The organism is Sphingosinicella soli (assembly GCF_014199685.1).
GTDB classification, from domain to species: Bacteria; Pseudomonadota; Alphaproteobacteria; order Sphingomonadales; family Sphingomonadaceae; genus Sphingosinicella; species Sphingosinicella soli.
On record NZ_JACHNZ010000003.1, the window covers coordinates 57,672 to 115,342 of the forward strand.

Consider the following 57,671-nt stretch of genomic DNA (forward strand, 5'->3'; position numbering starts at 1 on the left):
CAGTTCGTCCAGCGCGGCGTCGTGTTCGCCGGTGAGCAGGCAAAGCCTGACCCGGCAGAGCGACGCGGCCACGGCCACGGGACGGTACTGCGGCGAATCTTCCGCCATCATGTCGGCGTAGCGGTCGAGATCAATCGCCTCGGCTGCGGACGAAAGCCCCTGCGATATCTTCAGGTCAGTCTCGCAGATGTCCGCGAGCTGTTCGAGCTGCAGCAGCCGCCGACGACCCGCCACGCGCCGTGCGCGCGCCACGACATCGCACGCCTCGTCGAATGCCCCCTCGCCCGCCAGCGCCCCGGCCTCGGTGAAATAGGCCACCGCGTACACATCGACCCAGCCGTCCGACTGTTCCATGTGCGGCAGCGCCCACGACAGAAGCTCGCGCGCCTCGGCGACCCGGTCCTGCTCGTACAGCAGTTCCGCCTGAAACGCCGCGCAGTTGGCGGCAAGGTCGGATCGGCTTCCGAAATTCTCCACGATCGCCTGCCAGGCTGCCTGCAGGATCGTTGCGGCTTCTTTCGATCGCCCCTGCGCGCGCTTGATCCGCGCTTCGAGGAAGCGCGTGAAGAGATCGCTGTAGAGCGAACCGCAGGATTGGTAATGTTCGCGCGCGGCGAGTGTCGGCTGCAGCGCGCGTTCCAGCCAGCCGCCCTCGAAATATTTCGCGCCGAGCGATTCGGATATGTTGGCGAGGACGAGATGATCGTTCGCCGGAAACTTGCGGAGCAGCGCCTCGCGCGACAGCAGATCCTCAAACGTCATCGGCTCGTTTTCATAGTCGGTGAGCGTATCGCCCACGACCTGCATTTCGATGCGCATGGCGGCGGAAAGCTCCGCCGTTTCCGCTTCGCCCGCCAGCTGATCGTATTCCGCGCGCGCCGCGCCCAGCTCTCCCAGCTTGATCTGCAGATACACCTGCGCCAGCGCGAGCCCGGGACGCGATCGGATAAACCCGGCGGGCAGCTTCGAAAGGCCGCGCTCGACGACGCCCTGCAAGCCTTGCGGTATCAGCCGCCAGCCTCCGGCTTCCTCGATGATCCCGGCGAGCAGCATGTCGTCCGACGCCAGGATCGCGTGGTTCACCGCGTCCGCCACCATGCCGCGCTCGGCGAACCACTGCGCGATACGCCGCTGCAGGGCGGAGTAGCCGGCACGGTCCGATCGCTCGAAGCGGTCACGCAGATATTCGGCGAACAGCTGATGATAGCGGTATTCGCGCCGCTCCCACGTCACCGGCGCCAGAAACACGCCCTGCTGTTCCAGCCGTTCCAGCACCAGCCAGCCGTCCTGCCGGTCGCACAGCAGATCGACCAGTCCGCCGGTCAGCCGGTCGAGCAGCGCGGTGCGGATCACGATCTCGCGCGTCTCCTGCGGCAGCGTCATCAGCACCTGCTCGGAAAGATAGCGCGCAAGGTCGGTGCTCGATCCGCAATATTCGTCGATCACCCGTCCGGCGTCCGCGCCGCGCTTCAGCGACAGCGATGCCAGTTGCACGGCGATCGGCCAGCCTTCGGTCCGGTCGAGAATGGTTTCGATGTTGGACGTTTCCAAAGGCTGGTCCACGCGCGCCAGCAGGCTTTCCGCCTCGGCAAGCGAGAACTTCAGCTGATGCGCCGTGATTTCGAGCAACTGCTCCTCGGCCGCGAGCACGGACTGGCCGATGCGGGGATAGTCGCGGGATGCAAACACGAAATGACAGTCGGCGGGCGCAAGCCGGATCAGCGATTGCAGGAACGCGACCACGGGTTCGCTGTCCGCGTGGTGAAGATCGTCGAGGATCAGCACGAAGGGCTTTGCACGCCCTGCCAGACCGTTGATGATGGCGGAAAGCGCGGCACGCGGCGGCAGGTCCGGCGAGGAGCTTTTCTGGCTTCCGTCCTGAGCATCGCTGTGGATGGCAATCAGAAGATAGCGCACCAGCCGTTTCAGATCCCGGTCATCGCGTTCCAGCGTCAGCCAGGCCACCTGCGCTGCGGCCGGGTCGAGACTGTCCCGCCACTGCGCGAGAAGGCTGGTCTTTCCGTATCCGGCGGGCGCGTGGACGAGCGTAAGGCGGTGGGACAGCGCATGGTTCAGCTGGCGCAGCAGAAGTCCGCGGTGAATCTGCTCGCCCATCCATATCGGCGGATCGAATTTGGCGGCAATCACATCCAGCATGGGGCCTCGAACCTCGCGCGCGTGATTTAACGTGACCAAGCGCGCGGAAGTTACGGATAAAGGGCGTTTATGGCAACCTGCCGGGGTATCCGCGCGGCGCAGACAAGGCGTTTTACCCACATCGGACAGACGCATTACCCGTTCGCACCCTCTCGCACCCGTAATTCGCGTTGCGCCCGAGGGGGCAGGCCCTTCAAATCCCCCAAGGTTTGCGAGCGACGCTTCGAGGAGGTTCAGGTGCGTATTGGTGTCGATGTCGGCGGAACGAACACCGACGCCGTTCTGATCGATGGCCTCCGGATCGTCGCCACGAACAAGCAGCCGACGACCCCGGACGTCAGCAGCGGCGTTTCGGCGGCCATCCGCGCCGTGCTCGGGGACGCGAACGTCGCGCCCGCCGCGATCACGGCCGTGATGATCGGCACGACGCATTTCACCAATGCGCTCGTCGAGGCGAACCGGCTGGACCGTGTGGCGATCATGCGGCTCGCCAGCCCCTCGGGCGAGGCGTTGCCGCCGTTCACCGGCTGGCCTGAAAACCTCGCGCAACAGATCTCCAGCGAAACCTTCCTGCTGCCCGGCGGCTACGAATTCGATGGCCGCGAAATTTCTGCATTCGATGAAGGCCGCGTGCGCGCAGCGGCGCGCCGTTGCCGGGAAGGCGGCATAAACAACATCGCCGTCAGCAGCGCGTTTGCGCCGATCAATGCGGCCATGGAAGAGCGCGCCGCGCAGGTGGTCCACGCCGAACATCCCGCAGCCAGCATCAGCTTGTCGCATACGGTGGGGCGGCTGGGGCTCATCGAACGCGAGAACGGCGTCATCCTCAACGCCGCGCTCATCAGTCTCGCACGGCATGTCGTGGCCTCGCTCGAACGCGCGCTCGGCGACCTGAAGCTCGCGGCGCCGCTCTTCATTTCGCAGAACGACGGCACGCTGATCTCTGCGGAAGATGCGGCGCGCTATCCGGTCATGACGATCGGCTCCGGCCCCACGAACAGCATGCGCGGCGCCGCTTTTCTCACCGGCATCAACGACGCGATCGTGATGGATGTGGGCGGAACCACCTGCGACATCGGCGTGCTTTCAAAGGGCTTCCCGCGCGAATCCTCAATTTCCGTGGATATCGGCGGGGTCCGCACCAATTTCAGAATGCCCGACATCCTCGCGATGGGTCTTGGCGGCGGCACGCGCATCCACCTCGATCCGGCGCGCTACATGGCCGATGCGCTCGTCGAATCCGATCTGCGGATCGGGCCGGATTCCGTGGGCTACCGGATCCTGCAGGATGCGTTCCTGTTCGGCGGGCAAACGCTGACGGCTAGTGATGTCGCCGTGGCTGCGGGGCGCACGCGCTTCGGCGATGCTTCATCCATCCCTCCGCTCAGCGCGACCGTGCAGACTGCGGTCTGGCACCGCATGCAGGCGATGTTCGCCGAGGGCGTCGATCGCATGAAAACGGCGCAGGGCGACGTTCCCATCATCGCCGTCGGCGGCGGGCATTTTCTCATCGACAACGATCTCCCCGGCGCCACGCAGGTCTTGCGGCCTCCGCATGCCGCCGTCGCCAATGCCGTGGGCGCCGCCATTGCGCAGATCGGGGCGCAGCTCGAACAGATCGTGGACTACGATTCCGTGCCGCGTCACGCAGCCCTCGAACGCATGCGCGAAGCCGTCATGGCGCGTGTCACGGCCAATGGCGGTCAGACGGACAGCATCCGGATCGTCGATATGGAGGAGGTTTTTCTGAGCTATCTGCCGGGCCGGTCTGCACAGGTACGAATGAAAGCCGTCGGCGATCTCGCTGAACCCACCGCGCCTTCCATGGGCACCGCGGTCGCGGGGGTTCGCCATGCGCATTGAACGCGCGATGCTGGCCGATCTGGCGCGCGGCGCGGGCTTTCTCGGCTCCGGCGGCGGCGGCGATCCCTACTACAGTCTGCTCCTGGCGGAGGCCGCGCTGAAGCGGCGCGGCCCTGTCGAGCTGATCCCGCTCTCCTCGCTCGTCGACGACGCGCTCGTCGTTCCCTGCGGCTGGATCGGCGCGCCGACCGTCTCGGTGGAAAAACTGCCGAACGGCCGCGAGGCGGTGGCGGGATTGCGTCGGCTGGAGACGATTCTGGGCCGCCGTATCGATGCTGTCCTGCCCATCGAAATCGGCGGCGGCAACGGGCTTGCGCCATTCGTAGCTGCGGCGGATATGGGCGTGCCCGTCGTCGATTGCGACGGCATGGGGCGCGCCTTCCCGGAATCGCAAATGGCGATCTTCAATATCCGGGGCCTCAGCGCCTGCCCATCGGTCGTCACCGCCTCCTGCGGCGCGCTTACCGTCATCGAAACCGACGACAATCTCGCGCACGAACGTATCGCTCGAAGCCTTTCGGTTGCGCTCGGCGGTATCGCGCACATGGTCGAATATCCCCTTTCCGGCGCGCAGGCGCGTGCACACGCCATTGCAGGCAGCGTCAGCGCGGCAATCGCCACGGGCGCCGCCATACGCGAGGCGCGCGCCGCCCGGCAGGATCCCTTCGAGGCCCTTGCCGAAGCCCTTCGTGCAACCGGACTGTACCCGCATTGCAAGACGCTCTTCGACGGCAAGATCGTCGATCTGGAGCGCGAGACGCGCGGTGGCTTTTCCGTCGGAAACGTCATAATCGACGGCTTCGGAGGGCAAGGGCGCATGGAGATCGAATTTCAGAACGAGAACCTGATCGCCCGACAGGACGGCAGGATCCGCGCGATGGTCCCCGATCTCATCACCATCATGGACCGTGAAACCGCCGACACGATCACCACCGAACGCCTGAAGTACGGCCAGCGCGTCAAAGTGGTCGCCGCAGCGGCGCCCGCGATGCTGCGGGAAGAGTCGGCGCTGCGTTTCGTCGGACCGCGCGCCTTCAGGCTCGGCACCGATTTCATCGCGCTCGAAAACCTCGACACCGCGGAGACGAAATGAGCGGCGGGCACAGCGATGCCCATGCCGGCGGACCGCTGCCGGAAAACCTGACCGTCGCGGGATGGCGCGTCGCGCTCATCATCACCAGCTTCACCTTCTCGCTGCCGGGCTTCCTGAACGGCGCCCAGACCGGCCTCGCGCTCGGGCTCGACCGGGCCGTTCTGGCCGCCCTGCTCGCCGGTCTCATCCTCTGCGCCGGCGCGTGCCTCACAGCGGTCATCAGTGTCCGCACACGCTTGACCACCTACGTTCTCGTGCAGCGCTCGTTCGGTCTGAAGGGCGCGGCGCTGGTCAACATCGTGATCGCGATCGTTCATTTCTGCTGGTTCGGCGTCAACGTGTCGTTCTTCGGCGATGCGATGGTGGCCGCATCGAAGGAAGGTTACGGGATACCCGGCGATTTCGGCACGTTCGTCATCATCGGCAGCGTGCTCATCACGATTTCCACCATCTACGGTTTCCGCACGCTGGACCGCCTGGCGATGGTCGCCGTGCCGCTTGCCGGCGCCATTCTGATCGCGGTGTGCGTCACCGCCGTCAGCGCAGGTCCGGTCGATCTCGCGCCCGTCGCAAATCCGCCGACGCCGATGAGTTTCGGCATCGCGCTCTCCGCCCTCGTCGGCGGCAACATGCTCACGGTCGCCGCGATGCCGGACCTGTCGCGCTTCATCCGCACCCGGCGCGGCGCCATCGGCGGCATGCTCCTTTCCTTTCCCCTTGCCGCGCCGCTCTTGATGCTGATATCGGCGCTGATCGCGCTTGCGACCGGGCAGACGGACATCATGCAGATCGTCGTCAGCATGGGTTTCGGCATTCCGGCGCTCGCCATGCTGCTGCTCTCGGTCTGGACGATCAATGCGCTCAATCTCTATTCGGCCGGGCTTTCGATGGCGGCGACGTTTCCGAACGTGCGCCACTGGATTTTCATCGTCGGCGGCGGCGCGATCGGTTGCACGTTCGCGCTGCTCGGCATCATCAATTCCTTCATTCCGTTCCTCGTGATGCTCGGCCTCATCATTCCGCCGATCGCCGCGATTTATGTGATCGACGGCTTCACGCGCTTTGCGGGGACAGACAGCGAGACGCCGCCCGCGATCGTCTGGCCCGCCGTCGGCGTGTGGCTCGGCTCGCTCGCCGTCACCATCCCCGCGATGCGCATGGGGCTGTCGCTCACGACCGTTCCCGCGCTCGACGCCACGCTCCTCGCTGCGGGCAGCTACGGCCTTCTGCTGTGGTGGAAGCGGCGGTGATCGCCGCGCTCGACGCGCACGCGCAGGCCGCCCTCGTCCGCAGCGGCGAAGTGCCGCCGACCGCACTCGTGGAGGCCGCGATCGGCCGGATCGAAGCGATCGATCCTGCGCTCAACGCCGTCTGCCACCGCGCCTTCGATCACGCGCTTCAAGCCGCGCGCATGGTCGAAAGGGCCGCGCCGATGGCGGCGGTTCCGTATCTGCTCAAGGCCTCGCTCGAATATCCGGGATTTCCGATGCTGTCGGGCTCGCGGACGCGAACGGGCGCCGTGGGCAGGACCGCCTACCCCCTCGCCCGGCGTCTGGACGCAGCCGGGCTGGTGCCGTGCGGCATCTCGACCATGCCCGAATTCGGCCTGCTCGGCACGGGCGAGGCCCTGCTCTACGGCCCCACGCGCAACCCTTGGGATTTGGCCCGCAGCAGCGGCGGCTCCAGCAGCGGCGCAGCGGTTGCGGTCGCCGCGAACATGGTGCCGCTTGCGACAGGCAGCGACGGCGGCGGCTCGATCCGCATTCCCGCCGCGCACTGCGGCATCATCGGCTTCAAGCCGAGCCGTGGCTGGAACGTCCGCGCCCGCGCCGCGAGCCTGATCGACGATCTTCTGGCCTCCGACGGCCTCCTTGGCCGCTCGATGCGCGACACGATCTGGGCCGCGCAGTTCCTCCGCACGCAGCCGCCGGGCGAAACCGCGATCGCCCGCCCGCTGCGGATCGCGATGTGCCTCACCGGCCTCGACGGCCTCCCGCCCGACCCCGCCATCGCCGAAGTGATCGGCAAGGCCGCGTCGCTGTGCGAGACACTCGGGCACCACGTTGAGCCGCGCGAACTGCCGCTCGATCTCCCCGCGCTCGGCCGCGCGTTCGACATTCTGTGGAGCTACGGCGGCGGCGACGTCACGGACCTTTGCCGGGCGCGACTGGGCGCGGAAGCAGATGCCCTCCTCGAACCCTGGACCCTCGGCCTCGCGCGCCGCCGCGACAGTTTCACAGCCGACGATCTCGCCGCCGCGCTCACTGCGATTGCCGGGGTCGACCGTCAGCTCGAAGCGTTCTGGCAGGACTACGACCTCGTGCTCGGCCCCGTCACCAGCAGCACGCCGCCGCCGCTCGGCGTGCTCGCGCCCGACCGCGATTTCGATGCGCTCTGGAACGATCATTTCCGCCATGTGAACTACACCCAGCTTCAGAACATGGCCGGCTACCCCGGCCTGTCGCTGCCGCTGTTCACGGCGTCCGGCGGCCTCCCGGCAGGCGCGATGTTCTGGGCGCGCCAGGGCGCCGACGACCTTCTGCTCGCGCTCGGCACCGCGCTGGAGGAATCCCTGCCCTGGGCAGATCGCCGACCACCGACAGGAGACAGTATCTGATGCGTTCGCACCCCGTAGCCATCGCCTTTGCGCTCGCCATGCTCTCCGCCCCGGCTGCCGCAGCCGAACCCGCGTCGGTCCCCTATGCCATGCCCGAAACCGAAACGTGGGACATGACCTCGGCCGACGGACAGGCGTTCCGCATCTTCGTCTCACGCCCCTCCGCGCCAGCGCCCGAGGGCGGCTATCCGATCCTCTACGTACTCGACGGCAACGCGATGTTCGCGGGCTTCGCCGAAGCCCGCCGCATCCAGAGCTTCGGGAGCAGCGGCATCGACAAGATGATCGTCGTGGGCGTCGGCCACCCCGGCGAGCAGATCTACGACGGGCGGCGCATGTTCGATTTCACCGCCCCGATCGAGACCCCCGCGCTGAAGCAGGCCTACGCCGGGCATCAAAGCGGCGGCCGCGACCGGTTCGTGAAATTCCTGCTCGACGAGCTGCGTCCCGCGATCGGGCAGCGGTATGCGGTGAGTCCGTACTGGCAATCGCTCTATGGCCATTCGCTCGGCGGCCTGTTCGCGCTCCACGTGCTCTATTCCCGGCCCGGCGCGTTCCGCACGATCATCGCGGCGAGCCCGTCGATCTGGTGGGATAACCAGTCGATCCTGGCCGAAGAGGCGGCGTTCAGGGCGCAGATCGAAAAGACCCCCGGCACCGGCAAGGCGAGCAGTCTGCTGCTGATGGCGGGGGAACGGGAAGACGAAGGCAATATCGCGGGCGACACGAAGGCGCTCGCAGAGCGCATGGCCGCGCTTTCCGGACAAGGCCTGCGCAGCGACTTCATCATGCTGGACGATGAAACCCACATCTCGGTGCCGAGCCGGTCGGTCACCGCGACCCTGCGCGCCGCCGCGCGCCAGCGTTAAACGACTTCTCTCAGGGCGCCTTCGCGGCGCCCAGTTCCGTCAGGTTCCCGAACACCGGCTTTCCTTCGAACAGCGTCACCATCACCTTCGCCGTGCCGATGTCGAGGGGCGCGAGCGTGAAGATGTCGCGGTCCAGGATGATGAGGTCGGCGCTCTTGCCCGGCGCGATCGATCCGGTCAGCGTCTCGAAACCGTTCGCATACGCCACATTGATCGTGTGCGCCCGAATTGCTTCTTCCAGCGTGATCGCCTCACCCGGCAGCAGCGGCGGCGATGCGGTGTCCTCGTAATTCACGCGCGTCACCGCGACCTGAAGGCCATGCAACGGGTTCGCCGTCGCCACCGGCCAGTCCGCGCCGTAGGCGATCATGCCGCCGCCCGAAACGACGCCGTGCGCGGGATAAATATACTGCGACCGCACCGGGCCCACGGCCTGCTTGGTGAGGTCCATGTAAGGATAATTGCTCGACCATGTCGGTTGCAGCTGCGCGATCACGCCCAGCGCGCCGAAGCGCGGCTGATCGGCGGGGTCGATGATATTGAGGTGCGAGACCATCGGGCGGTTGGCGGTGCCGTTCTTCTCGATCGCTGCAGCGAAGGCATCCAGCGCCACGCGCGTCGCGCGATCTCCGATCGCGTGGACATGCGGCTGCAAGCCCTCCTTGCCGAGCGTGGTGATCGCCTCCGTCAACGTCTCGGGGGGGATCTGCAGCGGCCCGCGATGGTCGCCCGCATGCGCATAGGGCGCGATCATCGCTGCGGTCTGCTGCGGGATCACGCCATCGACATAGAATTTGACCGATTTCGCGCTGATCCCCCATCCGGCGGCGCGCTCCGAGGCCGCGACGATGACGGGAATCTGTTCGAGCCCGCGCTCGTTTTCCCATTTGAACGCCAGCGACACATGCGCCGTCAGCGCGCCGCGATCCTTTACAGCGTGATAGGCGGCCAGCGTTTCGCTCGTTCCGTCTGCCGTCAGATCGATTCCCGCATCATGCCAGTTGGTGATGCCCAGGCTGTTGAAATGGTGCGCGACATAAACAATCGACTGCTGCAACTCTTCCGTGCTCGGCTTTGGGATCAGCTTGCCCACCAGCCCCATCGCCGCTTCCTGCAGCCCGCCCACCGGTTCGCCCGTCACCGGGTCTCGGTCGATATGCCCGTTCGCGGGATCGGGCGTGTCTTTCGTGATGCCCGCAATCTCCAGCGTTTTGGAATTTACCCAATAGGTATGCCCGCCGATGGATTCGAAGATCAGCGGCCGCTGCGTCGTCACCGCATCGAGTGCTTCCTTGCGCGGCACGCCTTTGGGCGGAAACAGCGCGTCCTGCCAGCCGACACCGTAAACCGGCGCATCGCCGGGCGCGGCGGCCACGCAGGCCGTTATGATCCGCTGGTAATCTTCCAGCGTCTTGCCCTCGTGCAGCGAGCAGCGTGTGTAGGCCATGCCGCCGAATACGGGGTGCACATGCGCGTCGCCGAACGCCGGCATCAAAAGTCGCCCGCCGAGATCGACGGTGCGTGTACCCGCCCCGTTATAGGCCTGAATGTCCTTCATCGATCTGACAGCGACGATCTTGCCTTCGTCGATCGCCACCGCCTCCGCCCAGGGCTGCGCCGTCTCCACCGTATAGACACGGGCATTCGCCAGGATCAGGTCGGCAGCCGGTGTTTGCCCCGTCTGTCCCGCACAGGACGCCAGAAGAACCGCACCGAAAGCGGCGGCTCCCCGCTGCAGGAGAGTGTGGGAAGACGTCGTCATCAGAATACTCGCGTTCAAAACGATGTCGGGAGCGCGACCGTGCCGCGCTCCCGAAAGGTTGACTAGAACTTGCGTGTGATCGACGCCAGCAACGTGCGATCCTTCGCTGCCGTGCACAACCCGTGGGTCGGGGCGAGCAGCGAACAGAGGTCATAGTATTTCTTGTTGAACAGGTTGCTGGCGTTCACCGAAGCGACCCACTGGCCGCCGGTTGCCGAAATCATGGCATCGACCAGTGTCACCGACGGTGTCAGGAAGGCCTGGCCCGCGTCGATCTTGTTGCCGATATGGCGCACACCCGCGCCGGTGCGTACCTGCCAGTCGTCTCCCACCATGAACGTCTTCGATCCCCAGATCGAAGCGAGCTGCCGGGGCTGCGCCGCAAGTCGGTCGCCCTCAACCAGCGTAGAGCTGGACGCGATCACCTTCGCATCGATGTAGCTGTATGATGCCGTAAGTTCGAAGTTTTCGGGCATGCGCACGACCGCTTCAACCTCGACACCCGTCGACCCGACGGACCCGCCCTGGATGAAGTTCTGGATGTTGCCCGGATCCTGCGAGATGTAGTTCGATTCCTTGATGTCGAAATAAGCGACGCTGAGCAGCGCGCCGCGCATCGGTTCCCACTTCACGCCGCCTTCGTACTGGCGCGCGGTGCGGGGCGCATACGGGTTTCCGAAGAAATCGCCGCCCGGAACCGGCAGGAAGGATTCGGCGTAGTTGAAATAGGGCGAAACCCCTTTCACCACCTCGGCGATAATGCCGCCGCGGAACGACCATGCCGTCTGCGAAAGCTCCGACACGCCGTTGCGCTTCGAGGTCGCCTTGTCGCGGCGCAGGCCGAGCACGACGTGCACACGGTCGGCGTAGCTCATCTGGTTCTGAACATAGAAGCCGAGCTGCGTGCTCTTGTAGTCGAGGAAATTGAACGCGCCGAAATCGAACGGCACGCCATATTCGGGATCATAGATGTCGATGGGCGGCGGTGCCGGGAACGGGAAGAAGTCGAGATACGAGAAACCCTCGTCCTTGCTCTGCTTGAACCAGGTGTAATCGACGCCGAGCAGCACCTTGTGTTCGATCGCGCCGGTCGTGAAATCGATGGAGATGTTGTTGTCGCTGTTGAAGACCTTGCTCTTCTCGTAGTTCACGTAGAACTCTCGGCGAAGCAGCGTTTCCGCTTCGTCCTCCCACGGCTCGGCTGTGTAGTTGGCGTAGACCTCCTTGTAGTCCGTATCCATGTGGCTGTAGCGCGAGGCACTGCGGAACGCGATCGCGTCATTGAACCTGTGCGAGAAGATCAGCGCGGCGGACGCATATTCGGTGTCCATCCCGTTGAAGCCGGGTTCGCCCTGATAGAAGTTGAACTTCACCCGCTCCGCCTCGTTCGGCGCGAGAAGCGACTTGAAAATCGGCGCGTAGCCGAGCGAGCCCTGCTTGTCCTTCTGGTACAGGCCGATCAGCGTGATGTCGGTGTTCGGGCCGGGCTGGAAACGCAGCGACGGGTTGATGAGCAGGCGGTCGTCCGGCGTGCCCCACTGCGTCTTGCCTTCGCGCAGCACACCCACGAAACGCGCCGCAACGCCTTCGGCGAGCGGCCCGGTGATGTCAATCTGGCCCTGGATGCGGTCGTCGGTGCCGACGATGATGCCCGCCTCGCCGCCGAATTCGAACTGGGGCAGCTTGCTGACTGCATTGAGCACGCCGCCGGGGCCGCCCGCGCCGTAAAGCACGGATGAAGGCCCGCGCAGCACTTCGGCGCGTTCAAGCGTGAAGGTTTCGAGGCGCGCGCCGTAGATGAAATCGGGCATCCGCTTCAGCCCGTCGAGATACTGCGCCGCGTCGAAACCGCGCGTCAGCACGAAATCGCCGCGCGAATCGACGCTGTTGTTGGAGGCGACGCCGGCGCTGTAGCGATAGATGTCCTGGAAATCGACGACCGTGCGATCCTGAAAATCCTGGGCGGTGACGACACTGATCGACTGCGGCACTTCGGTAAGCGGCGTGTCGGTCTTGGTCGCCGCCACGGCACGCTCTGCCGTCACGATGATGCTGTCTTCATCGTCGACCACCTGCGCAAGCGCAGCCGCAGGCAGCAGCGCCGCGCAGCTTGTTGAAAGCAGCGCCAGTCGGAACATCGACGTTATCGAACCGGAATTTTGAACCGTGCGTGTCATGGTTACCCCCTTTGTTTCATCAGCTGCGAATTGCCGGACGCGTGTGTCTGTCTATCCCCGGCTCCTACATCACACATTCAACAACAGTCTTGGCACCCTGCGAACGGCTATTGAGGGTAATGAGACGCAAAGACGGGTAAGGAAAAAGACCCGCCCCCGGGTAGCGGCTTGTCGCCGCGCAAATGGCAGAGTTCTCACGTTTTCTGACACCAACGTTTACCCGGTTGGCGGGGCAGCTTACCCTTTCGTCACGTTGCGGTCGGCGCCTCGTAACGGCACCATGCTACCGCCATGACATCTGAAACACAGCAGCCCCGCCGATCGGTTCGAAGCCGGATCGTGAAATATCATCGCTGGCTCGGCCTCGGCGCCGCGCTGTTCTGGCTGGTCCAGGCCATCACCGGCACGATGCTCAGTTTTCACTTCGAACTGGAGGATGCGGCGCTCACCACGGCGCATCGGCCTACCGATCCGGCCGCGATTGAACGGACGATCGACGGTTTCGCTTCAGCTGGGGGGAATGCCGGAGTCACATGGATATGGACGACCGCAGGGCTTCCCGATCGCTACATCATCCTGTTTTCCGATCCCGGCGGCACGATGCGCAAGGCCTATATCGACGGCGCCGGCGATGTCCTGCGCGATCGTCGGGCCGATGATTACAGTTTTCTGGGTCTGATGCGCGAGATTCACCTGACGCTGGTGGCAGGCACCTTGGGCCACTGGCTCCTGGCCGTCTCCGGGCTGCTGCTCGTAACCAACCTGATCTTCGGGGTCGTCACGGCCTGGCCGCGGAAAGGCCAGTGGCGCAGCGTCTTGAAGCCCGTCGGAACGGCGGGAACCCGTGCGGGCCTCTATTCGTGGCATCGCGCCGTAGGCATGTGGGCAGCCGCTCCCGCGATCGTGATCGCGGCGACGGGGACGCTCATCCTGCTCGAGCAGCCGCTGCGCGATCTCGCCGGCGTTCCCGATATCACGCTGCCCGCCAACCCGCCGGCAGGCCCGGGCGTCGGCTTTGCCGCGGCCTCACGCGCGGCCGTGGAGGCCATTCCCGGCAGCCGCTTCGTGGGCACCGCCTTCCCGTCGGCGGAGGATGCCAGCTATTATGCCTGGGTGCGCGCGCCCGGCGAGCTTTATCGCGGCGGATACGGCGGCAGCCTCGTCATCGTCGACGCCAACACCGGCGGCGTACGCGGCGCCTGGCCCGCCACGGAGGCTGATCCCGCCCAGGCCGCCATCGGCGCCTTCTACCCGCTTCACACGGGCGAAAGCCTCGGCACGCCGGGACGCATCATGACGATGACTGTCGGTCTCTGGCTCACCGTCACCATCCTTCTCGGGGTCACCCTGTGGCTCCGCCGCCGTCCGACCGCGCGGGGCTGAGCCTTCAGATCACACCCTCATCGTGCAGGCTGGTCATCTGCGGCCGGCTCATCCCAAGAATATCGCCGTAGATCTCCTCGTTGTGCTGGCCAAGCTCCGGCCCCGCCCACGCGACCTCGCCCGGCGTTTCGGAGAGTTTGGGGAAGACGTTCTGCATCCACAGGTTCTGAAAGGCCGGGTGCTTCACCTTGATGATGGCCTCGCGCGCTTTGAAGTGCGGGTCTTCCAGCATGTCGGACGCCTTGTAGATCTTGCCCCCCGGCACGCCGTGCGTTTCAAGGTGTGCCAGCAGATCGCCGCTGGACCATGTCCGTGTCCAGGCATCGATCATCGCGTCCAGTTCCACTTGATTTTCGCCGCGCGCATGGTGCGTGGCGTAGCGCGCGTCGCTGCCCAGTTCCGGCCGCCCCATCGCTTCGGCCATGCGTTTCCACACGCTGTCCTGATTCGCGGCGATCAGGATTTCGCCGTCCTTCGTGGAATAGACGTTGGAAGGCGCGACCTTGGGCAAAATCGCCCCGGTCCGCTCGCGCGTGAACCCGGCTTCGGTATATTCGGGAATGGTCGATTCCATCATGGCCAGCACCGCTTCATAGATCGCGGAGTCGACCACCTGCCCCTGCCCCGTCCGGTTGCGGTGCTGCAGGGCCATCAGCGCGCCGAGGCAGGCGAACGTCGCGGCCAGCGAATCGCCGATCGAAAGGCCGACGCGACTCGGCGGCGTAGATGGATCGCCCGCGAGGTTGCGAATTCCCCCCATGGCCTCGCCGATCGATCCATAGCCCGCGCGCGGCGCGTAGGGGCCGGTCTGGCCGAAGCCCGTCACGCGGATCATGATGAGGCCTGGGTTCGTGGCCGAGAGTTGATCGTAGCCCAGATTCCACTTCTCCATAGTCCCGGCGCGAAAATTTTCGAGCAGGAAGTCCGATTTCGCCACGAGCTTCCGCACGATCTCCTGCCCGCGCGGATCGCGCAGGTTGAGCGTGATGCTCTTCTTGTTGCGCGCCACGACCGGCCACCAGACCGGCTTGTTCCGGCCCCACTCACGCATCGGATCGCCCACGCCCGGCGCCTCGATCTTGATGACCTCTGCGCCGTGATCGGCCATCAGCTGTCCGCAGAAAGGCCCGGCGATCAGTTGCCCCATTTCGACAAGTCGCAACCCCTGCAACGCACCAGACGCCATTCTTCACTCCTTCAGACCCTCCGGATCGGCAGCCGCCGATCCGGAGCGCATTCATTCAGAACTTGTAGGACAGTTCCACGCCATAAGCGCGGCGGATACCCGGGGTCAGGAAGTCGCCGCCGAATTCCGGCGCCGGAATGACCTCCGCCGCATACTTCTCGTTGAACATGTTTTCGGCAAAGGCGCTGACCGCCCAGCTATCCGCCTTCACACCGACGCGCAGGTTGAAGATGCCGTACGGGTCGCGCTGCGAATTCTTGAAGTTCGCCGCGAGCCCGAAGATCGTCGGTACGGTATTGTCCTGCACTGTATGGAACCAGGTTTTGCCGGTAATGCGGTAATCGGCGCGCACCAGCAGCGACAGCGCATCGCTGAGCGGTGCGTCGATCTGGCTTCCGATGTTCAGCGTGTAGTCCGCCGTGTAGGGAGACTTATTTCCCTCAGTATACGGCCGCGCGTCGTTCCGCTTGATCTTGCTGTCGGTCACGTTGAACGAGCCGAACAGCGACCAGCCGTCGATCAGGCGGAAGCTCGCCGAACCTTCGGCGCCGTACAGCTCCACCTTGTCGATGTTGGAGACGACGCGCAGCAGACCGAACGGCCCCACGAAGAATTCGAAGAACTGCATGTCCTTCACGGTCGTGTGATAGCCCGCGAAATCGAACGTCAACCGCCCGTCGAGCGCTTTGCCCTTGATCCCGGCCTCGAACGCGCTCGATCGTTCCTTGCGGTAATCGTCGAAGATCGAAAGGCCGGACGAGATCGTCGCGTTGAAGAAATTGTCGATCACCGCCTGCGAGCCGCCGTTGTTGAACCCGCCCGATTTGAAACCGATACCCCAGTTCGCAAACAGCGAAAGGTTCGGGCTCGCCTTGTAGCTCAGCGTGATCTTGGGCTGAAGCTGCTTGTAGGTCTGGCTACGGTCCGCGAGCACCCCGCTCGGGTTGTACACCGGATCAAGCCCCGGGTTCAGATAATAGTTCGCGGGCGTCAACGCCGTGCCGTTCGGATTGCCCGTGAGCTCGTTGCCGACCCAGCGCGTCAGGCGCCCTGTGGGCACGTTGTTGCTCGTGCTGCGATCTTCGATGTCATAGCGGAGCGCAAGGCCGACCTTGAAGGCTTCGGTCACATCGTAATCGACCGAGCCGAATGCGGCATACACCTTGGTTTTGAAATCGTCGTCCACGAGCGATTCGGTGCGGTTCGTCGGATCGGTCGTGTAGCATTCGCGCACGACGCCCTGCCCGGTATCGAGACCGAGATTGATGCAGGTCCGCCGATCGAGCGTCAGGAAATACCCGCCGAGCTGCCAGCGCAGCGAATCCGTCTCTCCGACGAGCCGAAGTTCCGCGCTGAAATCCTCCTGATTGCGGCGCTGATACTGCGTTCCGTCGCACGATGCGGGCGAGTAAGGTTGCGAACTGACGAACGCCCCGCCCAGATAGGTTTCGTCGAACGGCGCCTGATTGACGACCGGCACCGCCCCCACCGACGTCGCGGCGCAGGTGGATTCGTCCGCGAAGAACCCGAAGGCGCCGCTCGTGCCGTCGGCATAAAAGTCGTTCTTGATGTTGCTGTAGGCGACATAGCCGATCAGATCGACAGCCCCCAGCGACTGGGTGAAGCGCGCCGACGCCTCGATGGTTTCCTGCGTATTCAGCGGATCGATATTCGGCGTGAAGATGAACTTGTGATCGTTGATGTCGATATTGAACGCCTGGTCGGCGCCCTCCAGCGCCGGAATCTGGAACGCCGCGTTGAATGCGATCGCGCCGCTGCGAACCTTGCCGTAGCGCGCCTTGAGATCGATTTCGGTATCGTCGCTCGGCGTGAACACAAGCCGCCCGTTCACGTTCCAGCGCTCGTAATTGTCCATCGAGTCGGCTTTGGTGCTGTTGCCGGGATAGAGCGTCGTGTTCAGATCGGTCGGCAGGAAGATGTTGCGGAAATAACCGTCGCCCCGGCCGTAGTCGCCGTTGATGACGAAGCCCACGCTGTCGCTCAGCGGACCCGCGATCAGCGCGGCGGCGTCCACCGTATTGTTGTTGCCGTAGCTCAGGCGTGCGCTGCCTTCCAGCTCCGCGCCCGGCTTCTTGGTGGTGATGACGACGGCGCCCGCAGCGGCATTGCGGCCGTAAAGCGCACCCTGCGGACCCTTCAGCACTTCGATCTGCTGCACGGAGCCCTGATCCTGGTTCAGCGACGACGTGTTCGATTTCTGAACGCCGTCGACAACCAGCGCGACGTTGCTTTCCGCGTCGCGCGCGCCGTTGATGCCGCGGATGTTGATCTGCGTATCGGCCGCCTCGACATTGCCGGTCACGATCGTGACACCGGGCGTCAACTGCACGAAGTCGGCGGCGACGCGCGCGCCCGTGTTCTCGATGGTTTCCGCCGTCAGCACCGAAACGGCTGCCGGAACGTCCTGAAGCCTTTCATCGAAACGCCGTGCGGTTACTACGATCTCACCCGGAAAAGGCGTATCGTCTGCGGCTGCGGCGGCCTGTTCCTGCGCGAAGGACACCGCCGGATCGGCGAGCATAATCGCGAAAGTGGTCGTCAGACAGGTTGCGAGCTTGAGTTCAAACTTTGTCATCGTTTCCCCCTTTGTCCCTTCGGTTGTCATTGCCTTCAGCGCTCCCCGGCGAACCTTTTTTGTTGACGTGAACTGTTACGCGGAATGCCGTTTGATCCATTGTTTCGAAATGATGATGCGCTGCATTTCATTGGTTCCCTCGCCGATGCACATCAGCAGCGAATCCCGGAAATACCGCTCGATCTCGTATTCCTTCGAATAGCCGTAGCCGCCGAAGATCCGCATCGCCTCCTCGGAATTGCGCACGGCAGCTTCGGATGCGAAATACTTCGCCATGCCCGCTTCCATGTCGCAGCGCTCGCCGCGATCGTAGGCTTCGGCGGCGTCCATCGTCAGCAGCCGCGCGGCACGCGCACGCGTCACCATCTCGCCGATCTTCAGCTGGATTGCCTGATGCTCGCAGATCGGCTTGCCCATCGTCTGGCGCACCGTCGCATATTCGGTTGCGTGGCGCAGCGCGCCTTCGGCAAGCCCGACACCGCGCGAAGCCACGTTGATGCGCCCCAGCTCAAGTCCGCCCGCCACCTGCAGGAAGCCCTTGCCTTCCGCGCCGCCGATCAGGTTCGCGGCGGGAAGTCGGTAAGTGTCGAAAATCAGCTCGGCGCTGTCGATCGCGTTGTAGCCGAGTTTCTTGATCTTCTTGCCGACCTCGAAGCCGCTGAGCTTGGGCGCGATGAAAAGGCTCATGCCCTTGTGGCGCGGCTGCGCGGCGGGATCGGTCTTCACCAGCAGCGCGAAGCAGCTGCCGTGGATGCCGTTCGATATCCACGTCTTGGTGCCGTTGATGACGTAATCGTCCCCGTCGCGAACCGCGATCGTGCGGATCGCCTGCAGGTCGGTGCCCGCATTGGGTTCGGTCAGCGCAAGCCCGCCGCGAATTTCACCGCTGGCGAACTTCGGGAGCCATTCCATTTTCTGTTCGGGCGTTCCGAAACGCTCGACCGCAGCCGCCAGCATCAGGTGCGAATTGAAGATGCCGGTGATCGCCATCCAGTACGACGATATCTTTGCCACGATCTTCACATAGGTCGTCGCGGGCAGACCGAGCCCGCCGTATTCCTGCGAGATCGTCGCGCCGAACAGCCCCATCTCCGCCATCTGGTCGACGAGCTTTTCGGGCCATTCATCATTGTGATCGTGGTGCATCACCACGGGCCGCACCTCCTTGTCGATCCAGCGATCGATGGAATGCAGCAGCACGGCCTCTTCTTCGGGGGCAATGGTTCTGATGGTGTTGTCGGACATCTATCCTGTCCTCAATCGTCAGCCGGGCCGAAGCCCTGCTTCCACACGAGGATCGAGCGTTCGAAGGTGCAAACAATGTCGCCCTTCTGGTTCTTTCCGGTCGTCTTCACGGTGACGATGCCCTGCTGCGGCCGCGAGCCGGACTCGCGCTTGCCGAGCACTTCGCTTTCGCCGTACAGCGTGTCGCCGCAGAACAGCGGATGCGTCATGCTGATGTTCGTCCAGCCGAGATTGGCCACGGCCTTCTGCGAAACATCGCTGACACTCATGCCGACAAGAATGGCGACCGTCAGCGGCGAGCAGACCAGCGGCTTCCCGAACTCGGTCTTGGCGGCATATTCATAATCGAAATGCAGCGGATGCGTGTTCATCGTCAGCAGCGTGAACCACACGTTGTCCGCATCGGTGATCGTGCGGCCGGGCCGGTGCTCATAGATATGCCCGACCTCGAACTCTTCGAAATAGCGGCCGAAGCTCTCCCGGAAACGCCCCGGCGCAACCTCGATGACACCCTTACGCATTGCGGCTTTCTCCAAATGCGACGAGACGCTCCAGCCGGCGCATGAACGGCGCCTCCAGCATCCGGCCCTTGAACATGACAGCCTGCCCGCCCGCGTCCGCGAACGCCCGAAGCGCGTCACGCGCGTCCTCGATCTCCGACGGTTGCGGGCGCATCCTGTCCTGAATGATCTGCACCTGCGCCGGGTGGATCGCGGCCTTTGCGGAAAAGCCCATGCTCTTCGCGCGGCGCGCCTCCTCGGCAAGTCCTTCCGGATCGGCGATATGGATGTACGGCACGTCGATTGCGGGAACGCGTGCCCGCGCGCAGGCGAGGACGAAGTGTCCGCGCGCCGCCGCGAGCGGCTCCCATTCGAGCGCGACGCCCAGTTCAGCGGAAAGATCGCCGCCGCCGAACATCATCGCCGCCACCGCGTCGCTCGCCGCGATCTCCGCCGCCGCGGCAAGGCCTCTCGCGGTTTCAATAAGAGGGATGATTGCGGATGCGCCTACCGCCTGCAACGGCGCAAGCTCGCCCACGCTTTCAACCATCGGCACCAGCAGCAGCGGCAGCGGCCCGGCATCCTTCAGCGCCAGCAGATCGCGCAGCCCCGCCTCCGTGCGCATACCGTTCACACGCACGGCGATACGCCCCGGCGGCAAGCCGGGAAGCGCGGCCATCACAACCGCGCGCGTCTCGTCCTTGGCGGCAGGCGGAACCGCGTCCTCAAGATCGATGCAAACCAGCTCCGCGCCCGTCGCCAGCGCCTTTTCAAAGCGTTCCGGCCGGTTTCCCGGCACGAACAAAAGGCAGGAGGCGGCGCGTTCCATCAGTGCTGCGCGTAGAATTCGAACAGGCGCTGCGAGAATCGACTGCGCTGGTCCTTGCCGGCAAGCACGTGCGCGGCGCCTTCCATCACGAACCCGGTTGCATTGGGCAGCGCCTCCTCGATCGGCTTGGTCGTGCGCGGGCCGGTGATGGTGTCGAGCGGCGCGTGCATGATAAGCGCAGGGGTCTGCACCTGCTTCAGGTCTTCGATGACATCGTAGTCGATGCTGGCGTCGATGAAGCGCGCGTGCGTGTCGATCTTGCCCTGCAATTCGCGCCACGGGCCCTGCGGCCCGATCAGGCGATCCGCGTTGGCGTTGTAATAGTCAGCGCTGAACGAATAGGCGCACACGAGCCGCTGGAATGTCGCCCAGCCGGCATCGCGGTGAATGTCCAGAAACAGCCGCAACTGGTCGGCCAGCAGCGGATCCATCGTTGCCCAAGCCCCGGTATTCACCAGCGTCCGCGCAAGGTCCGGCCGCACGATGGCGATCTGCTGGCAAACGCACGCACCGATGCCGACCATGCCGAGCAGGTGGACGTTTTTCAGACCCAGCGCATCGAGCACCGCGATCGCGTCGTCGGCATAGACGCGCATGGATATCGGCGTCTCGGGATTGTCCGTGGAGTCCGCAAGCCCGCGATAATCCATCAGGATCACGCTGTGGCGGTCAGTAAGGCCGAAGGGCAGGCCGGCGCTGTTGCCGTGGCAGAACGTCCCCCAGCCGCCGAGGCAGAGAACCGGGTCGCCTTCGCCGACGACTTCGTAATGGATCATTGCGCCGTCGGGGCGTTTGAGTTCAGGCATCTTCACGCTTTCCACTGATCGCTTGAATGACCTCGTCGAGGCCCAGGACGTCGGCGTAGCGGCGCCCGACGTCGGCAAGGTTCGCCTGATGCGCGCCGATCTCCTGATCGCCGCAGCAGGGCTCCGGCACCATCACGCGGTAGCCGTATGAAAACGCGTCGACGATCGATGCGCGCACGCAGCCGCTCGTCGTGCAGCCGGTCACGATCACCGTGTCCACGCCCTGCCGCGTCAGGAAGGTCTGCAGCGGCGTGCCGAAAAAGATCGACGGCGCGCCTTTGATGAAGTGAAAGTCCGAAGGGTCGGCGATGCGCGGATCAAGCTCCATGCCCGCGTCGCCGTAGAACATGTCCTTGTAGACCGAGCTGACCTTCCAGTGCGCCATATCGCGCGGGCTGTTCCAGCCGACGCTGCACGCCGCGACCGGCACGTCGTTGGCGCGGGCGATCTTCAGCAGCCGCGCGGTATTCTCCACCGCCTGATCGACATGGCCCGACCGGCCCATCGGGTAGGCGCTATCGGTGAACGACCGCTGGAAATCGACAACGAGCACGGCGGATTTCCGTCCGAAGCCGATATTGCCCTGGTCGCCGTAACCGGCTGCGGAAAACCCGTTCATGCCTCACTCCGCCGCTAAGCGCTGCGGCATCGGCACCGGCTCGCCGCGCTTGCTGAACCATGCGGTCGCGATCGGCGAAGGCACGGGATCGACCGGCGGCTGCAGACCCGTTTCCGCGAAACAGCTGGCGCGCAGCTCCGCAATCGAAGGCCCGAATTCAAACGCATCCACCTGCGGGCGGCTCCGGCGCATCTCGGCACGCAGCGTCTCGGTCGCCTCGCCGTCCACCACGCCGCCTTCGGAAATCACCACCCCGTAACGCCGCGCGCCCTCCGGGCTGACGAGGCCCGCTTCCACATCATAGGCAACGGCTTCGATCTCGCGTTCCAGCGGATCACCCCACCCGCCGCCGCCCCACGTGTCGAAGATCAGCCGATCGCCGGGCTGCACGAAGATATGATCGATCTTCGAAGGCAGGATCGTCTCCTCGCCGCCCGCGCGCACCAGAAGCTTGCGGCTGCGCTTGCCCGGCTGTCCCCCCTTCACGCCCCACGGATAGGTCAGCCAGCGGTCGTCGTGGATGGAGATTTCGCCCTCCACGTCGAACACATATTCGGTGCGCACGCCATTGCCGCCGCGATGCTTGCCCGCGCCGCCGGTATCGATCAGCGATTCGAAGCGATCGATGCGGATCGGGAAATAGGCCTCGATATATTCGTTCGGCACATTGCGGAATTTCGGCCACAGCGAATGCCCGTCCGGCCCGTCGCCGCCCGGCTTGCCGGGGATGCCGCCGAAGCCGATCTGGAACAGCAGGAACCAGTCGTTGCTCGTGTTGAAGCCCGAATACATGAAGTGCGGGCTGTCGGAGAATCCGGCGGCAACGAGGAAGTCCGGGTTTGCCGAACCGAAGAGCCCACTGATGATATCGAAGATACGCCCGAGCGCGTGCGTCCGCCCGTTGAGCGCCGCAGGCGCGATCGGGTTCAGCAGCGTCCCCTTGGGAATGCGCACGTCGATAAGATCGATGTAGCCGTCGTTGAGGACGATCTGCGGATCGTACACGTTCACCATGAACTGCCCGCAGAACATCTTGAACATGCGCTCGTTGAGCAGGAAGTTGATACAGCCCGCCGATTGCGGATCGGTGCGCGAGAAATCGAAGATCAATTTATCGCCTTCGCGCCACATCTCGCAGCCGAGCTTGTAGGGACCGTGGCCGGTGGCATCGTCGCAGATCCAGTCTTCGAACACGACCTTCTTCTCGGGCATCGTCGAAACGATAAGCGCACGCATCGCCTCGCGGTTGCGCTTCAGAAGCTGGTCCTGCGCCGAGCAAAGAACGTCCGGGCCGAAACGATCGGCCATCTCCACGAGCCGCGCCGCGCCCGTCCGGCATGCCGAAAGGATCGCGAAGAAATCCGCCTCGTTCCAGTCCGGCGTGCGCGTGTTGCGCATCGCCATGCGCAGCAGATCCTTCTGCAATTCGCCTTTGGAAACGATCTTCACCGGCGGGATGACGATGCCTTCCTGCAACAGGTCGGAAGACGTCACCGGCATCGAGGCGGCCGTCATGCCGGAAATGTCCGACATATGCCCGAACATCGCCGTCCAGCCGAGCAGGCGCCCGTCGTAGAACACCGGCATGCAGAACAGCCAGTCGTTCAGATGGCTGATTGCGCCCTGGCAGGCATAGGGATCGTTGGTCAGAAGAACGTCACCCTCGGAAACCTCCCCGTCATAATTGTCGACGAAGCCGTCCACCGGCGATCCGAACTGCCCCGCAAGCATCATGCCTTCGCGGTTGGTCAGCACCGGGAAGCCGTCGCGCTGTTCGCGGATGATCGGCGAGATCGCGGTGCGGAACAATATCGCGTCCATCTGCACGCGTGCGTTCTGGAGCGCGTTCTCGATGACATCGAGCGTGACCGGATCGACATCGACCGTGGGCCAGGGCGTCGTGTTGGTTTCGATGAGCTTTGCCATCTTGTGCCTCCAGTTCTCAGCGGTCGTCGCGGATGAGCAGATTGCCGACGGTGTCGACCGTCGCGTGGCTGCCGGGCAGGATGAGCGTGGTGGAATCAAGCTCGGTGACGATGGCCGGGCCATTCACGCGATCCCCGGCGAGCAGCTTGCGCCTGTCGTAGATCGTCGCCTCGTGCCACGCCCCGCTGTCGAAGACCCGCGTGCTGTGAACGGCGGCGCGCGCCGGGTCGCCGTCGCCTTCCGCCAGCGTGTTCTGGCCCACGTCCGCGCCCGGTCCCTGTGCGATGACGCGCAGGTTGACCAGTTCCTTCCCCTTGTCGAGGCTGAAGCTGAACATCTGCTGGTGCAGATGATCGAACCGCTCGGAGGCCTTCGCGAGGCCATGCTCCGCAAACTCGGCGGGCGGCAGCGAGACCGTGATATCCGCCGATTGTCCCGCATAGCGCAGGTCCACCTGATAGACGATCTCCTGCGCGTCCTCGGCTATGCCCTCGACATCGAGCGTGGCGCGAACGCGCTCCTCAAGCTCGTCGAGAAGCCCCTGCAATTCGGCCAGATCGATCCCTTCGACCGGGCGGATCATGGTGCGCGCCGCCTCGTCGCGCAGCCGCGTCGTCGCATCGCCCACCGCGCACAGCACGCCGGGCCCGCGCGGCACGATCACGGGCCACGCCTGCAACAACCGCCCGAGCGCATTGGCATGCAGCGGCCCCGCGCCGCCGAACGCCATCAGCGAGAAGTTGCGCGGGTCATACCCCTGCTCGACCGAGACGAGCCGCAGCGCGCCGAACATGTTCTCGTTGACGATGCGGACGATACCTTCCGCCGCCGTCTCCAGCGTGAGGCCGAGCGCATCGGCGATCTTCTGCACCGCCTGCTGCGCGAGATCGCGGCGTATGGTCATGTCGCCGCCAAGCCGCGCATCGGCAGGCAGATAGCCGAGCACGACGTTGGCGTCGGTCACGGTCGGCTCCGTGCCGCCCTTGTCGTAGGCGGCCGGACCCGGGACTGCGCCTGCCGACTGCGGACCGACACGGAGCGCCTTGGTAAGCTCCGGCACGGTCGCGATGGAGCCGCCGCCGGCACCCACCGTGCGCACGTCTACCGAGGATGCGCGAACGATCACGTCATGCACCACCGTTTCGCGGCGCACCTGCGCCTCGCCGCCCTCGACAAGGCAGACGTCCGTCGATGTGCCGCCCATGTCGAAGGTGATGATGTTCGGGAAACCCGCCTGCTTCGCGACCCAGATCGCGCCCGCGACACCGCCCGCAGGGCCGGACATCAGCAGATTGACCGGGAAGTCCGCCGCCGACGCCGCCGTCGCAAGGCCACCGTCCGAACGCAGGATCGAGAGCTTCACCTCGCCGGTCGTGCGCGCCTCCAGGTTGGTCTTGAGGTTGGAGACGTAGCGCGACACCACCGGCTTCACGAACGCGTTGGCCACCGTGGTGATCGCGCGCTCATATTCCTGCATTTCCGGCAGCGTGTCGGACGATACGGAGATCGAAATGTCCTGAAGCTCCTCGCGGACGATCGCCTCCACGCGCTTCTCGTGCGCGGCGTTCACATAGGAGTTCATCAGCGAGATCGTGATGGAGCCGACGCCGCTGCCTTTGAAGCGCTGAAGGTCCGCGCGCAGGCGGGCCTCGTCGAGCGGGCGGATGACTTCGCCGCGGGCGCTGATCCGTTCGGAGACTTCCAGCGTGTGCTTCAGGGCCGCCATCGGCTTGCCCTTCACGAAGTTGATCCATCCCGAAAGCGCGCCGGGCACGAAGCCGCGCGCCAGATGCAGAACCTGCCGATAGCCTTCGGTGACGATAAGCCCGACCGACGCGCCGTTCCCGGTCAGCACCGCATTCGTCGCGACCGTGGTGCCGTGCATCACATGCGTGATGTCCGCCATGTTCAGGCTGTTTTCGCGGCAGGCCTTCTCGATCCCCGCGATCACCGCTTCCGAAGGATCGGCCGGCGTCGAAGGCACCTTGGCCGTGTAGGTCCGGCTGGCCCCTTCATCGAGCAAGAAAATGTCCGTGAACGTCCCGCCGACATCCACTCCGACCCGAAGACCCATGCCACTCCCTCCACTCGCGAAACGGATTTCGTCGCGCCGCGCCCTCCCCAGGGCTTGGCCGCACATGTCGCGCAGCCCGTAAGCTGACAAAGGGGGGCATGCAGGTCAATGAAAAAGTTCGAACTTTTAATTCGATTAGTTTGATTTATTGAATTGTTGTGCGTTTCGAGCCAAGTACGAACCACGCACGCAGGCGAGCCTCGCGTCGGCGAAGGAGAACGGAGTGAACAAGGTGAGCGCCGCACGACGCCCAAGGCATGAAGGGGTCTATGCCGATCTGCGTGAGCGCATCGATTCGGGCGAATTCGCCGTGGGTTCACCCTTCCCCACCGAGGTGCAGTTGTGCGCCGAGCTCGGCGCGAGCCGCTACGCAGTGCGCGGCGCTCTCCAGCAGCTCGAAGAGGAAGGCCTGCTCAGCCGTCGGCGCGGCGCGGGCACCACCGTGCTGCGCCATAGCCCGATCCAGACGTTCAGGCATGCCGTCGGATCGCGCGCCGATCTTCTGCACTACGCGCACGCCACGCACATGCGGTGGGAAGAACGGGAGCGCCTGAATGCGGATGGGCAGCTTGCGCGCCTTCTGGGCTGCGACGAGATGCGCGAATGGCACAGCATCCAGGGCGTGCGCTTCGACGATCACAACATGCCGCTGTGCATCGTGCGTGTGTACATCGATGTGACGCGGGCCACGCTGCCTCCCGATATCGAGTTCGGCGACGAGCCCGTCTACGAATGGCTGGAACGCGAGGTCGGCATCAAGCCGTTCGGCCTGTCTCAGGATATCCGCGCCAAGATGCTGACCCCCACCGAAGCGAACAGGCTCGGCGAGCCGATCGGCGTCTCCGCGCTTCAGATCATCCGCCGCTATTTCGATGCCGGCAACAGCATCTATCTGATTTCGGTGAACACCTTCCGTTCGCGCGATTTCGTTTACAACATGCGCCTGGAATTGAAGGACTGAGCTTCAGCCTCGCGCCCAGCCCCCGGCGCGGATCGCGGCGCCGTCCGCATCCAGCGTCGGCGCGCGCAGATGCACCTCGCCCGGCTCGTCCGCGAACTTCACCGGCGTACCGACCACGCGGCCGCCGATCCCGTCATCGATCAGCATCTCGCGGGCGGCGGCATGCGGGTGGTCGAACCCTTCCGCCATGTCGAGCACCGGCGCCCAGCTGACCTCCAGGGTCGGCAGGAACGCGCTCCAGTCGTCGAAGTCGCGCGCCTTGAAAATCTGCCGGAGTTCCCCGATCAGCTGCTGCTGAACCGGCCCCGGCTCGGCCTCCGCAAGCGGGATCAGCTCTTCCCGGCCGAGTGCCGTGAGCAGCGATGTCGCAAACTTCATTTCGCGGCCCGTGAGCGCGATGAAACGGCCGTCGCGCGTCTCGTAGAGATTGTAGAAGCCCGAGCCGCCGATCGACCTGTGCATCTGCGTCGTCGGCGGCAGGCCGCCCGCAAGCACGGGGCCGGAAAGATGCGCCGTCCACGCCATCAAGGCGTCGTACATCGAGGCGTCGACGATATCGCCGCGCCCCGTCGCGTTGCGGCGGTGGAGCGCCATCAGCACGCCCACAAGCCCCGTCAACGCGCTCCCCATGTCGGCGGACGGCAGCCCCGGCACTACCGGACGTCCATCGCCGTTGTCGTTGATCGCCAGAAAGCCCGTATAGGCCTGCGCGCCCATGTCGTGGCTCGCCTTGTAGGACAGCGGCCCGGACTGTCCGAACGCGGACAGCGAACAATAGATGAGGCGCGGGTTTCGCGCGCAAAGCGTCTGCGCATCGATCCCCAGTTTCGCGGCGACACCGGGCCGGAACCCTTCGACGAACACATCGGCCTCATCCGCCAGACGGAGCAGCACCGCCAGATCCTCCGGTTTCTTCAAGTCCAGCACGATGCTGCGCTTGCCGCGATGGACGTTCTTGAACCAGATCGAGAGCCCTTCGGCGTCATACGGCCCGAAGGCGCGGCTCGGCTCGCCGCCCGGCGGTTCGATGCGAATGACGTCCGCGCCGTGATCGGCCATGATCTGCGTCATCACCGGCCCCGGCAGGAACATGCTGAGGTCGACGACCTTGATCCCTTCAAGCTTCACGGTGCGTCCCTTCAAAGAGCCCGCGCAGCGCCGGACCGTCGGCATCCAGCCCGGGCGCGGCGCGCTGCACCAGACGCGCGCCGCCGAAACGCAGCGGGTTGGCGAACATCCGCAGCGTGCGACCTGCGGGGTGCGGCACGTCCTGCACCATGCCGACCTCGGCCACGAACGGATTGTCGATCGCCCCGTCGAGCGATTCCACGGGCGCCGCCGGAATCTGGCCTTGCAGGATCTGCATCCATTCCGCGCGTGTCCGGGTCAGGAACACGGCGTCCAGCACATCGGTGAGCACATCTCGGTTCTCGCGGCGGCTGGCCAGATCGGCGAAGCGCGGGTCGGCGCCAAGCTCCGGCCGACCGATCAGCCGCACGAGGATTTCCCAGAACTTCTGGTTCATGCAGCAGATGTAAAGCCAGCCGTCAGCCGTCTTGTACAGTTGCACCGGCACCGTTGAAGGGTGCGCCGAACGCGGCGTCTGCGGCGTGATGACGCCTTCGTTCAGATACCAGGTGCCCTGATAGGCGAGCTGGTGGAGCGCCGCATCGAACAGCGAGACGTCCACATCCGTGCCGATGCCGCCGCGCTCCGCGCCCCGGATCGCGCTGACGAGGCCGAACGCCATCATCATGCCGGTCATGTAGTCGACCATCGAAAGCCCGACGCGCGTGGGCGGGCTGCCGGGGTCGCCGGTCAGCGCCATGAAGCCCGCCTCGGCCTGCATCAGGAAATCATAACCCGGCCAGTCGGCGCGCGATCCGGTGCGGCCATAGGCTGAAATATGGCCGCAGACGATGCGCGGGTTCACCGCCGAAAGTGCCGCATAATCCAGCCCCAGCTTCGCGGGCAGGCTGCCGCGCAAATTGTTCACGACCGCATGCGAGTCCGCGACCAGCCGGTGCAACAGCGCCCGGTCGATGTCGGCCTTCAGGTCGAGGATCAGACTGCGCTTGTTGAGATTGAAGCACTGGTAATAGAGGCTGTCGGCCTCACCCAGCGTCAGCGGCCCGGTCTTGCGCGCATAATCGCCCTCCGCGCCTTCCACCTTCACCACGTCGGCGCCGAGATCGGCAAGGAACATCGTGGCATACGGCGCGGCGCCATATTGCTCGAAACTTATGATTTTCAGGCCGTCGAGTGGCAACGCGGTCATGAGCCCTCCCCTTAAGGCGGCGGAGACTGCCGAAAAGGCCGCGCACAATCAATACAAATGTTCGAACTTTTAAGCGCGATTGATCGGACTTCGCGTACGATGATGCTCCGTGGCCGCTTCGAACGCCTGCGCGACGCGGAACAGCAGGGCCTCGGCCCGCCAGGGCGCGGTAAGCTGCATGCCGATGGGCAGGTTCCGCCGATCGAACCCGCACGGCACGCTCAGCGACGGCACCCCCGCAGCGCCGAGATCGTACGTGTTGCGTGACACAAGCCGCGTCGTCGCCACCATGTCCGAAGCCTCCGCCCACAGCGGCGCGGTCACGGGCGTCGTCGGCGTGAGCAGCACGTCGATCCCGGCGGCGAACGTGTCGCGCAGCGTCCGCTGGAACTGCTGGAGCAGCCGGATGCAGTGCGCGTAATCGGCGCCGCTCACCTGATGCCCAAGCTCTATGCGCCGCAGCACTTCCGCGCCGATCCGGTCCGCATGCTCGGGGTACACATCGCGGCGCGCATCGGCGACATCGGCGAGCACGAAGCGGAACGCGCCGCCCGTGCGCAGTGTCTCGGCCTCGCCCAAAGGCACGTCGACAAGCGTACAGCCGAGCCGTTCCAGCACCGCTGCGGCGTCATCCACGGCGCGCGCCACGCAGTCCTGCAAATCCTCGTAGAAGAACGCGCGCGGCACCCCGACACGTAGTCCCTTCACCCCGGCGTCCATCCCTTCCAGCAGCGGCGGCGCGTCCGCAAAGGAAAGCGGGTCACGCGGATCATATTCCGCAATGGCCGCATACAGCCGCGCCGCGTCCGCCACCGTCGCGCCAAACGGCCCGACCACATCGCAGATCGTGCTGACATCGAGCACGCCGTGGTTCGAAACCCGCCCCAGTGTCGGCCGCAGCCCCACGACACCGCACAGCGCGGCAGGCACGCGCACCGAGCCGCCCGTGTCCGTGCCGATCGCCATGGGCACGATCCCGGCGCCCACGGCCGCCGCCGATCCGCTGCTCGATCCGCCGGTGATGCGCGCGGTGTCCCACGGGTTCCGGCAGTTGCCGAACGCGGCGTTTTCCCCGGTCGCGCCGAAGCAGAACTCGCTGAGGTGTGATTTCCCGATCAGCGCCGCACCGGCATCGCGCAGGCGGCGCACCACCTCGGCATCCCCGGCCGCCGGCGCTGCATCGCGGAACACCGCGGAGCCGTGCGTCGTCGGCCGCCCCTGCCAGTCGATACAGTCCTTCACCAGCACCGGCACACCGCTGAGCGGGCCGACCCCCGCCTTCGCCTCCCGGTCGAGCCACAGCACCGCATTGATCGACGGATTGATCCGGTCGGCTGCGTCCAGCGCCCGCGCGATCACCGTCTCATCGCGCATCTTCATCCGCGCGCGGCATCGTCCGTAAGCAGCAGGTCTTCGTAAAAGGCGCTGAAGGGCCGGTCAGGATGCCGGATCTGGATTTCGAGAACCCACAGCCCCGGCGAGGGCGTGAACGGGGCCTCCGCCAGCGCGCCTTTGTGCAGCACGGCGTGGGGGAAATCCGCCAGCCGGTGGCCCGACATGTCGAGGTTCAATTCCCAGCCCATGATCTGTGCTTCGGCTGCGGCAAATTCATAAAGCGCGATGCCGGAAAGGCCGTCGTCGAGCCACTTCGACCGCGCACGCGCAAAAAGGTCGCGGACATCGCGCTGCGCCGCCAGCATGTCGGGATCGTCGCCCACGACGAACGTATCCCCGCCGTCGCCTTCCCATTTCTGCCAGACCGGGCCGATATCGATGAAAAAGATGTCGTTATCGCGCAACGCGACACCGGGCTCGGAAGGCTGGCCGAAATTCTTGAGCGTGTTCGGCCCGAAGCGCACATGAAGACCATGCCAGCCGCGCAGCATTTCCGCCTCCCGCAGCCGGGCCTTTGCCAACGCCACGGCCTCTTCCTCCAGCATTCCGGGCCGGATACCTGCCGCGATCTCGTTGATGACCGTCCGCGTCCGGTCCCGCACACGGAGAAACATGGCCGTGTCGAAATTGCCGCCGACCGCTTCTGCCCGACTCTTCTCGCCTGTAATCATAGCGCTCCCCTTCCCCCGCCGCATCCATCGCAAACGGGGTTCATGCGCCAGCATAGAACGATCGGGCCGTCCTCTCGAGATGCAAAAAGACCCGAACGGCGGTGCCCCGCGATCACCGGCTGACGCGCGCGGGCGTCAGCGAACCTCCGAATAGACATATTGATGTTGCTGCCCGTCGTTGATGGTCAGCGTGCGAACATCGCCCGCCTTGCCGACCAGGGCATCGACCTGGATCGCGCCGGGGCCTGCCGACACGAGCGAAGTGGTCCCGTCGGGATTCACGCGCGTAGCAAGCGGGCCTTCGATGAAGCCTGCCTTGATCCATTTCCGGCCGTCGCGGTCCATGATCGCGATATTGCCCACGGACGGATCCCGATAGTGGGCTGCCAGCCCGGCGAGAACCGCCGGATCGCCGGGAAAGGTCAGACGCTCGCGCCGAGCCTGCGCCTGCGCCTTGACCCGCGTCGCGGCGGCAGCGACGTCCCGCGCGGCTTCGGGCTTCCCGTCATAGAGCACTTCGAGCAGGCGGCGCAGGAAAGGCCCGAGCATCGCGGCGCCGGTGTCGCCGTTGGTAAGGATAACGGCGCCCACGTCCGCTTCGGGCAAGGCATACCAGTTGCTGTGATAGCCCAGCAGCGTGCCGCCGTGCGTAACCACCGGAACGCCCCAGGCCGTCCGTTCGAAAAGCCCCATGCCGTACCAGCTGTCGTCGCCCACCTGCACGCCGCGCTTGCGCCGCTCGACCAGATTGGCCTCGCTGACCAGCCGCTTGCCGCCGGGCGTCAGGCCCTTCGACAGTTCGAGCTGAACATAATGCGCCATGTCTGCTGCGGTCGAAAACGCGCCGCCCGCCGGGCGATGCGGATAGACGGTTAAGTTGAAGTCGTTCGACATCAACGCGATCTGCCCGTTGATATCGACGCCGTGCGGCGGCGCCCAGTTTCCGGACATGCCCTTTTCGAAGTCGAAGGTGGTATCGCGCATACCGAGCGGCGCGAATATCTTTTCCTCCATGGCATGGTCGAACGCCGCGCCCAGTTCCATACCCGGATAGCTGAGCGCGCCGCCGAGGTATCCCGCAGCCGAAGCCATCAGGTTGTTATACTGAAACAGCTCGCCGAACTTGCTCGTCGGCTGCGTGTGCGCCAGTCCGTCGAAGGTCGCCGATGCCGGTGCTCCTGCGTCCGCCAGAATGAAAGAATAGTCCTTTCGCGGCAGCCCCGTGCACGCGCAAACGAGGTGACGCACCTGCACCGATTGGGTCGTGGCATCATCGCCCAGGCGGAACGCAGGGTAGAGATCGACGACTCTCTGGTCCCACTGCAGCTTGCCTTCGTCCGCAAGGACAGACAGCAGCAACGTCGCCATACCTTTGGTATTCGAAGCGATCATGAATTTGGTGTTCTCGTCGACAGGCTCCGACGATCCGAGCGCGCGCACACCGACGCCGCCCTGCCACACCACCTTGCCCTTTTCGATCAGCGCGATGCCCACCCCCGGAACGCCGAGCGCTGCCGCGCTTTCCGCAACGAAATCACGCATCGTCTGAATGCGTTCGGGGGTCAGCGCATGGGCCGTCTTCCCGGCGAATGTCTCGCGCTGATATCCGGCCGGTCGCAGGTTCTGCTGCACGACCGATGCGGCCGCCGATCGCTTGGCGGCGGTCGCAGCGGCGCCGTCCATCAGCATCACGGTCCAAAGCGAACCCTTGCGAAACGCCAGCGCCGCGCGCACCGCGCGCTCGGCCGGAGACGTCTCGTAGGAGAGCGTCGTTCTCTCGTCCCACCCGTCGCCGGGGGCCGCTGCCGTCACCAGACGCGGTTTCGGAGTCGCGCCCGAACGGAATGCGGCCCAGCCCTTTTCGGCAGCCGCCGCCGCATCCGGAGCGGCACCGATATCGACGACAGCGATCCGCAGATCACCTTCCGGCGCCAGAAACACGGTCGCCGAGCCCTGCGTCGTCGCCGTCCAGTCCTTGGGCTGAACATATTCGATGCCGCTTGCCGTTTTGCCCGGTGTATCGGCTGCGGCCGGTGTCTGCGCGGCGGCGGCAACGGGAAGGCTCATCAGTACTAGGGCCAATATCAGCTTCATGGCGCGTGTTCCTCTTGGTCAAAATTATTCGAGACGTAAAATAACGGAGTGCGGACAAGACAAGGCAGCATCGAACAGATCAGTTCGCTGAAGCGGAGAATCGCAGCGCACCCTTTCCCACGACGGGCAATTCCACATACGACAGGCTGGCCGCGCCGTGATGAATGCCGTTCACTGCAACCACGCCTTTGCTTTCGGTTTCGTTCGGCCCGCCCGTGTTGAGATTGCGCACGAACTTGGGAAAGTTCGACGAGCTGATTTCGATACGGATGCGGTGCCCCGCCCCGAAGCGGATGCTCGTCGCGATCGGTGTCGGCTTGAGCGCATATATCTCGCCGGCCTTCATCATCTCAGGTTTGTCCATACCGTTGCGGTAGCGCGCGCGAAGGATCGTGTCGCCGATGATCCAGGCGGTGCCGTCGGGTGCGACGTCGACCAGCTTTACGGCAAAGTCGGTGTCCGGCGCGCTCGACGAGACGTGGAGGAGCGTTTCGACAAAACCGCTGACCTCGACAGGTTCGGCAAGCGGCTCGGTCGAATAGACCAGAACATCGCGCCGCGCTTCAACACCGCGCTGGTCGAAAGCGCCGGGGATCACCAGCCCGCCGTTGCAGCAGTCGCCCCCGCCGACCGTCGGCACCGGATTCATGGGGTCATAGGTAAAGCGATCCGAGGATTCACTAGCGGGCGGCGACATCACCAGACGCCCGTTGCCGTAAAGGCTGTTGGCATCCCCCGCGCTTTGAAAATAAAGCCGCGTCGGCTGCGTTCCGCGCGGCGGCCAGCTCTCGGTGCCCTTCCACACGTTTTCGCCCATCAGGAAATACTGCACGTGCGGGGTCGATGCGGGAAAGGCCTTGGCATCACCTTTCAGCCAGCGGTCGAACCAGCCGAACACGCTGCCGAGAACATCGAAGCTCGCATCGCCCATTTTCCGCTCCCCGACCACGAGGTCGGGCCCGAGCCCCAGAAAGGCGCAGTGCGTGCCGGGCGCGATCACCGCATACTGGTTGGCGCTGGCCTCCGCGTCCGTGCCCGCCGCGCGTGCGTGGTTGAACAGTTCAAGATTGGGGGCGACGGAAACGTCGTACCAGCTGTTGAACCAGAGCGCGGGAACACCCCAGCCCATGTCGTCGTGATACAGGCCGCCGCTGCGCCACGCAGGATCGCCGGGCGTCCGGCGGATCAGCGAGTCGAAGGTTCCGGCCGGTTCGCCGAGGCTGGAGTGCAGCGCCGATACGGGGAGGTGCCGAATATGCTTTGCCCATTCGACCTTGGGCTTCGTCGCGGCAAGATCGTTATAAAGCGACACGCGCGCCCGCGCCGCTTCATCGATGTCGGCGGGAAGCTGCGCGCGCAGGGGATTGTCCACCCCGTACAGCCACACGAAGAACAGATTGCGCGGAACGCCGCCGGTGTACCAGTTGCCCTGCTCCTGAAAGCGCCCGACCTTGCCGATCCCGGCGCCAGCAGCCATCGGAACCATCGCGGCATGTGCCGGATGATTTTGCGCCGCGAGCGCCAGTTGCCATTCGGCCGACGATGAACAGCCGAGCGTGCCGACCTTGCCGTTCGACCATCCCTGCGAAGCAATCCACGACAAAGTATCATAGCCGTCGGTTTGCGGAAAACCGAGAAGCTCCCACGTCCCTTCGGAAAAATAGCGCCCGCGCTCGTTCTGGACGATGAAGACGAAACCGCGCTTCGCGGCTTCAATGGCAAACCGCAGCGACGCCCCCCGAAGCCGGTGCTCGCTATAGGGCGTCTTCCAGAGGATAACCGGCAGCGGCCCGCGTTTTCCTTTCGGGGTGTAGATATTCGTGGACAGCCGAACCCCGTCCCGCATCGGGACCATCACCGCGGTTCTGCTGTCGGCCACCCGAGTGAGTTCGCTGTCCAGCGCTTCGGGCGTGTATTTCGCCAGATCCTGCGCCCCCGCCGCCTGCGGCGAAAGGCCAAGCAGCAGCCCCGCCATCAAAAGCGCGCTCGCAAACAACCGCGAGCATTCAGCCAGTCGGCGCATCAGACCCCTCCCGCTACCCTTGTTCACACAGTGAGACGTTTCGGTGACACACCAGAACAAAACAGACAACATGTGTCCCGATCTGATATCATTGTCCTGTTTGGGATGATAGCAATGAGTGCTGCATTGATATTGCAAAAACGGGGACTGTGGAAATGCGAAGCACTCAAAAAACGATTCATAATGCCGCGCTTGGCATCAGCTTTACCGCGCTTGTCGCGGGCCTGGCGTTCGCCGCGCCGGCCTACGCTCAGTCCGAAGCGACTCAGCAGGCTGCGCCGGAAATCGACGAAATCATCGTCACGGGTTCGCGTCTCGCGCGTGTCGGCTTCGATCAGCCGACTCCGACGACGGTGCTTGGAACCGATGAAATTCGCCAGGGCCAGCGGTCGAACCTCCAGCAGGTTCTGAACGATTCGCCGCAGTTCCGCCCGACCACGACGCCGCAGGTGTCCGTGGGCAACACGTCGAGCGGAAACGCGCCGGTCGATCTGCGCGGACTCGGCGCGAATCGGACGCTGACGCTGGTGAACGGTCGCCGCTTTGTGGGGCAGAACAACCTCAACTACGTGCCGCTGGGCTTGATCAAGAACGTCGATATCGTCACCGGCGGTGCTTCGGCGGCCTACGGTTCGGACGCGGTCGCGGGCGTGGTGAACCTTATCCTGAAGGACAGCATCGAGGGTATCACGATCGGCGGCCAGACCGGCATTTCCTCGCGCGGTGACGGACGGCGCTACGGCGCCGACCTCACCATGGGAACGTCCTTCGCGGACGGGCGCGGACAGCTGCTGTTCAGCGGTGAATATGTAAAAGACGCCTCGATCAGGGATCGCAATTCGCGCCGCAATCTCGGTAGCGCGGGTATCGTCCGTCTCAATCCGACGGACCCGACCGACCCGCGGCAGGTTCTGCTGCGCGACGTCAACTTCGGCAATCAGGCTTCGGAAGGCCTCATCAAGAGCGGCATCTTCGCGGGGCAGATCTTCAACAACGATGGCACGCTGAGAACCTATCGCGCGGGCACCTCGCTCGCAGCCGACCCCTCGGTGGCCTTCCCGGCGCAGGTCGTCGGCGGCGCTGACGCGGTTGGCCTCTACGACGCCCTTGCCGTCACCACGCCGCTTGAGCGGATCAGCACCTTCGCGCGGGCCAGCTATGATATGGACGGAATCAGGCTGTGGGCGGACGCGACCTACGGTCGTTCACGTGCGGACTACAACTTCATTCCCGACATCGGCGCGTCGGCCAACCTTGTCATGCAGGCGAACAATCCGTTCCTTTCCCCCGAAATTCGCGGCGCGCTTGCGGACGCGGGCGAAACGAGCTTCACGTACGGACGGTTTTTCGATGGCCCGCTCATGCTCCGCTACGACGGCACGCGTCAACAGATCGAAGGCGCGATCGGGCTCGACGCTGATCTCGGCTCCAACTGGCTGCTGCGCGCGCACTACAGCCACGGCGAAATCGAATGGCGGCAGCGGGTGAGCAACGCGCGTATCGTCTCGCGTTTCAACAATGCGATCAACGCCGTGGAAAGCGGCGGGCAGATCGTTTGCGGAATCAACGCCGATCTCGACCCCTCGAACGACGATGCTGCCTGCCGTCCGCTGAACCTGTTCGGCTACAACGGCCCGTCCGCCGAGGCGCTTGCCTATACGCACGGCACCCAGCGCAACAACACCACCAGCAAGATGGATGCCGCCTCGGTCGAAATCCTGGGCGACCTCTTCTCGCTGTGGGCCGGCCCGGTCTCGGTCGCGTTCGGCGCTGAAGCCCGCTGGGAGGAGCAGGTTTCCAAGAGCGGCGCGCTCGACCTTGCCGGCGCTTACGGCCCCCTGAACCTTTACGGCACGCCCGTAAGCGGCGGCTTCAACGTGAAGGAAGCGTTCGGCGAAGTCGCGCTGCCGCTTCTCGACGTCGACGGCACCGTCAAGATCGATCTGAACGGCGCGGCGCGGTATTCGGATTATAGCCGCAGCGGCGGCATCTGGGCGTGGAAGGCGGGTGCCACGGTCGGGCTGTTCGACACGCTGTTGCTGCGCGGCACACGCTCGCGCGACATCCGGGCGCCCACCATCGCCGAGCTTTTCACCGTGCGCTCGATCGGTGTCGGCCCGCTTGTCGATCAGGATACCGAGGGTCGCGCCGCAGCGAACCCCGGCTACAACCCGACCCCGCAGCAGGTGACCACCTTTGCGGGCGGCAACCCAGACCTGATGCCGGAAATCAGCAAGACCACGACGATCGGCGCAACCTTCACGCCGCAGTTCATGCCGCGCTTCAACCTGTCGGTCGATTACTACGACATTACGATCAGCGGCGCGATCACCACGCTCAACGCATCGAGCCTGACGCTCGCCTGCCGCCTCGGAAACACGGCGGCCTGCGACCGGATCACGCGCGATGGAACCGGCACGGTGATAGAGGTACAATCGAACTCGCAGAATATCGCGCGCTTCGAAACCTCCGGCTTTGATATCGAAGCGTCGTATCTCGCCGATCTTTCCGAAGTCAGCAGCGGTCTTGGCTCGCTGCGGATTCGCGCCCTTGCCACGCACGTTCGCAAGTTCGTGTTCGACACCGGCATCTCGCGGATCGACACGGCGGGTGACCTCGGCAGCAGCACGGCCAACTCCATACCCAAATGGCGCGGTGTGCTGAGCTTCACCTACGAAACCGAATATCTGGGTCTGGACGCCCGCATCCGTTATGTCGGCAGCGGCAAGTTCAATCACCAGCTGGACGGCATTCTCGTCAATAACGACATCAGTGCCCGCACCTACCTGGATCTCGGCGCGCAGTTCAAGGTGAGCGACAGGTTCACATTGTCGGCGAGCGTCAACAACGTGTTCGATCGCGCTCCGCCGATCAGCCCCACCGGGCCGGTCTATCACGACGCGGTCGGCACTTATTTCACGATGGGCGCCCGCGCCAAGTTCTGATCCACTCTCGTTCGGCAGGCGCGCAGCTTACGGCCCGCGCCTGCCGAACCCTCAGTTCGTGCCCGGCAAAAAAGCATCCAGCTCCGCCAACAGCCGCTCGGGCACCTCTTCCTGCGGGCTATGGCCGCACGGCAGAGCCCGGCCGCGCACGTCGCGGGCCTTTGAGCGCCAGCTTGCCTCGACATCGAACAGCATCCCGACTGTCCCGCGATCGCCCCAGAGCAGCAGCAGCGGCGCTTCGATCAGCCGCCCCTCGTCCGCTGCGTCATGTTCAAGGTCGATGCTTGCCGCTGCACGGTAATCCTCGCAAATTGCATGGCGCGTAGCCGGGTCACGGTAGCAGCGACGATATTCGGCCACCACGCGCGGATCGAGCGATCCCTCGATCTTTATCTGCCCGGCAAGGTGACGGTCGAGGAAATGGTCGGGATCGGCCGCGATCATCCGCTCGGGCAGGTCGAACGGCTGGATCAGGAAGAACCACCAGAAATACCGCGTCGCGAACTCCCGGTTCGTCTGCGCATACATCGTCGCGGTGGGTGCGATGTCGAGCAACACCAGCCTTCGAACGCAGGCGGGGTGATCGAGCGCCATCCGGTGCGCAACGCGCGCGCCGCGATCATGCGCGACGACATCGAACCGATCGAAGCCGAGCGCGGCCATCGCCCTCACCTGATCCGCAGCCATCGCGCGTTTCGAATAGGTCCGATGGTCCGGGTCGCCCGGCAGTTTCTCGCTGTCGCCGTACCCCCGGAGGTCGGTGGCGACGACAGTGAAGCGCTTCGCCAGTTCGGGCGCGACCTTGTGCCAGGTAAGGTGCGTTTGCGGGTGGCCGTGGAGAAGAAGCAGAGGCGGCCCCGCACCCCCGACGGCAGCGCGGATGCGGACCCCGCCGGCATCGATATCGTGCCACCGGAACCCCGGCATCAACTCGCTGTATTCAGGATGCGCGCTCATCACCGCGCCCATTCATAAGCCACGGCCTGGCAGCGAGATAGGCCTGCTCGAAGGACCGAATGCGATCGGCATGGGTCAGCGTCTCACCGATCCGGTCGAGCCCGAGCATCAGCGTCCGGCGCAGCGCCTGATCGATATCGAAACTTCCGGCATAGGCGGCCACCTCGATGCGCTGCGCTTCAAGATCGACCGTCATGTGCCCCGCCCCGTCATCGAGACCCGCTGCGAGTTCGGCAAGCTGCGCGGGCGGCAAGGACAGCAGGAGCAGGCCGTTGTTCGCCGCATTGTCGGCGAATATCGCGCCGAAGGAGGAGCCGATGATGCCCCGGATGCCATATTGGAGCATACCCCAGACAGCATGTTCGCGCGACGACCCGCAACCGAAATTGGGTCCGACGAGCAGGAAGCGGGTCTCCGCCATATCCGGCCGGTTCAGGATGAACCCGGGGCGCGCTCCGCCGCTTTCATCGAAGCGCAGGTCATGGAACAGGCCGGCGGCAAGTCCCGACCGGTCGATACCCTTCAGGTAGGCCTTCGGCATGATGACATCGGTATCGATATTGGCGGCGGGCATGGCTGCAACCCGGCCCGACAGACGAATGAAGTGTTCCATCAGAACGCAGCCGCGAGCGCGCGCACGTCGGCCAATCGACCGCTGACGGCCGCCGCCGCAACCATCGCCGGGCTCATCAGGTGCGTCCTGCCGCCGACCCCCTGCCGTCCTTCAAAATTGCGGTTGGTGCTTGATGCGCATCTTTCTCCCGGGGCAAGGCTGTCGTCGTTCATCGCGAGACAGAGCGAACACCCTGATCGCCGCCATTCGAACCCGGCTTCGATAAAGATCCGGTCGAGCCCTTCGGCTTCGGCGGCGCTGCGCACGCCGCTGCTGCCCGGCGAGATCATCGCCCGAACGCCCGGCGCGACCTTGCGTCCCTTCAATATGCTCGCCGCGTCGCGCAGGTCCGACAGGCGCGCATTGGTGCAAGACCCGATGAAGGCGCGGTCGATCGCGATATCCTGCAGCGCCATGTTGGGCGTCAGCCCCATATAGGTCAGGGCGCGAACGGCATCGGCGCGGCGATCGGCGGGAAGCGTCTCAGGATCGGGAACCCTGTCCGTGATCGCGAGCGACTGATCCGGACTCGTGCCCCAGCTCACCATCGGCGGTATGTCGCCTGCGGCCAGCGAAATCTCTTTGTCGAAGCGGGCATCCGGGTCGCTGCGCAGCACCTGCCAGTCGGCGCGCGCGCGCGCGAGAAGATCGGCGGACGGCGCGCGAGAGCACCCTTCGATATAATCCACGACCTTGTCGTCGGGCGCCATCAGCGCAACGCGCGCGCCGCATTCAACCGCCATGTTGCAGATCGTCATGCGCGCCTCGACACCGAGCGCGTCGATCGCCTCCCCCGCGAACTCGAGCGCATGACCGCCCGCCCCGTCGGCGCCGATACGGCGGATCACCTCCATGATGAGATCCTTCGCCGTCACGCCCGGGGCCAGCCGGCCATCAACGGTAATCCGCATCGTCTTGAGCCGCCGGTAAATCAGCGTCTGTGTCGCGAGCAGATGCTCGATATCGGATGTGCCGATGCCGAAGCCGACCACCCCGAACGCGCCGTAAGTCGTTGAATGGCTGTCGCCTGCGGCAATGACCATGCCCGGAAGCACGAGCCCGAGTTCGGGCATCACGACATGCTCGATGCCTTGCCGGGGGTCGAGCAGGTCGAAAATCTCTATTCCGAAATCGCGCCCGTTTTCGGAGAGATATTCGATCTGTCGGCGCGCGCCGTCGTCGAGCTTGCCTGCTTCGCGGTCGGGGTTGGTCGAATTGACATGGTCAACGACACCCAGCGAAGCCTCCGGCCGCCACGGCTTGCGTCCGGCGTCGCGCAGGCCGCTGAACGCCTGGGGGCTTGTATATTCGTTGAGCACCGTTCTATCGATATAGAGCAACAATCGTTCGCCGGCGCCGCCGCCGTCTCCGAAAGATAATATGCGGTGTTCGTCGACGATCTTGTCGTAGAGCGTTCTTGACGCCGACATTCTCATACCTTTCTCTGCGGCTTCGCAGGGCCGGGCTTACCGTGCCGACTTTGGGCGAGGCCAATGCCGGGACAGTATCAATTGATGCGACGAGTGGATTCACATGGATATCATATGGCTAGAGGACTTCATCAAGCTCGCCGATGAAGGTAATTTTTCCCGCGCTGCGGAGGCTCGCAACCTCACCCAGCCGGCCTTCAGCCGACGCATCCGTGCGCTCGAGGACTGGGTCGGCGCGACGCTTGTGGATCGCGATACGCATCGAATCGCCCTCACCGAGGCGGGTCAGGCGTTCCGCGTTCTCGCCGAAGATCTGTTGCGGCGGCTGACGCTCGGCCGCGATCACGTCCGCGAAATCGGGGGTACGCTCAGCAACGAAATCCGCTTCGCATCGACCCACGCGCTGTCGACGACCTTCTTCCCGTCCTGGCTCCGCAGCGTGAGCGACGGGCATGAGGCCGGAACCATCACGCTGATCGCCGATCATATGGTTGCCTGCGAACGGTTCATGCTGGAAGGCAAGGCGGACTTTCTGCTCTGCCATCATCATACGGCCGCCGCGCACCGCCTCGATCCGGCCGGCTTCACCTCGCTTCGGCTCGGGCAGGATATTCTTCTGCCGGTGGCGGCGCCTTCGGACGACGGATCGCCGACCTACGTGCTGCCGGGAAACGACGATCAGCCGCTTCCCTTTCTGGAGTTCGAGGACAAGTCCGGCATGGGCCGCATTCTTCAGGCGGCGCAGGTGATTTCCGCAGGCTCCGCGTCGCTTCGCACGGTGTTCCGTTCGCATATGGCGACCGCGCTTCTCTCGATGGCGCGCGACGGGCGCGGGCTGTGCTGGGCGCCCCTCAGCCTCGCGGGCGCCGATATGGACAGCGGCCGCCTCGTCGCGTCAGGCGATGCGCGCTGGCACGTCCCGATCGAAATCCGGATCTACAAACCGATCGCGCGGCGCAGCCCCAGCGTCGAAGCCTTCTGGAGCATGGTCAAGGCCTCCGTGAAGGCCCAAAGCGCCTGAACGGAGACCCGGCGCCTTCCCGGCCGCGTAACAATGCTGCGCCGGCACCTCTCAGGCCGCACGAATGATTCTATGTCGAACCGGCATTGGGATCGCTGTCCGCATGCCCATAGACATTCTGGGCCCTTGCACTGGCCGACGGGTGGCGGCTTTGGCAGGGTTCAGGGTGGAGAAAAAAATGATTCAGGGAACGACAAAGGCGAACAGTCGCAAGTTCACGATTTCCACATCCCTTCTCGCAATTTCGGTTTGCGCAGGGCTGGCAGGCACCGCGAGCGCGCAGGATGCCGCCGATGCAAGCGACACGGCGATAGCAGACGACAGCACCATCGTCGTAACCGGCTCGCGCATCGGTCGTCCGGTGCTCGATTTGCCGACACCCGTCGGCGTCGTGACATCCGACGCGCTTGAAAACAACAATGCCCAGTTCGACATCGGCCGCGCGCTGGCGCAGCAGCCGTCGATCGGCTTCTCGGGCAGCATGCAGCAGAGCCAGCAGACCGGCGCGTCGGGTTCGCGCGGTGAAAACAGCGGCGGCCTCGCCGTCGTCGATCTGCGCAGCCTCGGTTCGAACCGCACGCTGGTGCTCGTCAACGGCAAGCGCCGGGTCGCCGGCGCGACCGACAGCGCAGCCATCGATCTCAATTCAATCAACCCCAACCTGATCGAGCGCATTGAAGTCATCACCGGCGGCGCCTCGGCGATTTACGGTTCCGATGCCGTCTCCGGCGTCGTGAACGTCATCCTCAAGGAAAATTTCGACGGCGTCCGCGTATCGGTGAACGGCTCGCAGCCCGCACGCGGCCCCGAAGGATTCACTTATGGCGGCAGCCTCGTCGCCGGCAAGAATTTCGGGGACGGCCGCGGAAACATCACCTTCGCCGCTGACTATACGAAGGTCCAGGAAATCACGCCTGCGCAGGCCGGCATGAAGAACAATGTCGCGATGCTCAATCCTGCCGACACCGGGCCGAACGACGGCATCCCCGACATGATCCTGGCACCCGGCGCCGAGGCGCTTCGCTTTTCCGGTTACGGCGTTGTCGGCTTCAGCAACGACACCGGCGGTCTTGGACGTTTCGCTTTCAACGACGACGGCACCGTGCGCCCCTTCCCGACGCCCAGCCTGACCGACGGCAGCCTGTTCGGCATCTTCGAAAATTGCGGCGCTGCCTGCTTCCGCTTCGACGATTCGATCTCCATCGTTCCCGAAATCGAGCGCTACAACATCAACATGAGCGCGAATTACGATTTCAGCGACAGCGTCAGCGGCTATTTCCGTGTCGATTACAACAACACGTCGAGCCTCGGGCGCGGTCAGCCGGTGATCCGGTCGGGTACGCCGATCAACGTCGCGCAGAACGCCTTCCTGAATGAAGACTTCCGCCAGGATCTGCTCGCCGCCGGCGCAACCACGGTGCGCATGGACCGGCTCTACACCGACCTTGGCCTGCGCTACAGTCAGGTCGATCGTAACAGTCTTTCGTTCGTCGGCGGCTTCAAGGGCGAGGTCGAGACCGGCGTTTCAAACCTGCGCTACGACGTCTACGCCACCTATGGCCGCACCAAGGCGAAGTTCATCGGCTACAATCGCCTGCTCGTTCCCAATCTGAACGCCGCGCTCGATTCGGTCATCGATCCCGACACGGGAGAGGCCGCCTGCCGGATGAACGTACCGGCGCTCCAGCCGCCCGGCTACACGCCGCCCAGCATCGTCGGCAACGCGGCCTGCGCCCCGTTCAACCCCTTCGGCTCTGTCGCCAGCTCGCAGGAAGCGCGCGATTTCGTCACAACGACGACCGTTTCCGACGCCTTCGTCCGTCAGACGACTGCGGGCTTCTCGCTTGCGGGCGATACCGCGAAATTCCTGACCATGCCCGGCGGCGGCGCAGTCGGCTTCGCGCTCGGTGCCGAATATCGCGAGGAACGCAACGGCCGCACCACCGATCCTCTCGTCAAGGCCGGTCTCACCAACCAGGCCGCGACGCAGGATTACGAGGGCGGCTATCACGTCACCGAGCTGTTCGGCGAACTCAACGTCCCGATCCTCAGCGACGTGTCCTTCGCCAAACTCCTGTCGGTCGAAGGCGCCGTGCGTCATGCCGATTACAGCCACGCCGGGCAGGCAACCTCCTGGAAGGCGGGCACCATCTGGGAACCGACCGACGGCCTGCGCCTTCGCGCGACGATCAGCCGGGCCATCCGCGCACCGAACATCTTCGAGGCTTTCCGCCCGAGCGAAGGGCAGACGACCAATGTGAACGACCCCTGCGCGCAGACCAACCTCGGCCTCAACCCCAACCGCGCGGCCAACTGCGCCGCGCTCGGTCGTCCCTCGGGCTTCGTCCCGCTGAACGGCGGGATCGGCGTGCCCTTCATCGTCTCGGGCAACGAGAACCTCCGGCCTGAAGTCTCCGACAGCTGGACGGCGGGCTTCGTGTTCACACCCGCCTTCCTGCCGGGGCTTCAACTCTCGGTCGACTGGTTCAACATCGAGATCGACGATGCGATCAGCTTCCTCAGCCCGCAGCAGATTGCCGAGAATTGCGTCGATCGTGCAGGCGGACCCGATCTTGATCTTTGCGCACTCATCACCCGTGAGTCGAACACGGCCAGCCCGAACTTCTTCGGCATCACCACGGGCAACAGCACCTATGTGAACACGTCGAAGCTGGAAACCTCGGGTCTGGATACTCAGCTTTTCTATGCTCACCCTGTCGGCAGCGGTCGCATCTCGGCCAATCTCGCCTTCACCTACCTGCACCGCCTGCGGACCTACACCTTCCAGTCGCGGCCGGATCTCTACACCGTGCTCGAAGGCTTCTACGGCTATCCCAAGTACAAGAGCGTCCTCAGCATGACCTACGCGAACGGCCCTCTGACGCTCGGCTGGCAAGGCCGCTATCAGTCGAGCCAGGCGCTGACCGACAGGTCGCCCGGGATCAGCCGCGAACTGCTGTCGCCCGACCGGACGGGTTCGCGCTTCTACAACGACATCTCGGCCTCCTACACGCTGCCGATGAACGGGCGACAGGAAGCCAAGTTCTCCTTCGGCGTTTCCAACCTCTTCAACGAGAAACTGCCGGATATGGAATCGGTCCAGGTCATCGATCCGTCAGGGGGCGGCTTCGATCAGTTCGGCCCGGTCATCCGGCTGGGGCTCGACGTAAACTTCTGATCCCGGCTCCACATGTTGAGGCTCGCGTCCGAGCGCGAGCCTCATAGTGTCTGCACATGTTCCGCCCGGCAGGAGGTGCAATCGTGATTGCTGAAACCGTCCGCCCTGTCCGTCAAAGGGGCCTTCTGGGTTTCATCGAGCGTGTGGGCAATTACCTGCCCGACCCGACGATCATCTTCATCTATCTGATCGTCGCACTGATGCTGCTTTCCGCACTCGGGGCAGCTCTGGGATGGACGGCATCGCTTCCCTTCTCGGGCACGAACGCCCCCGCCAATGCGGAAATCGAAAACGGCATGCTCACGTACCGGGCATCCAGCCTCTTTTCCGCCGAAAACATCGCGCGTCTGTTCACCGAGATGCCGCGAACCTATGCGAATTTCGCACCCCTCGGCATCGTGTTGACCATCATGATGGGCGTGGCCGTAGCGGAGCGGTCCGGGCTGTTCTTCGCGCTCATCCGCGGCTCGCTTCGCAACACGCCGCGCCGGTACATGGCGCCGATCATCGCGGTGGTCGGCATGGTTTCGCATCATGCCGCCGACGCCGCCTATGTCGTGCTGATCCCGATGGCGGCCGTGCTCTTCGCGTCCGTCGGGCGCCATCCGCTCGCCGGGATCGCGGCGGCGCTCGCGGCCGTGTCGGGCGGATATGCCGGGAACATCATGCCCGGCCAGCTCGATGTGCTGCTGTTCAGTTTCACGCAGGAAGCCGCCCGCATTGTCGAACCCGGCTGGACGATGAACCCGCTGGGCAACTGGTATTTCATCCTGGGCATCGTCATCGTCTTCACGCCGATCATCTGGTTCCTCACCGACAAGGTCGTCGAACCGCGTCTCGGGACGTGGGACGAGGAAATCGACGACCAGCTGCGCGCGGACCTCGAGAAAGGCGCCCTCGGCGACGACGAGCGCCGGGGCCTCCGTCATGCCGGTATCGCTGCGCTGCTGGTCGTGGCCGGGTTCGCCGCCTTGTGCCTGTGGCCCGGCTACACGCCCTTCATCGATCAGAACGCCGAAGGCCCGATCCGCCTCCAACCGCTTTACGCCTCGATCATCGCGGCATTGTTTATCCTGTTTCTGCTGACCGGCACCGTGTTCGGCCGCGCCGTAGGAATAATAAAAGGTTCAGCGGATGTGATCGAGATGATGCGCGAAGGCGTGAAGACGATCGCGCCCTATCTCGTCTTCGTCTTCTTCGCCGCGCATTTCGTGGCGATGTTCAACTGGTCGGGCATCGGCCCGATCATCGCGATCAGCGGCGCCGAAAAGCTGCAGGGCATGAACCTCCCTGCCCCGCTCCTCCTCGTCTGCGTTCTCCTCATGTCCTCTGTGCTCGATCTCTTCATCGGATCGGCGACGGCGAAATGGAGCGTGCTGTCCTCGGTCGTGGTGCCGATGCTCATGCTGCTCGGCATCAGCCCGGAAATGACGACCGCCGCCTATCGCATGGGCGACAGCTACACCAACATCATGACCCCGCTGATGAGCTATTTCCCGCTTGTCCTCGTCTTCTGCCAGCGGTGGGACAAGTCGATAGGGGTCGGCTCGCTGCTCGCGCTGATGCTGCCCTATGCGCTCTGTTTCATGGCGGCAGGGATCGCGATGACTGTCGGCTGGGTCGCCTTCGATCTCCCCCTCGGGCCCGGCGCGCAGGTCTTTTATGACATTCCGGGCCACACCGCGCCCTGAGGGAAGAGGGGTGAAAACGGGCAGAAACATGCAACAATGTTCAATAAGCATTGGGGTCGAGCGCGTGCCGATTCTAACTTCAGCCCTGCCGCCGCGCGAGAAGGGAGCGTTCCAATGTCGGTTGATTTGACATCGCTCGAGGCGGACATGACGGCCTGGCGCAGGCACATCCACCAGCATCCCGAGCTCGGATTTCACGAACAGGGAACCGCGCGCTTCATTCTCGATCTGCTTGACGCGTTCGGGGTCGACGAGGTTCACACCGGGATCGGCGGCACCGGCATCGTCGCGACGATCCGCGCCGGGCAATCGCAGCGCGCGATCGGCATTCGCGCCGATATCGACGCCCTTCCGATGACCGAGCTTACCCAGTCGGATCATCGATCCTGCACGCCGGGCGTGATGCACGCCTGCGGCCACGATGGGCATACGACCATGCTGCTCGGCGCAGCGAAACATCTCGCCGCAACGCGCAATTTCGATGGCGCTGTCCACCTGATCTTTCAACCCGCCGAAGAATCGCTCGGCTATCAGGGCCCCGGCGGCGACCCCGATGGCGGCGCGAGCGCGATGATCCGCGACGGGCTGTTCGAACGCTTCCCGATGGAGGCAATTTTCGGCATTCACAACCGCCCCGGCATCGCGGCGGGAAAGCTCGCCGGACGTGCCGGGCCGCTCTATGCCGCCGCCGACCGCTTCGAAATTACCGTGTCGGGCAAAGGCGGGCACGCCGCGCGCCCGCATCTGACGATCGATCCGATCCTCGTCGCGTCGCAGATCGTCGTCGCGGTGCAGAGCATCGTTGCGCGCAACACCGATCCGATGGACGCAGCGGTCGTTTCGATCTGCAAATTCGACGCCGGCACCGCCTTCAACATCATCGCCGACGATGCCCGTCTCGGCGGCACCGTCCGCACCTTGTCGCGGCAGAGTCAGGATGCGGTCGAGCGGCGGCTGCGCGAGATCGTCACCGGTGTCGCTGCATCCTTTGGCGCGACCGCCGAACTTCACTACGAGCGGGGCTACCCTTCGCTGCACAACCCCTCCGATCTCTATGCCAAAGTGCGCGAGATCGCGATCGGTGTCGTCGGCCCGGACCGCTTCGTCGATCTCGACACGCCGGGCATGGGGGGAGAGGATTTCGCCCGCTATCTCGATGTCGTTCCCGGCTGCTTCCTCCTGCTCGGCAACGGCGACGAAGGCCCCGGATCGGTCATGCTGCACAATTCACACTATGCCTACGACGACAGCATTTCGCCCACGGGCGCTGCGCTGTGGGTCGCTTTGGCCGAGACGTTCCTGCCGAAATAACGGGAGACACCTGTCATGCGCCGTTCAATCACTGCCGTGCTGCTGGGCACTTTGGTTTCATTGCACGCGGCGCAGGCGCAGGCCGACACCGCCGGGCAAGTGACCATCTATCGCGACGGCTTCGGCGTGCCCCATGTGCAGGGCGAGACCTCGGACGCAGTGATGTTCGGCGCAGGCTACGCGATCGCGCATGATCGGCTCGCCGCGATGGAACTGGCGCGGCACAATACCCAGGGACGCCGGGCAGAGCTGCTGGGCGCCTCGGCGATCGACGCTGACAAGGTCATGCGCAGCCGCAAGCTCACCGACGAGACGCTGATACGGCGCTATCGCGCGCTCGCGCCCGAGCACCGGAAGATGATCCAGGCGATGGTCGACGGGATCAACAAGCGCATCGATGACGTGAACGCCGATCCGGGCCGCCTGACCCCGCTCGAATTCATTCGCTGGGGCATCAAACCGACGCGCTGGAGCCTGACCGAATATCTCGCCCTGATTACCGCCGCGCCGCTTGGCCGCGACACCTACGAAATACGGAATCTCGAATTTCTGAAAGACATGACGGATCGCTACGGCCGGGAAAAGGCCTGGCAGATCTTCAACGACGTGGTGCCGATCTCGGACCCGGATTCGCCCACGATCATTCCGGCCGGCGAAGATCTAGCCCCTGCCCGGCCGATCCCCGCGCCCGTCCTGTCACCTGCGCAGCTGCCGCCGGGCGGCGTGACATCTGCGGCCGCGCAAGCCGCCCCGCTCGGTCCGGTGCAGGGTGCCAGCCGGTGCATGGTTATCGCGCCCCGGAAATCGGCCAGCGGCAAGGTCTTGATGCTGGAAGCCACCGCCGACGGCCCTGAAATTCACCTGCACGGCGGCGGTTTCGATAACGCAGGCTTCGGTTCGAACGGCTGGGGCGTGCCCACCATGGGACGCGGAGCGCAGCACGGCTGGCTTATGGTGTCGGGCAAGAGCGAAGCCGGAACGGTTTTCGCTGAAGAACTGAATCCCCGAAACCGTTATGAATACCGGCACAAGGGCGAATGGAAAAAAATGGAGCGCCGGACCGAAACCATCACGGTCAAAGGCGGCGCGCCGGTCACACACGAAGTCGCCTGGACGATCCACGGCCCGGTGATCGCCTGGAACATCGAAAACGGCACCGCCTATTCGCAGCAAATGGGCGTCCACGGCAGGGAACTCGATACGTGGGTCGCCTTTGCCGAAATGGGACGCGCGAAGAGCCTCGCGGAATTCAGGGAAAAGGGCGTCGATCGCCTCGGCTGGAATCTCGGCGCCTGCTACGGCGGCGAGGACGGCACGATCGCCTATTTTGAAGGCGGCGCGCTTCCGAAAAAGGCCGCCGGAGTCGATCCGCGCCTGCCGACGCCCGGAACAGGCGAATACGAATGGACCGGCTTCCTTACGCCGCAGGAAAAGCCGCACACGATAAACCCGGCGCAGGGCTATATCTTCGCCTGGAACAGCAAGGCCACGAGCTGGTCGCAGGAAGGCGACAATGCGCGGATCGGCGCGGTATACCGCACCTGGCTCGGCGACCGGCTCGCCGGTGCCGGCACGTCGCTGTCGCTGCTCGACATGCGCGATTTCAACGGGCGCATGTTCAACGCGCTCGGCGCGGTCGACCGCACACAGACGGCGCCCGATTTCTTCGCGCCCTACATCCGCAATGCGATCACCGCCAGCGGTGATTCCGAAGTCGCGCGCGCCGGCGAATATATGCTCAGCTTCAACGGCCTCTATCAGGATCGCGACGCCGATCAGAAATACGACAACCCGGGCCTCACCCTCTATCGCGCATGGCTGGAAATCGCACCGCGGATGCTGTTCGGCGACGACATCGGCGACTGGTGGAAAAAGATCGATGCGGATCGCTATCTCACCTATCAAACCAGCCTTCTGCTGCGCGCGTTTCAGGGGGATGCCGCAGGCGCGCCGCTCGCTGTCGATTATTTCAACGGACGCGACCGCACCGCCGTCATGATCGACACGATCAAGGCGACGATTGCCGAGGTCAAGGCGCGCTTCCCCGGCAAGGACATGGCCGAGTGGAAGCATCCCGTCTTCTGGAAATATTTCGACGCCGCGCTCGAAACGCCAGATCGCCCGCAAATGGCGGAAGATGCGCCCGAGCGCCGCCTGTCTGCGGTCCTGCGGCTGGGGCCGACGATGGCGCCGCACAACGGCGGCGAGAGCTGGGTCGGCCTGATGGAAATCGGGCGCGATCACCGCGCGCTCTATTCGGTCGTCGATGCAGGGGGACAGAATCTGTTCATCGACCCCAACGGCAAGGGCAATCCCCACCTCACCGACCAGACCATGATGCACGAAACAAACGAGCTCAAGAAAATCTCGCTCGCACCCGACGAGATACGCAGGACCGCAGTGTCGAGCGTGACGTTCGAATACCGGCCGCAGACCCGTTAGCGCGCAGCGGACAGCGACCGTGCAGCACCGCCCCGCAGCGACAGCAATTCCTCGGCGGGCGATGCTTGGAATCATTGCAGCGCTACCGCTCGCGGCCTGCACACAGCAGCCGCGCTTGCCGGGCGAGTTGTGGGTCGGATCGTCGCCGACGGGTGTGCCGTTCAGTTTCGTCGATCCGGCGACCAACGCGTTGACAGGTGCGATGATCGACATCGCGAAGGCCGTGATCCGCGACCTGGGCCTGACGGGCGACTACCGCGCGACGCCGTTTTCAGCGCTGATCCCCTCGCTGACGACGGGCCGCATAGACATGATCGCGGCGGCGATGCAGCGGACGGACGAGCGCGCGCAGATCGTTGCTTTCAGCGCGCCGGTCTTTTCCTACGGCGGCGGCCTCGTCGTCCCCGGCGACGATCGGGGCGTGTATCCGGCGCTGTCTTCCGTCCGGCACAAGCGCGTCGGCGCGCAGGTCGGCACGCGCTTCGTGGATCAGTTGCACGGCGCCGGCGTCGATCGCGTCAAAACCTACGATGGGCTCCAGGAGATCGTACGCGACCTCGCCAACGGCCGGATCGACGCCGGTTACGGCGACGAGCCGATCCTGCGCTACCAGCTTCGCGTCGGCCCTCGGCGGCCGGTCCGTCTGGTGCGCGAATTCAGGCCGCCCGTCGAAGAAGATCTCTGCCTGATCGTCGCGAAAGACGATCCGTTGCTGGAACGGCTCAACAAAGCCATCGCCCGCCTGAAGGACGCCGAGATACCGGCGATCCTGCACCGCTGGGAGCTTGGGTAATGCAGGAATTTCTCACCGACGCCGCGCAATTCATGCCGATCCTCCTGCGCGGGCTCGGCGTCACCCTCCTCCTCACCTTCGGCGCGCTTGTCACCAGCATCGTTCTGGGTTTGCTATGGGTGCTGATGGGCTATTCGCGCTTCGCCCCGCTGCGCTGGTTCAGCCGCGCGGTCATCAACATCATTCGCGGCATCCCGATCATCGTTCAGCTCTTCTGCATCTATTTCGTGTTGCCGGAATGGGGCATCGACCTGCCCCCGTTTGCAGCCGGCGTCCTCGGTCTTGGTCTCGCCTATTCGGTCTATCAGGCCGAAAATTTTCGCGGCGGGCTTACGTCGGTCGACAGGAACCTCATAGAGGCGGGCACTTCGCTCGGCATGCCATGGTCGGTATTGATGCGCCGTGTCGTGCTGCCGCTCGGCATCCCCGCCGCGCTCCCTTCGCTCGGCAACACGACGATCATGCTCCTCAAGGATTCGTCGATCGCCTCCACGATCACCATCGCCGAACTCACCCGCGCGGGTCAGTTGCTCGCGATCTCGACCTTCGAGAACGGCACGGTCTATCTGCTCATCGCGCTGCTCTATCTTGCCGCGAGTCTGCCGATGGCAGCCGGTGTACGTGTGCTCGAACGACGGTTCGCACGCAGATGATCCGCCTGCGTCATGTCCGTAAATCCTTCGGGGCGTGCGCGGTGCTGCGGGACGTCAGCTTCGATATCGCCGCGGGCGAAGTCGCATGCCTGATCGGCCCCTCGGGATCGGGCAAGTCGACGATCCTGCGATGCGTCAACGGGCTGGAGAGCCACGACGGCGGGTCGATCGAAGTCGATAATGTTCTGGTCACGCCCCGCTCGCTGCCGCAGATCCGCTCGGCGGTCAGCATGGTTTTTCAGCGGTTCAATCTCTTCCCCCACCGAACGGCGCTCGAAAACGTGATCGAGGGGCCCGTCCATGTCCTCCGCCGACCCATCGCCGAAGCGAGGGAACACGCGATGGCGCTGCTGGAAAAGGTGGGCATGGCGGACCACGCCGATGCCCTGCCCCGCCAATTGTCGGGCGGGCAGCAGCAGCGCGTCGGCATCGCGCGCGCGCTGGCGATGGAGCCGCGCGCCATCCTTCTCGATGAACCCACCTCGGCGCTCGATCCCGAACGCGTCGGCGAAGTTCTCGAGGTCATACGCGGTCTTGCCGAGGGCGGCATGACGATGATCGTCGTCACGCACGAAATCGCCTTCGCGCGCGAGGCGGCGGATTCGATCCTCTTCGTGGACGGCGGCACGATTGCCGAGCAGGGCCCGGCGAACGAATTTCTCGCGAACCCGAAAACCGAGCGGACCCGGCTCTTTCTCCGCCGCGTCCGCCACACGCTGTGAACCTGCCCGATCCATGCCCTTCAAGGAGCCGCCGATGACCGCAAAAGCAATCAGCCTTTTCCGCCCAGATAAGCTCCTCGCCGCCGCCGCGATCGCCCCCGTCGCCAGGCCGCTGGGCAAACCCGTCTCGCAGGTGCAGTCCGCGTCGATTCCAGGCGCCGGGGAAAGTCAGCACGGCGTGTGGCACTGCACGCCCGGCGTCTGGCGCCGACAGGTCGTGCGCGCCGAATTCTGTTACTTCCTCTCGGGCGAGGCGATCTTCCGGCCCGACGAGGGTGAGCCCGTTCCGATCACCGCAGGCGCCGCGGTCTATTTCCCGCCCGAAAGCAGCGGCACCTGGGAGATCCTGAGCGATAGCCGAAAGGTTTTCATTGTCTTCGAAGAGGCAGAGGCAACGCGATGACGTCCACCGTTTCGCCCGCCACGATCGGCAGCTACTGGCTCGCGAGCTGCGACGACGACCTGACCCCGCGCCCGGCGCTCGCCGGCGACGAGACCGTCGATGTCGCGATCATGGGCGGCGGCTTCTCGGGGCTCTGGACCGCCTATTTCCTGCTGCAACGCGATCCGAACCTTTCCATCGCGATTGTCGAACGGCAATTCTGCGGTTTCGGCGCATCGGGGCGCAACGGCGGTTGGTGCTCGCCGCGCTTTCCGATCAACCCGTCCGCCCTCACCCGCCGCTTCGGGATCGAGACGGCGCGGTCGATGCTGCTTGCCCAGCAGGCGATGGTCGATGAGGTCGGCCGCATCTGCGCGGAAGAAGGCATCGACGCGCATTTCAATCCGGTGGGCGTGCTCACGCTTGCCCGCAGTGCCGATCAGTTGCCGTCGCTGAGGCAATCCTTCGATGCGTACGACAGGCTCGGCATGGCAGACGGCTGCGAACTGCTCGACGCCCGCGAGGCGCAGCGCGCCGTCAACGCAACCGAAGTGCACGGCGCATTCCGCCTGCGTTCGGGCGCCACGATCCATCCCGGCCGCCTTGTGCGCGGACTGGCGCGCGCGCTCGAGCGGCGCGGCGTGCGTATCTACGAAGGAACCGAAGTGCTGCGCGCCGTCGACGGCGCCGCGCCCGCGCTCGTCACATCAGGGGGCACCATCCGCGCCCGGCAAGCGGTCTTGCTCGCGGGTGAGGCGTTCATGACCAGCCAACCCGAATACCGCCGCCGACTGATCCCCATGGCATCGACAATCATGCTCACCGCGCCGCTCACTGCGGAACAATGGAACCAGGTCGGCTGGCGCGGGGGCGAATGTCTAAGCTCCTATGTCCACACCACCAATTATCTCACGCGCACTGCCGACGGGCGCATCCTGTTCGGCAGCCGCGGCGCGCCCTATCGCTACGGCTCGGACATGTGCGAAACCGCGCTCAGGGAAAACGCCAATTTCGATTGGATCCGCGATCGGCTGCTGGAATGGTGGCCTTCGCTCGAAGGCATCCCCTTCACGCACAAATGGGCGGGCTATCTCGGCATCCCGCGCGACTGGCTGCCGACCGTTCATTTCGATCCCCGGCGCCGCATCGGCCATAGCTACGGCTACACCGGCCACGGTGTCATCACGAGCGTCATTTGCGCGCGGGCGCTCGCCGGGCTCGTCGCCGGTCATGAAGCCGGTGCCGATGCGCCCTATATCCGCAAGCAGGCTCCGAACTGGGAGGTCGAGCCCCTGCGATGGGCAGGCATACGCTACGTCCAGAATGCCTTCCTGCGGATGGACCTCGCGGAGGCTGCGGGGCAGCAGCCTCCCCTGGACGCGGGCTTGGCGAAATATCTGGGCGAACCCTGAGCCCTATTTCGCCTCTGCCTTGAGCGCCTGCATCAGGCCCGGAACGAACTCCGCGCCGGTCTTCACCTCGACCTGCGACCCGGCAAGGTCGTCGCCGTAGGGCTCCGCCTGCCCGCCGAGGCACTTCGAAAGGAAATGCTCAGCGATCGCGGCGAAGGAAATATTGGTTTTGTCCTTCGCATAGACATGCCCCTCGTCGGGATAAAAGGCATAGGTCACCGGCTTCCCGCGCGCCTTCAGCGCATCGACGATCTCCTGCGACTGATCGGGAAAGATGCGCGGGTCGTTGGCGCCGTTGGTCACGAGCAGCGGCTTCGAGATCGCATCGACGCGAGAAATCGGCGACCGCCGGAGCAGGTCCGCCGCACCTTCGGGAGTCGATGGATCGCCCATCCGAATAAGGAATTGCGGCTTCTGCCACGTCCACCACGCGGGCATCGCGGCGGCCAGCCGCACAAGATTGCTCGGCCCGGCCAGATCGACGCCGCACTGGAAAACATCGGGAGTGAAGCTCAGCGACACGAGCGTCGAGTATCCGCCGTAGGATAGCCCCATCACCGCAAGGCGATCCTTCGCGCTCACGCCTTTGTCGATCGCCCACTGCGCGGCATCGAGCAGATCGTCGTGCATCGTTTCCGACCACTTCCTGTCGGCCTTCGCAATGAAGCTGCTTCCGAACCCGCTCGATCCGCGAAAGTTCACGGACAGAACCGCATAACCGCGATCCGCGAGCCAGGCATGTTGCGGATCGAAGGCGAGATCGTCGCGCAGCCACGGCCCGCCGTGAACCAGCAGCACGAGCGGCGCGGGCTCGGCGGGCATGCCGTCCGCGCCGAGGCGCGCGTCCTTGGGAAGCGTCAGATAACTCCGCAGGCTGAGCCCGTCGCGCGAGGGGATGGTGACGGGGATGCGCCGCGAGACACCGCGCTGATCGAGCATGGGCCGCGTGGATACGAGCGGAGTGAGCGTCCGGCTCTTTCTGTCCCACCAGCTGTAGCGGTCGGCGCGCTGCGGCACGGTTTCGAGCAGCAGCCAGCGCGCATTGTCCGGCGTTTGCCCGGCGATCTTGAACGGCCCGGCAACCGCGTTCTCCAGCGCCGCGAATTCCGCGCGCACGCTTTCCGACCGAACCGTCCATTCGCTCACCAGCGGATCTTCGCGCGTCGCCAGCAGCGCGCCGCTCTCCTCGTCGAACAGCGGCTCCATGATATCGGCGCGCCGGGCCTCGGCGAGCAGGGTCTTCTCACCCGTCCCAAGGTCCACCGAAACGAGGTTCGCCCGGTCGCCGTCGCGGCTGTCGAGCATCGTGAGCTTGCCCTGCGCATCGGGTCCGAAAACCTTGGAGTTTCTCAGCGAGCCAAGCGGAATTGTCATGAACGCGCTCGGCCCGGCGGGATCGAAGCGGAAATAGGTCCACGAGCCGTCCGTGTTGCCGCGAACGCCCATTCGAATATTGAAATCGGCATCGGCGACGACATCGATATACTGCGGATCGTTGCGAAACACCTCGGTACGCTCGCCCGTCGCAAGATCGATGCGATAGATGTCGCGGTATCGCCGGTCGCGAATGTTCATTCCGACCAGAATTTCGCCGGGATGCCGTGGCGAGACCTTCACGATTTTGGTCTGCACTGCGGGATCGGCGGTGGCATTGATAACCGTCCGCTTTTCCAGGTTCGCGATCCAGAGCTGGTGATGCTCTTCGCCGCCGATATCCTTCAGGATCAGGATATAACGCCCGTCCCCGCTCCACTGAAAGCCGTCGGGGGGGCGCGTATCGAAGCGCGTAACCGGCGCTGCCGACGCCAGATCGTCGATCGGCGCGACCCAGATGTTGAGCATGCCGTTCAGCGGATGGAAAAATGCGAGCTGTTTCCCGTCAGGGCTGATCTGCAGTTCCGAATACGTGGGCGATGCGAAAAGCACGTCGCGGGGAAGCAGTGTATTCGAACGGGCCGCCTCGCCCGGCTTTGAAACGGCTTCCGAAGACGTGCCCCACGCGGCCCCGGCGCAAAAGACCGCAGCCGCCAATATGGCTGCCTGACGTCCGAGACGAAAACGCAGCGGCCGCAAAACATCGAAACCCATATCCGAAACTCCCCGATGATCCGACCCCGCCGGATGCCGCCCGCAAGATGGGACTCGCCCTCTATGGGCATAGATTGTCAATTGAGCCCTTCCGGCGCCAATGCGGATTATGGATCAATCCATGCCCGCCAGGCAGCACCGCAGCGGCGTGCGTTCGTGTACAAAGACACCCGAAACGGCTGAAAAGGGCGGTTGTGACGCCGCCTTCCCGTATACAATTTTCTCTCTTACAAATCTGCGGAGCGCAATGACGGACAAAACAATGGAAATGGCATGGCTGGAAGATTTCGGCGCTCTGATCCGCGCGGGAAATTTTTCGCGTGCCGCATCCGCGCGTCACGTCACGCAGCCCGCGTTCAGCCGCCGCATTCGCGCGCTTGAGGAGTGGCTGAGCGTCGAACTTGTCGACCGCAGCACCCACCAAATGGTCCTGACACCTGCCGGCAAGCGCTTCGCCGTGATCGCCGAGACCGTTCTGCGAGATATCGAGCACGGGCGGCGCGAAGTTCAGGAAATCGCCGGTGCCTCCGCGTCGATGATAAAGGTGCTCGTCACGCACGCTCTGGCCCTGAATTTCTTCCCGCAGTGGCTCGCGGCTTTGCAGGCAATGTCGGATTCGGAAATCCTGATCCAGCTCACCGCCGACAATATGGGCGCGTCCGAGAAGATCATGCTCGATGGAAAAGCGCATTTCTGCCTGTGCTATTTCCATCCCGGTGCCGCATCCGCGCTCGATGATGCGGGCTTTCATTCCCTCTCCCTCGGCGGTGACACGCTCGTCCCCGTCAGCGCGCCCAGCGAAAGCGATAGGCGTCCGCTCCACGCCCTCGCTCAACGCACGGAGCGCGCGGTAAACCTGCTGGCTTACGGTGCGGAATCGGGCATGGGCCGCATCGTATCGGCCATGTT

The 57,671-nt window shown here is 64.6% G+C and carries 41 protein-coding genes (2 of these 41 cut by a window edge); 19 read left to right on the forward strand and 22 right to left on the reverse strand.

What is annotated here, in order from left to right; all coding sequences use genetic code 11:
* Positions 1-2,157: the 5' portion of a winged helix-turn-helix domain-containing protein gene (locus GGQ98_RS02330; protein ID WP_184064529.1), read on the reverse strand. 522 nt of this gene lie to the left of the window's left edge; the window shows 2,157 of its 2,679 coding nt (coding positions 1-2,157); its start codon is at positions 2,155-2,157; its stop codon lies off the left edge, out of view.
* Between the two features lie 237 nt (positions 2,158-2,394).
* Here GGQ98_RS02330 and GGQ98_RS02335 point away from each other — a divergent pair, with 237 nt between their 5' ends.
* From GGQ98_RS02335 to GGQ98_RS02355, 5 genes are read left to right on the forward strand one after another with little or no spacing between them, the layout of a single operon-like run.
* The gene (locus GGQ98_RS02335; RefSeq protein ID WP_184064531.1) at positions 2,395-4,020 is read left to right on the forward strand and encodes a hydantoinase/oxoprolinase N-terminal domain-containing protein; all 1,626 of its coding nucleotides are present in this window, start codon (positions 2,395-2,397) and stop codon (positions 4,018-4,020) included.
* Complete coding sequence (locus GGQ98_RS02340; RefSeq protein WP_184064534.1) at positions 4,010-5,113, forward strand: DUF917 domain-containing protein; 1,104 nt, start codon at positions 4,010-4,012, stop codon at positions 5,111-5,113. The genes GGQ98_RS02335 and GGQ98_RS02340 overlap by 11 nt, the downstream gene beginning before the upstream one ends.
* Positions 5,110-6,363: a cytosine permease gene (locus tag GGQ98_RS02345; RefSeq protein ID WP_184064537.1), complete on the forward strand. Its 1,254-nt coding sequence runs from the start codon at positions 5,110-5,112 to the stop codon at positions 6,361-6,363. The genes GGQ98_RS02340 and GGQ98_RS02345 overlap by 4 nt, the downstream gene beginning before the upstream one ends.
* Positions 6,360-7,730, forward strand: coding sequence for an amidase family protein (locus tag GGQ98_RS02350; protein ID WP_184064540.1), 1,371 nt, complete (start codon positions 6,360-6,362; stop codon positions 7,728-7,730). The genes GGQ98_RS02345 and GGQ98_RS02350 overlap by 4 nt, the downstream gene beginning before the upstream one ends.
* Complete coding sequence (locus tag GGQ98_RS02355; RefSeq protein ID WP_184064543.1) at positions 7,730-8,599, forward strand: alpha/beta hydrolase; 870 nt, start codon at positions 7,730-7,732, stop codon at positions 8,597-8,599. Before GGQ98_RS02350 ends, GGQ98_RS02355 begins: the two co-directional genes overlap by 1 nt.
* Positions 8,600-8,609: 10 nt before the next feature.
* Here the strand turns inward: GGQ98_RS02355 and GGQ98_RS02360 are convergent, their stop codons facing one another.
* Positions 8,610-10,361, reverse strand: a complete 1,752-nt coding sequence (locus GGQ98_RS02360) for an amidohydrolase (RefSeq protein ID WP_184064545.1) — start codon at positions 10,359-10,361, stop codon at positions 8,610-8,612.
* 62 nt (positions 10,362-10,423) lie between these two features.
* A complete protein-coding gene (locus GGQ98_RS02365; RefSeq protein WP_184064548.1) occupies positions 10,424-12,538 on the reverse strand; it encodes a TonB-dependent siderophore receptor in 2,115 nt (704 codons plus the stop codon).
* Between the two features lie 291 nt (positions 12,539-12,829).
* Between GGQ98_RS02365 and GGQ98_RS02370 the strand changes: the two genes are divergently transcribed.
* Complete coding sequence (locus tag GGQ98_RS02370; RefSeq protein WP_184064551.1) at positions 12,830-13,921, forward strand: PepSY-associated TM helix domain-containing protein; 1,092 nt, start codon at positions 12,830-12,832, stop codon at positions 13,919-13,921.
* Between the two features lie 4 nt (positions 13,922-13,925).
* Here GGQ98_RS02370 and GGQ98_RS02375 read toward each other — a convergent pair whose 3' ends face one another.
* From GGQ98_RS02375 to GGQ98_RS02415, 9 genes are all read right to left on the reverse strand, one after another.
* Positions 13,926-15,107: a CaiB/BaiF CoA transferase family protein gene (locus GGQ98_RS02375; RefSeq protein ID WP_184064553.1), complete on the reverse strand. Its 1,182-nt coding sequence runs from the start codon at positions 15,105-15,107 to the stop codon at positions 13,926-13,928.
* 55 nt (positions 15,108-15,162) lie between these two features.
* A complete protein-coding gene (locus GGQ98_RS02380; RefSeq protein WP_243451638.1) occupies positions 15,163-17,703 on the reverse strand; it encodes a TonB-dependent receptor in 2,541 nt (846 codons plus the stop codon).
* A 75-nt stretch (positions 17,704-17,778) separates the two neighbouring features.
* Positions 17,779-18,948, reverse strand: coding sequence for an acyl-CoA dehydrogenase family protein (locus tag GGQ98_RS02385; RefSeq protein ID WP_184064556.1), 1,170 nt, complete (start codon positions 18,946-18,948; stop codon positions 17,779-17,781).
* Between the two features lie 11 nt (positions 18,949-18,959).
* Positions 18,960-19,469 (reverse strand): MaoC family dehydratase, encoded by a 510-nt coding sequence (locus GGQ98_RS02390; RefSeq protein WP_184064559.1) that lies wholly within the window; start codon positions 19,467-19,469, stop codon positions 18,960-18,962.
* Positions 19,462-20,277, reverse strand: a complete 816-nt coding sequence (locus tag GGQ98_RS02395; protein WP_184064561.1) for an HpcH/HpaI aldolase/citrate lyase family protein — start codon at positions 20,275-20,277, stop codon at positions 19,462-19,464. Before GGQ98_RS02395 ends, GGQ98_RS02390 begins: the two co-directional genes overlap by 8 nt.
* Positions 20,277-21,083, reverse strand: coding sequence for an alpha/beta fold hydrolase (locus tag GGQ98_RS02400; RefSeq protein WP_184064564.1), 807 nt, complete (start codon positions 21,081-21,083; stop codon positions 20,277-20,279). Before GGQ98_RS02400 ends, GGQ98_RS02395 begins: the two co-directional genes overlap by 1 nt.
* Positions 21,076-21,702 carry an isochorismatase family protein gene (locus GGQ98_RS02405; protein WP_184064567.1) on the reverse strand — a complete coding sequence of 209 codons (627 nt, stop codon included), beginning with the start codon at positions 21,700-21,702 and terminating at the stop codon, positions 21,076-21,078. The genes GGQ98_RS02400 and GGQ98_RS02405 overlap by 8 nt, the downstream gene beginning before the upstream one ends.
* A gap of 3 nt (positions 21,703-21,705) precedes the next feature.
* A complete protein-coding gene (locus GGQ98_RS02410) occupies positions 21,706-23,628 on the reverse strand; it encodes a hydantoinase B/oxoprolinase family protein (RefSeq protein ID WP_184064570.1) in 1,923 nt (640 codons plus the stop codon).
* A gap of 16 nt (positions 23,629-23,644) precedes the next feature.
* Positions 23,645-25,702 (reverse strand): hydantoinase/oxoprolinase family protein, encoded by a 2,058-nt coding sequence (locus GGQ98_RS02415; RefSeq protein ID WP_184064573.1) that lies wholly within the window; start codon positions 25,700-25,702, stop codon positions 23,645-23,647.
* Positions 25,703-25,925: 223 nt separating this feature from the next.
* Between GGQ98_RS02415 and GGQ98_RS02420 the strand changes: the two genes are divergently transcribed.
* Positions 25,926-26,663, forward strand: coding sequence for a GntR family transcriptional regulator (locus GGQ98_RS02420; RefSeq protein ID WP_184064576.1), 738 nt, complete (start codon positions 25,926-25,928; stop codon positions 26,661-26,663).
* A gap of 3 nt (positions 26,664-26,666) precedes the next feature.
* On the opposite strand, the gene GGQ98_RS02425 is transcribed toward GGQ98_RS02420, so the two are convergent.
* The 6 genes from GGQ98_RS02425 to GGQ98_RS02450 all read right to left on the reverse strand — a co-directional run bounded on the left by GGQ98_RS02425 (position 26,667) and on the right by GGQ98_RS02450 (position 35,124).
* Positions 26,667-27,791, reverse strand: a complete 1,125-nt coding sequence (locus GGQ98_RS02425; RefSeq protein WP_184064579.1) for a CoA transferase — start codon at positions 27,789-27,791, stop codon at positions 26,667-26,669.
* Complete coding sequence (locus GGQ98_RS02430; protein ID WP_184064582.1) at positions 27,781-28,941, reverse strand: CaiB/BaiF CoA transferase family protein; 1,161 nt, start codon at positions 28,939-28,941, stop codon at positions 27,781-27,783. Before GGQ98_RS02430 ends, GGQ98_RS02425 begins: the two co-directional genes overlap by 11 nt.
* 69 nt (positions 28,942-29,010) lie before the next feature.
* Positions 29,011-30,321: an amidase gene (locus GGQ98_RS02435; RefSeq protein ID WP_184064585.1), complete on the reverse strand. Its 1,311-nt coding sequence runs from the start codon at positions 30,319-30,321 to the stop codon at positions 29,011-29,013.
* The gene (locus tag GGQ98_RS02440; RefSeq protein ID WP_184064588.1) at positions 30,318-31,007 is read right to left on the reverse strand and encodes a M24 family metallopeptidase; all 690 of its coding nucleotides are present in this window, start codon (positions 31,005-31,007) and stop codon (positions 30,318-30,320) included. Before GGQ98_RS02440 ends, GGQ98_RS02435 begins: the two co-directional genes overlap by 4 nt.
* 135 nt (positions 31,008-31,142) lie before the next feature.
* A complete protein-coding gene (locus tag GGQ98_RS02445; protein WP_184064591.1) occupies positions 31,143-33,101 on the reverse strand; it encodes a serine hydrolase domain-containing protein in 1,959 nt (652 codons plus the stop codon).
* Positions 33,102-33,180: 79 nt separating this feature from the next.
* A complete protein-coding gene (locus GGQ98_RS02450; RefSeq protein WP_207791211.1) occupies positions 33,181-35,124 on the reverse strand; it encodes a CocE/NonD family hydrolase in 1,944 nt (647 codons plus the stop codon).
* 155 nt (positions 35,125-35,279) lie between these two features.
* On the opposite strand from GGQ98_RS02450, the gene GGQ98_RS02455 reads away from it, so the two are divergent.
* Positions 35,280-38,069, forward strand: a complete 2,790-nt coding sequence (locus GGQ98_RS02455) for a TonB-dependent receptor plug domain-containing protein (protein WP_184064594.1) — start codon at positions 35,280-35,282, stop codon at positions 38,067-38,069.
* Positions 38,070-38,120: 51 nt separating this feature from the next.
* Here the strand turns inward: GGQ98_RS02455 and GGQ98_RS02460 are convergent, their stop codons facing one another.
* From GGQ98_RS02460 to leuC, 3 genes are read right to left on the reverse strand one after another with little or no spacing between them, the layout of a single operon-like run.
* Entirely contained in the window at positions 38,121-39,026 is a 906-nt protein-coding gene (locus GGQ98_RS02460) for an alpha/beta fold hydrolase (RefSeq protein WP_184064597.1), read from the reverse strand.
* Positions 39,010-39,639: a 3-isopropylmalate dehydratase small subunit gene (gene leuD / locus GGQ98_RS02465; RefSeq protein ID WP_184064600.1), complete on the reverse strand. Its 630-nt coding sequence runs from the start codon at positions 39,637-39,639 to the stop codon at positions 39,010-39,012. Before leuD ends, GGQ98_RS02460 begins: the two co-directional genes overlap by 17 nt.
* Positions 39,639-41,069, reverse strand: coding sequence for a 3-isopropylmalate dehydratase large subunit (gene leuC, locus GGQ98_RS02470; RefSeq protein ID WP_184064603.1), 1,431 nt, complete (start codon positions 41,067-41,069; stop codon positions 39,639-39,641). The genes leuD and leuC overlap by 1 nt, the downstream gene beginning before the upstream one ends.
* Positions 41,070-41,172: 103 nt before the next feature.
* Here leuC and GGQ98_RS02475 point away from each other — a divergent pair, with 103 nt between their 5' ends.
* The 10 genes from GGQ98_RS02475 (at position 41,173) to GGQ98_RS02520 (ending at position 54,674) form a co-directional block, all read left to right on the forward strand.
* A complete protein-coding gene (locus GGQ98_RS02475) occupies positions 41,173-42,090 on the forward strand; it encodes a LysR family transcriptional regulator (protein ID WP_184064606.1) in 918 nt (305 codons plus the stop codon).
* Between the two features lie 178 nt (positions 42,091-42,268).
* The gene (locus GGQ98_RS02480; RefSeq protein WP_184064609.1) at positions 42,269-45,268 is read left to right on the forward strand and encodes a TonB-dependent receptor domain-containing protein; all 3,000 of its coding nucleotides are present in this window, start codon (positions 42,269-42,271) and stop codon (positions 45,266-45,268) included.
* Between the two features lie 83 nt (positions 45,269-45,351).
* Entirely contained in the window at positions 45,352-46,959 is a 1,608-nt protein-coding gene (locus GGQ98_RS02485; RefSeq protein ID WP_341534111.1) for an AbgT family transporter, read from the forward strand.
* A gap of 114 nt (positions 46,960-47,073) precedes the next feature.
* A complete protein-coding gene (locus GGQ98_RS02490) occupies positions 47,074-48,270 on the forward strand; it encodes a M20 aminoacylase family protein (protein ID WP_184064615.1) in 1,197 nt (398 codons plus the stop codon).
* A 15-nt stretch (positions 48,271-48,285) separates the two neighbouring features.
* The gene (locus tag GGQ98_RS02495; protein WP_184064618.1) at positions 48,286-50,712 is read left to right on the forward strand and encodes a penicillin acylase family protein; all 2,427 of its coding nucleotides are present in this window, start codon (positions 48,286-48,288) and stop codon (positions 50,710-50,712) included.
* Positions 50,713-50,773: 61 nt separating this feature from the next.
* Positions 50,774-51,505 (forward strand): substrate-binding periplasmic protein, encoded by a 732-nt coding sequence (locus GGQ98_RS02500; protein ID WP_184064621.1) that lies wholly within the window; start codon positions 50,774-50,776, stop codon positions 51,503-51,505.
* Positions 51,505-52,158: an amino acid ABC transporter permease gene (locus tag GGQ98_RS02505; RefSeq protein ID WP_184064624.1), complete on the forward strand. Its 654-nt coding sequence runs from the start codon at positions 51,505-51,507 to the stop codon at positions 52,156-52,158. The genes GGQ98_RS02500 and GGQ98_RS02505 overlap by 1 nt, the downstream gene beginning before the upstream one ends.
* Entirely contained in the window at positions 52,155-52,880 is a 726-nt protein-coding gene (locus tag GGQ98_RS02510) for an amino acid ABC transporter ATP-binding protein (protein WP_184064627.1), read from the forward strand. The genes GGQ98_RS02505 and GGQ98_RS02510 overlap by 4 nt, the downstream gene beginning before the upstream one ends.
* Before the next feature lie 34 nt (positions 52,881-52,914).
* A complete protein-coding gene (locus tag GGQ98_RS02515) occupies positions 52,915-53,283 on the forward strand; it encodes a cupin domain-containing protein (RefSeq protein ID WP_184064629.1) in 369 nt (122 codons plus the stop codon).
* Complete coding sequence (locus GGQ98_RS02520; RefSeq protein WP_184064631.1) at positions 53,280-54,674, forward strand: NAD(P)/FAD-dependent oxidoreductase; 1,395 nt, start codon at positions 53,280-53,282, stop codon at positions 54,672-54,674. Before GGQ98_RS02515 ends, GGQ98_RS02520 begins: the two co-directional genes overlap by 4 nt.
* Before the next feature lie 3 nt (positions 54,675-54,677).
* Here GGQ98_RS02520 and GGQ98_RS02525 read toward each other — a convergent pair whose 3' ends face one another.
* Positions 54,678-56,762: a S9 family peptidase gene (locus tag GGQ98_RS02525; RefSeq protein ID WP_184064634.1), complete on the reverse strand. Its 2,085-nt coding sequence runs from the start codon at positions 56,760-56,762 to the stop codon at positions 54,678-54,680.
* 247 nt (positions 56,763-57,009) lie between these two features.
* Between GGQ98_RS02525 and GGQ98_RS02530 the strand changes: the two genes are divergently transcribed.
* Positions 57,010-57,671 carry the 5' portion of a LysR family transcriptional regulator gene (locus GGQ98_RS02530; protein WP_207791212.1) on the forward strand. It continues 253 nt past the right edge of the window, so only the first 662 of its 915 coding nucleotides appear in the window; the start codon lies at positions 57,010-57,012; the stop codon falls past the right edge of the window.

Bases quoted from the DNA above. Each gene is read 5' to 3' on its own strand.
- GGQ98_RS02340 (WP_184064534.1), top strand. From the start codon at position 4,010: ATGCGCATTGAACGCGCGATGCTGGCCGATCTGGCGCGCGGCGCGGGC.
- GGQ98_RS02345 (WP_184064537.1), top strand. From the start codon at position 5,110: ATGAGCGGCGGGCACAGCGATGCCCATGCCGGCGGACCGCTGCCGGAA.
- GGQ98_RS02355 (WP_184064543.1), top strand. From the start codon at position 7,730: ATGCGTTCGCACCCCGTAGCCATCGCCTTTGCGCTCGCCATGCTCTCC.
- GGQ98_RS02360 (WP_184064545.1), bottom strand. From the start codon at position 10,361: ATGACGACGTCTTCCCACACTCTCCTGCAGCGGGGAGCCGCCGCTTTC.
- GGQ98_RS02365 (WP_184064548.1), bottom strand. From the start codon at position 12,538: ATGACACGCACGGTTCAAAATTCCGGTTCGATAACGTCGATGTTCCGA.
- GGQ98_RS02370 (WP_184064551.1), top strand. From the start codon at position 12,830: ATGACATCTGAAACACAGCAGCCCCGCCGATCGGTTCGAAGCCGGATC.
- GGQ98_RS02375 (WP_184064553.1), bottom strand. From the start codon at position 15,107: ATGGCGTCTGGTGCGTTGCAGGGGTTGCGACTTGTCGAAATGGGGCAA.
- GGQ98_RS02380 (WP_243451638.1), bottom strand. From the start codon at position 17,703: ATGACAAAGTTTGAACTCAAGCTCGCAACCTGTCTGACGACCACTTTC.
- GGQ98_RS02385 (WP_184064556.1), bottom strand. From the start codon at position 18,948: ATGTCCGACAACACCATCAGAACCATTGCCCCCGAAGAAGAGGCCGTG.
- GGQ98_RS02390 (WP_184064559.1), bottom strand. From the start codon at position 19,469: ATGCGTAAGGGTGTCATCGAGGTTGCGCCGGGGCGTTTCCGGGAGAGC.
- GGQ98_RS02395 (WP_184064561.1), bottom strand. From the start codon at position 20,277: ATGGAACGCGCCGCCTCCTGCCTTTTGTTCGTGCCGGGAAACCGGCCG.
- GGQ98_RS02400 (WP_184064564.1), bottom strand. From the start codon at position 21,083: ATGCCTGAACTCAAACGCCCCGACGGCGCAATGATCCATTACGAAGTC.
- GGQ98_RS02405 (WP_184064567.1), bottom strand. From the start codon at position 21,702: ATGAACGGGTTTTCCGCAGCCGGTTACGGCGACCAGGGCAATATCGGC.
- GGQ98_RS02410 (WP_184064570.1), bottom strand. From the start codon at position 23,628: ATGGCAAAGCTCATCGAAACCAACACGACGCCCTGGCCCACGGTCGAT.
- GGQ98_RS02415 (WP_184064573.1), bottom strand. From the start codon at position 25,702: ATGGGTCTTCGGGTCGGAGTGGATGTCGGCGGGACGTTCACGGACATT.
- GGQ98_RS02430 (WP_184064582.1), bottom strand. From the start codon at position 28,941: ATGACCGCGTTGCCACTCGACGGCCTGAAAATCATAAGTTTCGAGCAA.
- GGQ98_RS02435 (WP_184064585.1), bottom strand. From the start codon at position 30,321: ATGAAGATGCGCGATGAGACGGTGATCGCGCGGGCGCTGGACGCAGCC.
- GGQ98_RS02440 (WP_184064588.1), bottom strand. From the start codon at position 31,007: ATGATTACAGGCGAGAAGAGTCGGGCAGAAGCGGTCGGCGGCAATTTC.
- GGQ98_RS02445 (WP_184064591.1), bottom strand. From the start codon at position 33,101: ATGAAGCTGATATTGGCCCTAGTACTGATGAGCCTTCCCGTTGCCGCC.
- GGQ98_RS02450 (WP_207791211.1), bottom strand. From the start codon at position 35,124: ATGCGCCGACTGGCTGAATGCTCGCGGTTGTTTGCGAGCGCGCTTTTG.
- GGQ98_RS02455 (WP_184064594.1), top strand. From the start codon at position 35,280: ATGCGAAGCACTCAAAAAACGATTCATAATGCCGCGCTTGGCATCAGC.
- GGQ98_RS02460 (WP_184064597.1), bottom strand. From the start codon at position 39,026: ATGAGCGCGCATCCTGAATACAGCGAGTTGATGCCGGGGTTCCGGTGG.
- leuD (WP_184064600.1), bottom strand. From the start codon at position 39,639: ATGGAACACTTCATTCGTCTGTCGGGCCGGGTTGCAGCCATGCCCGCC.
- leuC (WP_184064603.1), bottom strand. From the start codon at position 41,069: ATGTCGGCGTCAAGAACGCTCTACGACAAGATCGTCGACGAACACCGC.
- GGQ98_RS02475 (WP_184064606.1), top strand. From the start codon at position 41,173: ATGGATATCATATGGCTAGAGGACTTCATCAAGCTCGCCGATGAAGGT.
- GGQ98_RS02480 (WP_184064609.1), top strand. From the start codon at position 42,269: ATGATTCAGGGAACGACAAAGGCGAACAGTCGCAAGTTCACGATTTCC.
- GGQ98_RS02490 (WP_184064615.1), top strand. From the start codon at position 47,074: ATGTCGGTTGATTTGACATCGCTCGAGGCGGACATGACGGCCTGGCGC.
- GGQ98_RS02495 (WP_184064618.1), top strand. From the start codon at position 48,286: ATGCGCCGTTCAATCACTGCCGTGCTGCTGGGCACTTTGGTTTCATTG.
- GGQ98_RS02500 (WP_184064621.1), top strand. From the start codon at position 50,774: ATGCTTGGAATCATTGCAGCGCTACCGCTCGCGGCCTGCACACAGCAG.
- GGQ98_RS02505 (WP_184064624.1), top strand. From the start codon at position 51,505: ATGCAGGAATTTCTCACCGACGCCGCGCAATTCATGCCGATCCTCCTG.
- GGQ98_RS02510 (WP_184064627.1), top strand. From the start codon at position 52,155: ATGATCCGCCTGCGTCATGTCCGTAAATCCTTCGGGGCGTGCGCGGTG.
- GGQ98_RS02515 (WP_184064629.1), top strand. From the start codon at position 52,915: ATGACCGCAAAAGCAATCAGCCTTTTCCGCCCAGATAAGCTCCTCGCC.
- GGQ98_RS02520 (WP_184064631.1), top strand. From the start codon at position 53,280: ATGACGTCCACCGTTTCGCCCGCCACGATCGGCAGCTACTGGCTCGCG.
- GGQ98_RS02525 (WP_184064634.1), bottom strand. From the start codon at position 56,762: ATGGGTTTCGATGTTTTGCGGCCGCTGCGTTTTCGTCTCGGACGTCAG.